The sequence below is a fragment of the Nonomuraea sp. NPDC003707 genome, from assembly GCF_053587055.1.
The window spans coordinates 1-53,799 of the sequence record NZ_JBSFNK010000056.1 but is presented as its reverse complement, the minus strand read 5'-3'; the positions used below and the strand labels follow the sequence as shown (position 1 = coordinate 53,799).

48 protein-coding genes and 2 riboswitches are annotated in these 53,799 nt (G+C 73.0%); of the genes, 22 read left to right on the top strand and 26 right to left on the bottom strand.

All coding sequences use genetic code 11. From position 1 onward, the window contains the following. The first annotated feature begins 271 nt into the window (after nucleotides 1–271). From ACWDRB_RS61795 to ACWDRB_RS61785, 3 genes are all read left to right on the top strand, one after another. Nucleotides 272–2,989 (top strand): hypothetical protein, encoded by a 2,718-nt coding sequence (locus tag ACWDRB_RS61795; RefSeq protein ID WP_449911184.1) that lies wholly within the window; start codon nucleotides 272–274, stop codon nucleotides 2,987–2,989. 1 nt (nucleotide 2,990) lies between these two features. Further along, nucleotides 2,991–4,715 carry a hypothetical protein gene (locus tag ACWDRB_RS61790; RefSeq protein ID WP_449911182.1) on the top strand — a complete coding sequence of 575 codons (1,725 nt, stop codon included), beginning with the start codon at nucleotides 2,991–2,993 and terminating at the stop codon, nucleotides 4,713–4,715. 178 nt (nucleotides 4,716–4,893) lie between these two features. After that, nucleotides 4,894–5,253, top strand: coding sequence for a hypothetical protein (locus ACWDRB_RS61785; RefSeq protein WP_397374821.1), 360 nt, complete (start codon nucleotides 4,894–4,896; stop codon nucleotides 5,251–5,253). Nucleotides 5,254–5,368: 115 nt separating this feature from the next. Here ACWDRB_RS61785 and ACWDRB_RS61780 read toward each other — a convergent pair whose 3' ends face one another. After that, on the bottom strand, nucleotides 5,369–6,190 hold the full coding sequence (locus ACWDRB_RS61780) for an isocitrate lyase/PEP mutase family protein (protein WP_449911179.1): 822 nt from the start codon (nucleotides 6,188–6,190) through the stop codon (nucleotides 5,369–5,371). 78 nt (nucleotides 6,191–6,268) lie between these two features. Here ACWDRB_RS61780 and ACWDRB_RS61775 point away from each other — a divergent pair, with 78 nt between their 5' ends. Continuing rightward, nucleotides 6,269–7,183: a LysR family transcriptional regulator gene (locus ACWDRB_RS61775; RefSeq protein WP_449911177.1), complete on the top strand. Its 915-nt coding sequence runs from the start codon at nucleotides 6,269–6,271 to the stop codon at nucleotides 7,181–7,183. Nucleotides 7,184–7,379: 196 nt separating this feature from the next. On the opposite strand, the gene ACWDRB_RS61770 is transcribed toward ACWDRB_RS61775, so the two are convergent. Genes ACWDRB_RS61770 through ACWDRB_RS61760 form a run of 3 tightly spaced genes read right to left on the bottom strand, consistent with a single transcriptional unit; the run spans nucleotide 7,380 to nucleotide 9,391 of the window. After that, nucleotides 7,380–7,886, bottom strand: a complete 507-nt coding sequence (locus ACWDRB_RS61770) for an FBP domain-containing protein (protein ID WP_449911175.1) — start codon at nucleotides 7,884–7,886, stop codon at nucleotides 7,380–7,382. Beyond that, nucleotides 7,870–8,469 carry a TetR/AcrR family transcriptional regulator gene (locus ACWDRB_RS61765; RefSeq protein WP_449911173.1) on the bottom strand — a complete coding sequence of 200 codons (600 nt, stop codon included), beginning with the start codon at nucleotides 8,467–8,469 and terminating at the stop codon, nucleotides 7,870–7,872. Before ACWDRB_RS61765 ends, ACWDRB_RS61770 begins: the two co-directional genes overlap by 17 nt. 58 nt (nucleotides 8,470–8,527) lie before the next feature. Beyond that, entirely contained in the window at nucleotides 8,528–9,391 is an 864-nt protein-coding gene (locus ACWDRB_RS61760; RefSeq protein ID WP_449911172.1) for an SMP-30/gluconolactonase/LRE family protein, read from the bottom strand. 214 nt (nucleotides 9,392–9,605) lie between these two features. Here ACWDRB_RS61760 and ACWDRB_RS61755 point away from each other — a divergent pair, with 214 nt between their 5' ends. The 6 genes from ACWDRB_RS61755 to ACWDRB_RS61730 all read left to right on the top strand — a co-directional run bounded on the left by ACWDRB_RS61755 (nucleotide 9,606) and on the right by ACWDRB_RS61730 (nucleotide 14,949). Beyond that, entirely contained in the window at nucleotides 9,606–10,439 is an 834-nt protein-coding gene (locus ACWDRB_RS61755; RefSeq protein ID WP_449911170.1) for a putative protein N(5)-glutamine methyltransferase, read from the top strand. Nucleotides 10,440–10,459: 20 nt separating this feature from the next. Then, complete coding sequence (locus ACWDRB_RS61750) at nucleotides 10,460–11,080, top strand: TetR/AcrR family transcriptional regulator C-terminal domain-containing protein (RefSeq protein ID WP_449911168.1); 621 nt, start codon at nucleotides 10,460–10,462, stop codon at nucleotides 11,078–11,080. A 144-nt stretch (nucleotides 11,081–11,224) separates the two neighbouring features. Further along, a complete protein-coding gene (locus tag ACWDRB_RS61745; RefSeq protein ID WP_449911166.1) occupies nucleotides 11,225–12,346 on the top strand; it encodes an esterase-like activity of phytase family protein in 1,122 nt (373 codons plus the stop codon). A gap of 78 nt (nucleotides 12,347–12,424) precedes the next feature. After that, the gene (locus ACWDRB_RS61740; RefSeq protein WP_449911164.1) at nucleotides 12,425–13,213 is read left to right on the top strand and encodes an HAD family hydrolase; all 789 of its coding nucleotides are present in this window, start codon (nucleotides 12,425–12,427) and stop codon (nucleotides 13,211–13,213) included. 134 nt (nucleotides 13,214–13,347) lie between these two features. After that, nucleotides 13,348–14,004 (top strand): helix-turn-helix domain-containing protein, encoded by a 657-nt coding sequence (locus tag ACWDRB_RS61735; protein ID WP_355212112.1) that lies wholly within the window; start codon nucleotides 13,348–13,350, stop codon nucleotides 14,002–14,004. A gap of 138 nt (nucleotides 14,005–14,142) precedes the next feature. Then, nucleotides 14,143–14,949 (top strand): hypothetical protein, encoded by an 807-nt coding sequence (locus ACWDRB_RS61730; RefSeq protein WP_449911162.1) that lies wholly within the window; start codon nucleotides 14,143–14,145, stop codon nucleotides 14,947–14,949. 31 nt (nucleotides 14,950–14,980) lie between these two features. Here the strand turns inward: ACWDRB_RS61730 and ACWDRB_RS61725 are convergent, their stop codons facing one another. Beyond that, on the bottom strand, nucleotides 14,981–15,688 hold the full coding sequence (locus ACWDRB_RS61725; RefSeq protein ID WP_449911160.1) for a helix-turn-helix transcriptional regulator: 708 nt from the start codon (nucleotides 15,686–15,688) through the stop codon (nucleotides 14,981–14,983). A gap of 115 nt (nucleotides 15,689–15,803) precedes the next feature. Between ACWDRB_RS61725 and folE the strand changes: the two genes are divergently transcribed. Both folE and ACWDRB_RS61715 read left to right on the top strand, forming a co-directional pair. Beyond that, a complete protein-coding gene (gene folE / locus ACWDRB_RS61720) occupies nucleotides 15,804–16,442 on the top strand; it encodes a GTP cyclohydrolase I FolE (protein WP_449911158.1) in 639 nt (212 codons plus the stop codon). A 30-nt stretch (nucleotides 16,443–16,472) separates the two neighbouring features. Continuing rightward, the gene (locus ACWDRB_RS61715) at nucleotides 16,473–17,690 is read left to right on the top strand and encodes an NAD(P)/FAD-dependent oxidoreductase (RefSeq protein ID WP_449911156.1); all 1,218 of its coding nucleotides are present in this window, start codon (nucleotides 16,473–16,475) and stop codon (nucleotides 17,688–17,690) included. 206 nt (nucleotides 17,691–17,896) lie between these two features. On the opposite strand, the gene ACWDRB_RS61710 is transcribed toward ACWDRB_RS61715, so the two are convergent. Further along, nucleotides 17,897–18,994, bottom strand: a complete 1,098-nt coding sequence (locus ACWDRB_RS61710; protein ID WP_449911154.1) for an aminotransferase class V-fold PLP-dependent enzyme — start codon at nucleotides 18,992–18,994, stop codon at nucleotides 17,897–17,899. After that, nucleotides 18,991–19,401 carry a RidA family protein gene (locus ACWDRB_RS61705; RefSeq protein WP_449911152.1) on the bottom strand — a complete coding sequence of 137 codons (411 nt, stop codon included), beginning with the start codon at nucleotides 19,399–19,401 and terminating at the stop codon, nucleotides 18,991–18,993. Before ACWDRB_RS61705 ends, ACWDRB_RS61710 begins: the two co-directional genes overlap by 4 nt. Before the next feature lie 214 nt (nucleotides 19,402–19,615). Between ACWDRB_RS61705 and ACWDRB_RS61700 the strand changes: the two genes are divergently transcribed. Continuing rightward, nucleotides 19,616–20,443 carry an IclR family transcriptional regulator gene (locus ACWDRB_RS61700; protein WP_449911150.1) on the top strand — a complete coding sequence of 276 codons (828 nt, stop codon included), beginning with the start codon at nucleotides 19,616–19,618 and terminating at the stop codon, nucleotides 20,441–20,443. Between the two features lie 142 nt (nucleotides 20,444–20,585). Further along, complete coding sequence (locus ACWDRB_RS61695) at nucleotides 20,586–21,479, top strand: ABC transporter permease (RefSeq protein ID WP_350743055.1); 894 nt, start codon at nucleotides 20,586–20,588, stop codon at nucleotides 21,477–21,479. Nucleotides 21,480–21,494: 15 nt separating this feature from the next. On the opposite strand, the gene ACWDRB_RS61690 is transcribed toward ACWDRB_RS61695, so the two are convergent. After that, nucleotides 21,495–22,502 carry a TIGR04222 domain-containing membrane protein gene (locus tag ACWDRB_RS61690; protein WP_449911148.1) on the bottom strand — a complete coding sequence of 336 codons (1,008 nt, stop codon included), beginning with the start codon at nucleotides 22,500–22,502 and terminating at the stop codon, nucleotides 21,495–21,497. 164 nt (nucleotides 22,503–22,666) lie between these two features. Here ACWDRB_RS61690 and ACWDRB_RS61685 point away from each other — a divergent pair, with 164 nt between their 5' ends. Further along, nucleotides 22,667–23,125, top strand: coding sequence for a VOC family protein (locus tag ACWDRB_RS61685; protein WP_449911146.1), 459 nt, complete (start codon nucleotides 22,667–22,669; stop codon nucleotides 23,123–23,125). Nucleotides 23,126–23,359: 234 nt separating this feature from the next. Here ACWDRB_RS61685 and ACWDRB_RS61680 read toward each other — a convergent pair whose 3' ends face one another. Together ACWDRB_RS61680 and ACWDRB_RS61675 are read right to left on the bottom strand one after the other, a co-directional pair. Next, on the bottom strand, nucleotides 23,360–23,944 hold the full coding sequence (locus tag ACWDRB_RS61680) for an Rv1733c family protein (protein WP_449911144.1): 585 nt from the start codon (nucleotides 23,942–23,944) through the stop codon (nucleotides 23,360–23,362). Nucleotides 23,945–23,975: 31 nt separating this feature from the next. Beyond that, nucleotides 23,976–24,566 carry a helix-turn-helix domain-containing protein gene (locus ACWDRB_RS61675; RefSeq protein ID WP_449911142.1) on the bottom strand — a complete coding sequence of 197 codons (591 nt, stop codon included), beginning with the start codon at nucleotides 24,564–24,566 and terminating at the stop codon, nucleotides 23,976–23,978. 95 nt (nucleotides 24,567–24,661) lie between these two features. Between ACWDRB_RS61675 and ACWDRB_RS61670 the strand changes: the two genes are divergently transcribed. Continuing rightward, the gene (locus ACWDRB_RS61670) at nucleotides 24,662–26,227 is read left to right on the top strand and encodes an FAD-dependent oxidoreductase (protein WP_449911140.1); all 1,566 of its coding nucleotides are present in this window, start codon (nucleotides 24,662–24,664) and stop codon (nucleotides 26,225–26,227) included. Here ACWDRB_RS61670 and ACWDRB_RS61665 read toward each other — a convergent pair. Continuing rightward, nucleotides 26,224–26,826: a flavin reductase family protein gene (locus ACWDRB_RS61665; protein ID WP_449911138.1), complete on the bottom strand. Its 603-nt coding sequence runs from the start codon at nucleotides 26,824–26,826 to the stop codon at nucleotides 26,224–26,226. The genes ACWDRB_RS61670 and ACWDRB_RS61665 overlap by 4 nt on opposite strands. 55 nt (nucleotides 26,827–26,881) lie before the next feature. After that, the gene (gene manA / locus ACWDRB_RS61660) at nucleotides 26,882–28,039 is read right to left on the bottom strand and encodes a mannose-6-phosphate isomerase, class I (protein WP_449911136.1); all 1,158 of its coding nucleotides are present in this window, start codon (nucleotides 28,037–28,039) and stop codon (nucleotides 26,882–26,884) included. 138 nt (nucleotides 28,040–28,177) lie between these two features. Here manA and ACWDRB_RS61655 point away from each other — a divergent pair, with 138 nt between their 5' ends. Both ACWDRB_RS61655 and ACWDRB_RS61650 read left to right on the top strand, forming a co-directional pair. Next, complete coding sequence (locus ACWDRB_RS61655; protein ID WP_449911134.1) at nucleotides 28,178–28,801, top strand: TetR/AcrR family transcriptional regulator; 624 nt, start codon at nucleotides 28,178–28,180, stop codon at nucleotides 28,799–28,801. Between the two features lie 18 nt (nucleotides 28,802–28,819). Beyond that, nucleotides 28,820–29,716, top strand: coding sequence for an ABC transporter ATP-binding protein (locus ACWDRB_RS61650; protein ID WP_449911132.1), 897 nt, complete (start codon nucleotides 28,820–28,822; stop codon nucleotides 29,714–29,716). Nucleotides 29,717–29,750: 34 nt separating this feature from the next. Here the strand turns inward: ACWDRB_RS61650 and ACWDRB_RS61645 are convergent, their stop codons facing one another. The 13 genes from ACWDRB_RS61645 to ACWDRB_RS61585 all read right to left on the bottom strand — a co-directional run bounded on the left by ACWDRB_RS61645 (nucleotide 29,751) and on the right by ACWDRB_RS61585 (nucleotide 45,819). Further along, a complete protein-coding gene (locus ACWDRB_RS61645) occupies nucleotides 29,751–31,058 on the bottom strand; it encodes a cytochrome P450 family protein (protein WP_449911130.1) in 1,308 nt (435 codons plus the stop codon). Between the two features lie 27 nt (nucleotides 31,059–31,085). Next, on the bottom strand, nucleotides 31,086–32,174 hold the full coding sequence (locus ACWDRB_RS61640; protein ID WP_449911129.1) for an NAD(P)/FAD-dependent oxidoreductase: 1,089 nt from the start codon (nucleotides 32,172–32,174) through the stop codon (nucleotides 31,086–31,088). Continuing rightward, nucleotides 32,171–33,115, bottom strand: a complete 945-nt coding sequence (locus ACWDRB_RS61635) for a cucumopine synthase-related protein (RefSeq protein WP_350742956.1) — start codon at nucleotides 33,113–33,115, stop codon at nucleotides 32,171–32,173. Before ACWDRB_RS61635 ends, ACWDRB_RS61640 begins: the two co-directional genes overlap by 4 nt. Before the next feature lie 109 nt (nucleotides 33,116–33,224). Then, complete coding sequence (locus tag ACWDRB_RS61630) at nucleotides 33,225–34,646, bottom strand: RICIN domain-containing protein (protein WP_449911127.1); 1,422 nt, start codon at nucleotides 34,644–34,646, stop codon at nucleotides 33,225–33,227. A 4-nt stretch (nucleotides 34,647–34,650) separates the two neighbouring features. Further along, nucleotides 34,651–35,169 (bottom strand): hypothetical protein, encoded by a 519-nt coding sequence (locus tag ACWDRB_RS61625; protein WP_449911125.1) that lies wholly within the window; start codon nucleotides 35,167–35,169, stop codon nucleotides 34,651–34,653. Between the two features lie 207 nt (nucleotides 35,170–35,376). Next, nucleotides 35,377–36,633 (bottom strand): amidohydrolase, encoded by a 1,257-nt coding sequence (locus ACWDRB_RS61620; RefSeq protein WP_350742953.1) that lies wholly within the window; start codon nucleotides 36,631–36,633, stop codon nucleotides 35,377–35,379. Then, entirely contained in the window at nucleotides 36,630–38,633 is a 2,004-nt protein-coding gene (locus ACWDRB_RS61615; protein ID WP_449911123.1) for a hydantoinase B/oxoprolinase family protein, read from the bottom strand. The genes ACWDRB_RS61620 and ACWDRB_RS61615 overlap by 4 nt, the downstream gene beginning before the upstream one ends. A gap of 2 nt (nucleotides 38,634–38,635) precedes the next feature. Next, complete coding sequence (locus ACWDRB_RS61610) at nucleotides 38,636–40,741, bottom strand: hydantoinase/oxoprolinase family protein (RefSeq protein ID WP_449911121.1); 2,106 nt, start codon at nucleotides 40,739–40,741, stop codon at nucleotides 38,636–38,638. Then, nucleotides 40,738–41,538, bottom strand: coding sequence for an ABC transporter permease (locus tag ACWDRB_RS61605; protein WP_449911119.1), 801 nt, complete (start codon nucleotides 41,536–41,538; stop codon nucleotides 40,738–40,740). The genes ACWDRB_RS61610 and ACWDRB_RS61605 overlap by 4 nt, the downstream gene beginning before the upstream one ends. Next, nucleotides 41,531–42,388 (bottom strand): ABC transporter permease, encoded by an 858-nt coding sequence (locus ACWDRB_RS61600; RefSeq protein ID WP_449911117.1) that lies wholly within the window; start codon nucleotides 42,386–42,388, stop codon nucleotides 41,531–41,533. The genes ACWDRB_RS61605 and ACWDRB_RS61600 overlap by 8 nt, the downstream gene beginning before the upstream one ends. Beyond that, nucleotides 42,385–43,488 (bottom strand): ABC transporter ATP-binding protein, encoded by a 1,104-nt coding sequence (locus tag ACWDRB_RS61595; RefSeq protein ID WP_449911115.1) that lies wholly within the window; start codon nucleotides 43,486–43,488, stop codon nucleotides 42,385–42,387. The genes ACWDRB_RS61600 and ACWDRB_RS61595 overlap by 4 nt, the downstream gene beginning before the upstream one ends. After that, nucleotides 43,467–44,585, bottom strand: a complete 1,119-nt coding sequence (locus ACWDRB_RS61590; protein ID WP_449911113.1) for an ABC transporter substrate-binding protein — start codon at nucleotides 44,583–44,585, stop codon at nucleotides 43,467–43,469. The genes ACWDRB_RS61595 and ACWDRB_RS61590 overlap by 22 nt, the downstream gene beginning before the upstream one ends. Before the next feature lie 54 nt (nucleotides 44,586–44,639). Further along, nucleotides 44,640–44,760, bottom strand: a riboswitch (SAM riboswitch). A gap of 84 nt (nucleotides 44,761–44,844) precedes the next feature. Then, nucleotides 44,845–45,819 carry a helix-turn-helix domain-containing protein gene (locus ACWDRB_RS61585; RefSeq protein ID WP_449911111.1) on the bottom strand — a complete coding sequence of 325 codons (975 nt, stop codon included), beginning with the start codon at nucleotides 45,817–45,819 and terminating at the stop codon, nucleotides 44,845–44,847. A 59-nt stretch (nucleotides 45,820–45,878) separates the two neighbouring features. Here ACWDRB_RS61585 and ACWDRB_RS61580 point away from each other — a divergent pair, with 59 nt between their 5' ends. The 3 genes from ACWDRB_RS61580 to tenA all read left to right on the top strand — a co-directional run bounded on the left by ACWDRB_RS61580 (nucleotide 45,879) and on the right by tenA (nucleotide 50,146). Continuing rightward, entirely contained in the window at nucleotides 45,879–47,078 is a 1,200-nt protein-coding gene (locus tag ACWDRB_RS61580) for an MFS transporter (protein WP_449911109.1), read from the top strand. A 129-nt stretch (nucleotides 47,079–47,207) separates the two neighbouring features. Continuing rightward, nucleotides 47,208–49,319 (top strand): hypothetical protein, encoded by a 2,112-nt coding sequence (locus tag ACWDRB_RS61575; protein WP_449911108.1) that lies wholly within the window; start codon nucleotides 47,208–47,210, stop codon nucleotides 49,317–49,319. 32 nt (nucleotides 49,320–49,351) lie between these two features. After that, a riboswitch (TPP riboswitch) is annotated at nucleotides 49,352–49,447 on the top strand. Beyond that, entirely contained in the window at nucleotides 49,439–50,146 is a 708-nt protein-coding gene (gene tenA / locus ACWDRB_RS61570; RefSeq protein ID WP_350742943.1) for a thiaminase II, read from the top strand. (Overlaps the previous riboswitch by 9 nt.) Here the strand turns inward: tenA and ACWDRB_RS61565 are convergent. Then, complete coding sequence (locus ACWDRB_RS61565) at nucleotides 50,127–52,955, bottom strand: BTAD domain-containing putative transcriptional regulator (protein WP_449911106.1); 2,829 nt, start codon at nucleotides 52,953–52,955, stop codon at nucleotides 50,127–50,129. The two genes, tenA and ACWDRB_RS61565, sit on opposite strands and share 20 nt — an antisense overlap. A 209-nt stretch (nucleotides 52,956–53,164) precedes the next feature. Between ACWDRB_RS61565 and ACWDRB_RS61560 the strand changes: the two genes are divergently transcribed. Continuing rightward, nucleotides 53,165–53,799, top strand: a 635-nt coding sequence (locus ACWDRB_RS61560; protein WP_449911104.1) for a M23 family metallopeptidase, incomplete at its 3' end; no start/stop codon positions are given.

Below are 53,799 nucleotides of genomic sequence, written 5' to 3'. Positions count from 1 at the left end.
CGGCCAAGGTGACGCGCTCGGCGCTGCAGAACGCCGCTTCCATCGCGGCGCTCTTCCTCACCACCGAGGCCGTCATCGCCGAGAAGCCCGAGAAGCACGCCGCCGCTCCGGCCATGCCGGGCGGCGACATGGACTTCTAGCCCGAGCCCTCCCTCCGGAGGTGACATTCCGCTTCTGCGGGCGCACGTTGAGTAGGCCATACTCATGCGCCGCGCCCGGCCCGCCCTGACCCTGGTCAGCGAGGGGTCTTCGTACGAGGGAGTGGTGTTCAGTGCTGATAGTCACCTTCGCCGGCCGGGCCGCGATCCCCGGGCCCACCGCCGGCATCGGATACAGCATCTGGTCCTACCGGGTGGACACGAACAACCCGGGGCCGGGCGGGCAGGGGGATCTCACGCCGGGCCAGCGCATCGCCATCGGCCTGCCGCGCCGGGCGGACGTGCGCGGCCCCGAGCAATATCCGGGCGTGCCGCAGCTCGAAGGCACCTTCGTGCTGCGGGACGCCACCTCCAGCCGCGTGTACGCGGGCCGGCAGATCACCTCGCCGGGGCCCCAGACGATCTCGTTCGTCGCGCCGTCGGCCGAGTCCTCGTACGAGGTGCTCATGGCCAAGGCGCCGCTGGGGCAGTCGCTCGCCGCGGTGCCCTTCCTGGCCGGGGCGGGCACCACGGCGCAGCCCCTGCAGGTCATGACCGCGCCCATGGTCGGCGCGCCGGTGTTCAACGGGCGACCGCCCGACGACTTCACCGGCACCCTGCCGTACGCCAGCGAGCTGTTCGGCGTCTACCAGCCGCTGGCCGGATGGTTCGGCCAGAACGGATCCCTGCGGGCCGTCCGGGCGCTCGCCGACGAGCGGCTGGCCCGCCTCGGCGGCGGCGCGTTCGCCGGGCAGGCCGCCCGCGCGCTGGACGACGAAAGGCTGGCGGCGCTAGCCGAGCGCTTCGACGCGCTCGCGCAGGGTGTGCTGTCGCCGGTCGGGCTGGTCAACCTGTTCAGGGAGTACTTCTTCGAGTTCGACACCTTCCTGGGCGGCCCCGTCGGCCACCTGTGGATCAGCCCCGGCGGCATGGTCGAGGTGGTCGAGAGCAGCACCCGGCGCACGCTGGTCGAGCGGACCGCCGAGCAGGCGGAGGAGACCTCGCGCAAGGTCGAGGAGAGCCTGACCGACCAGGACGACCTCGCCGACGCCGTCAAGGAGGACAACGCCAACGACACCAACCTCGGCGTGACCGCCAGCGGCGGCGTCGACGCCGGCGTCTACCACGCCGACGCCAGCGCCAGCTTCTCGATGCAGACCACCGTCAAGCGCTCGTCGGAGCAGACGCACAAGCACACCCGCACGCAGAGCTCCAAGACCACCAGCGAGATCAAGCGGAACTTCAAGACGACGTTCAAGACGGTCACCGAGACCACCGACACCTCCAACCGCCGCTACGTCGTCCAGAACACCACGAACGAGCTGGTCAACTACGAGCTGCGGCGCAAGATGCGCAAGATCGGCGTCCAGGTGCAGCACATCGGGGCGCGGCTGAGCTGGCAGGTCTACCTCGACGCGCCCGGCCGCTCGCTCGGCCTCGGCGAGCTGGTGCACGTCGTCACCGCCCCCGACCTGACCGCGGTCCCCAAGCCCGAGGTCAGGCCGTATCCGGCGGAGCAGCAGGTCACCTACCACCTGGCCGTGCCGTTCGTGCTCTACCAGGGCGCCGACGACGAGGCGGAGAACACCTACCAGACCTCCAACGAGAACATCAACCACGGCATCTTCCGCCCCGACGTGGGCACGAACGACATCATCGAGTTCCGCTTCGACTTCCCGCTGCCGCCCCCGCCGCCGGGGACCACGCTCAAGAAGATCGGCATGCTCGACTTCCACGGCGCGCAGGTCAGGTTCACCACCGACGCCGCCGACCTCGGCGTCAACCCCGACCCCGCGGCCAACGTGCTGAAGGTCCGGCTCACGTACGCCAACTTCGAGGGCCGCAAGTTCATGCCGTTCGACGCGATCATGGTCTACGAGCCGACGCCCGAGGCCAAGCACGCCGTGGACGTCGCCAACCAGGCAGCCCAGACCGCCTACGACCGCCGGGTGGCCGCGCTCCAGCACGAGGCGTACGGGCACGCCGTGCGCGACCGGCTGCGGCTGGTCAGCGGCATCCGCCCGCGGCCCTCGCAGGACCTGCGCGACGAGGAGCGCCAGACGGTCTACGCCCACCTGATCCGCCAGTTGCGGCTCTTCGACGACGACCACCTCGGCTCCGAGCTGATCCGGCAGATCTTCGACGTGGACGAGATGCTGTACTTCGTCGCCCCCGACTACTGGCGGCCCATCGACGTGCCCCCGCCGAGCCAGGGCAGCGTCGGCAAATATCCGGTCCCGCCGCTGCCCTGGGACATGGAGAATCCCGGCGTGCTCGGCGGGCAGACCGTGCTCACCTGGTACGCCCACACCGACGCGAGCAACGCCCTGGACGAGCAGCTGCACACCGTGCCGGAATGGCGGGTCAACTACCTGGTCACCGAGGAGACCCAGCCCGCCCCGCTGGGCAGCTCGCTCGGCTGGCTGATCCAGGAGGACGGCGACGAGCGGCGCAACGAGTTCCTCAACGCGGCCTGGGCCAAGGCGGTCCTGCCGGTGCGGCCGGGGCACGAGGTGGAGGCGCTCAGATGGCTGGCCCAGGCGCACGTCGAGGGCGAGGCAGGGCTCGGGCTGCCGTACCCGGTGCAGCCGGGTGACCCGCCCGCCTACCAGAACAAGACGGTGGGCCAGGTCCTCGAACTCCTCGCGGCCGAGCTCCAGGCGGCCAACACCGACATCACCAGGACGCTGGCCACCGAGGAGGTCTTCGAGACCGGGTTCGACCCGCTGGAGGGCGGGTTCCGGCCGGCGGCGCCGTACGAGGTGTTCGACCAGTGGGTGGAGGTCCTGCCGACCGACCAGGTGGTGGCGGTGGAGGTCCGGTACGACCCCAAGACCGGGCAGCAGCTCTGACATGGCCTTCACGACGACCGTCAGGTGGCGGCGGCCCGGCGAGGCCGCCCACCCCCTGCTGCGCGGCGCGGTGCGGGTGGAGCTGCAGGCGCTCGACGCCGCCGAGCTGGCGCGCTGGGCCGATCCGTCGGCCGGTCACCCGTGCCCGCCGGCGGGGGCGCCGGGGGAGGTGTCGGCCGCCTTCACCGTCCCCGACACGGCGGCGGGGCTGCGGCTGACCTTCTCCGTGCGGCTGCGGGCCGGCGGCCAGGACGAGGAGGCGCTGTCCGTGGTCCAGCGGCTGACCGTGGCCAGGCCGGGGGTGCTCGTGCCGGACGCCTACCGGATTGACCGCTTCGCCGTGCAGCTCAGGCGGCGCGGCGGAGGCGGCGAAGTGCTGCAGGAGGTGCCGAGCACGCGGCCGAGCGGCATGGTGCGCTCCTTCTTCGGCCGCCATCCGCTGCTGCGCATGGCGGCCAAGGACACCCCCGAGATCGACACCGAGTTCCTGGACGCCACCAACCTGTGGTGGGCCCTGCACTTCCGGGTGTGCCGGAACAACCACGAGGAGGGCTTCAACCCCTGGTACCTGGAGCCGACCTGCAACGACCGGCCCGAGCGGCTGCGGGTGCTGCTCAACACCCGCGCCACGCCCATGCTGTGGTTCGCGAGCCTGCCGCCCGTACGCGAGCTGCCCGGGGAGACCTCGGTCGGCGGTTACCTGTTCCTGCGGCCCATCGGGAGCGCCTACGCCTACCCCGCCACCTGGCCGGACGTGCTCACCGCCCCTGCCCACGCCACCACCGGCCTGCGCAACCTCTGCCGCTACCTGCTCCAGGGCCACACCAGGACCGGCAAGGCCAAGATCACCGGGCTGCCCGACTGGCACCAGCTCATCGACCACAGCCCCGACGCCGACCACCCCCTCAACGCCTACTCGTTCCTGCCGTGCGGCATGGACTACGCCCTGGACAGGACCGCGCCCAAGCTCGTGTTCGAGACCCGCTCCCTGCGGGTGCTGCTGCTGCCGGTGCCGGAGAAGAACAGCCCCGGCTCCTGCTACGGCGGCAACGTCGGGCCGGGCAACACCGCACGCCTGTCGGCCGCGATCCGGCTGCTGTGGACCAGGGGCGGGTTCGGCGGGCCCGGCCAGCAGCTGCTGGAGGCGGGCGAGATCGCCCCGCCGCAGCCGCCCCAGCCCGGCGCGGCCGCGTCCGCCACGGGGACGCTGCGGGTGGCCCAGGACACGTGGGTCGGCGCGTACAGCAGCGGGGGCCACGCGCTGTGGGAGCTGCTGAACGACCCCGGCAACCGCGCCGGTGTGGCCCGGGCGCTGGTCTTCGACACCGTACGCTTCGACGACCGCGGCCAGGCCCGCCTCCTGGACACCGCCAAGGCCCGCGCCGCGGCGCGCCGCCCGGGGCTGCAGGCACGCATCGTGTGGAGCCCGTACGCGATGGGCCACCCGCCGCCGGCCGAATTCCTCGCGGCCGTGCGCGGGCAGGGCGGCCAGGCCGTCGTCTGGCCCAAGGCCGGTTCCGCCTACTTCGCCGCCCCGCCGAACCCGGCCAACCCCTGGGCCGAGTACGTCTTCGCCGACGCCAAGCCCTGGACGGCCGCCAAGTTCCCGGCCGGGCAGCTGAGCGGCTGGTGGCACCAGTTCGTGGTCTTCGCGGGCGAGGAGATCCACGGCGATCCCCGGGACCCCGGCTCGATCAGCTTCATGGAGGCCACGATGGCCCCCTGATCGGAGGCCGGCATCCGAGTGGAGGATGAGATGGCGGGCCTTCATCCGGTTCTGGGCGGCCAGGCGGCGGAACGCGGCCACGAGCACGTCCCCGAGGCCGAAGACCGGGTGGAGACCGGCCGCGCGCACGTCGGAGGCCGCCGCGGATCACGCGGGGCGCACCCGGTAGATTGCGCGCATGCCCTCCACCCCGCGCCCGGACGACCGCGTCGCCTCCGCGTTCCGGTTCGCCACCGAGCTGATCGCCTGGGTCGCGACCCCGTGGGCCCTCGCCCCGTACTCCGTGCCGCTGGCCGTGCTGTCGGTCGTCGTGCTGATCGGCCTGCCCACGCTGTTCTCGACGCCGGGTGACAAACGGAACGTGATCATCGCGGTGCCGGGGCCGGTGACGATCGCGCTGGTCCTGCTGCAGCTCGTGGCCGCGGTGGCAGCGGCGTGGATCGCCTGGCCCGTCGTCGTGGCCGTGGCGGTGTCGGTGCTGGCCGTGGTCACCGCGGTGCTGGAGCTGCCACGCTGGCGGTGGCTGCTCTCCCGGTGAGCCCGCGCATCGGTGACCTGTTCGGGCGACGGTTCTCGGGAAGCTCGGGCGGCGGCGGTCTATTCGGGCGGCGGTGCTCGGGGAGCTCGGGTGACGGCGCTCGGGTCGCGGCGATCTACTCGGGCGGCGGGGCGAATGCCTCGTGGAGCTCGGAGATCGAGGCCATCTCGGTGACGAACCCGAACCGGCCCGCCCGCATCTGCCGGGCTCCGTCCAGGAATGACCGCAGGGCGAGCCGGGAGAGCGCGCCTCCGATGCTCACCCGGCGCACGCCGATCTCGGCGAGCTGCTCCAGCGTGATCGAGGGGTCGGCGAAGCCCATCACGACGTTGACCGGCCTGCCGACGGAGGAGACGACCGCGCGCATCTGGTCGAGCGTGCGCAGACCCGGCGCGTACAGGACGTCGGCGCCCGCCGCCTCGAACGCCTGCAACCGCCTGATCGTGTCGTCCAGGTCGGCGACGCCGTACAGGAGGTTCTCGGCCCTGGCGGTCAGGACGAGCGGGACGGGCAGGCCGCGGGTGACCTCGACGGCCGCGTGGATCCGCTCGACGGCGAGCCCGAAGTCGTAGATCGGCGTCCGGGGGTCGCCCGTCGCGTCCTCGATGGACGCTCCGACGGCGCCGTACGCGCAGGCGTCCTCGATCATCCTGGCCGCCTCGGCGGGCTCGTCGGCGAAGCCGTTCTCGAGGTCGGCGTTCACGGGCAGGGGCGTCGCCTCGCTGATGAGGCGGCAGTTGTCGAGGACGTCCTGCCGGCTCGCCCGGGTGCGGCCGAGCATGTTGGCCACGCCGAGGCTCGTGGTGGCGATCGCCTCGAAGCCGAGGCCGGCCAGCAGCCGCGCCGTTCCGGCGTCCCACGGGTTGGGCAGCAGGAAGGGCTCCGGCCGCTCGTGGAGAGCCCGGAACCGGGTGGCCCTGGTCACCTGATCGGTCATGAGCCCACTGTCGTCGCCGCCCTTGCGATCCGTCAAATGCATAGATCTGACATTTGACATCAGGAATACTGATGGGTCGTGACAGTGGAGGAGCTTGAGGCGTTCGTGTGCATCGCCCAGTCAGGCGGATTCACGGAGGCGTCCAGGAGGCTCGACCGGTCCCAGCCCGCGATCAGCCGCCGGATCAGGGAGCTGGAGCGCTCGCTGGGCGCGGCGCTGTTCGAGCGGGCCGGTCGCCGGGTGGTGCTCACCGAGGCGGGACGGGCGCTGCTGCCGTACGCCGAGGCGGCCCTCGCCGCGATGCGCGACGGCGAGCGGGCCGTACGGGACCTGTCGCGGGAGCCCGCCGAGGCGCAGGCCCTCAGCCTGGCCATCGTCGGCACCCTGGCCGACTCGCACATCGTCCGGGCGCTGCGCGCCTTCGAGGCGGAGTTCCCCGACGCCTCGGTCGAGCTGCGCACCGCGACCAGCCGCGAGGTGAGCGCGCTCGTACGCGGCGGCGAGGCGTCCCTGGGCCTTCGCTACTTCTCCGACGCCGACCCCAAGCTGGAGTCGATCCCGCTGGGCGTGGAGAAGCTCCTGGTCGTGGTGCCCGCCTCGCACCCGGTCACCGCCCGCCGCCTGCCCGACCTGCGGGAGTTCCGGGGGGAACGGTGGCTCGGCTTCCCGCCCGAGCGGGGCCAGTCCGACTCCTTCGGCCACCTTCTCGAACGACTCCTGCTCGCGTCCGGGCTGGCCGACCCCGCGATCACCAGAATCGACAGCCTCACCGCGCAGCGCAGGCTGGTCGAGGCCGGGCTGGGCGTCGCGCTCATGCCCACCGGCAGCGTCCGCGAGGAGCTGCGCATCGGCAGCCTGCGGGCGATCGAGGTGGAGAGCATGGACGCGGGCCTGCCCGTGGTCGCCGTACGGAGGAGGCGCGGCCACCGGAGCCGGCTGGCGGCCGCCTTCCTGGACACGCTCAAGGATCACACGCCTGAGCTGCTGGGTTGACGCGGATGCGGGTCCGCCGGCGTTTCGATGGAACCGCCGGGCGGGCAAACGCTGTCCAAGCCATGGGCGACGCCCGCACCGGCGCCTCACAGAGCGCCGGGACGGCGCCGCGGACGGCCCTTCCCGTCCACGGACGCGCGCTGGGCGTCGCCCCCGCCAAGCCGCGTCACCTCAGACCGCCGTCACAAAGCCCACGTCACTTCAGGTTGCCGTCGAGCACCCGCTCGAGGAACCCGTCCAGGTTGGCGGCGGCACGCACGATCCGCTCCGCCACGGTGAGCGACTCGAACCGGGTGCCCAGCTCCGTCCGCTTCTTGTCGCGGACGTAGAGGGAGCAGGCCAGGTCCGCGCACATGTAGGCGCCGACCGTGTTGCCCTGGCGGCCCGCCGCCCCGGTCCTGGGGGCGGTGAACAGCGCCACCCCGGTGCCCGAGTGCGGCGTCACGCAGACCGAGCACAGCGTGGACTTCGTGAAGCTCCTGCGTACCTCCTGCGCCAGGCGCAGCGCCACACCGACCGCCCGGCCGTCGCGCTCGGCCACCAGGTACGCCCGCTCGGGCGCCCCCGGGTCACGCCAGCCCAGGAAGTCGAGGTCGGTCCAGGGGGACTCGGACAGGTCGCGCGGGAGGCCGAGCCGGCGGGTCTCGCCCTTGGAGCAGTTGACGAAGGACGCGCGGATGTCGTTCTCAGTGAGGGGATTCATGATCGTTTCCTTGGGGGTTGCTCGGCCAGTGCCTCAGCGCGACGTCGAGCACGTCGAGGATCTTCGTCCAGGTGTCCTGGAGGTCGCGCGGGTGGTTGAACCCGGCGCTCGCCTCCAGGCTGAAGAACCCCTGGTACGTGCTGCGCAGCAGGCGGATGGCGTCGGTCAGGTCCGGCTCCGGCAGCCCGTACGCGCTCAGGTGCGCGTACGTGATGGACATGATCCGCAGATGCCCCGCGGACTCGGCCACCACGGCCGCGTCCAGGGGCATCTGGGTGGCCTGGTAACGGCCGGGACGGGTCCGCGCGAACTCGCGCCACGCACCGGCGAACCCGGCCAGCGACTCCTTGCCCGCCCGCCCCGCCGTCGCGTCGGCGAGCCGGTCGGCCAGGTCGCGGGCGGCCAGGATCGCCACCCGGACCCGCAGGTCCTTGAGGTTCTTGACGTGCGAGTACAGGCTCGCGTCCGCCACCCCGAACCGGCGTGCCAGCGCGGACACGGTGATGTTGTCGAACCCGACCTCGTCGGCCAGCTCCGCGGCCGCCTCGGTCACCCGGTCCGCCGTCAGCCCGGCACGGGCCATGGCCACCTCCTGAACCTAAGCCGTCTAGTTATCTTCCTAGATGGCTTAGGTTAGCACCTCACAGGGTAGTGAGGAGGACCGGCCGTCCCTGGACGCCGGGGTCGGCGGCGAAGACGGCGCCCGCGTCCGGCTGCTCGGCCCGGTCCACGCCGAGCGCGGAGGTGGTGATGAACAGCCGGTCGAGGCCCTCGCCGCCGAACGTCACCGCCGTGACCCTCCGTACCGGCAGGCTGACGACGGCGTCGAGCCGGCCGCTCGCGTCGTAGCGGCGCACGGCCGCGCCCTCCCACAGCGCCACCCAGACCCCGCCCTCGGCGTCGACGGTCAGCCCGTCGGGAGCCCCTTGCTCCGGGTCGATGACCGCGAACGGGCGGCGCCCGCTCAGCCCGCTCTCCGGGTCGTAGTCGAGCACGTCCACCCGGCCGGTCGTGGTGTCGGCGTAGTAGGCCAGGGAGCCGTCCGGGCTGAAGTCGAACCCGTTCGAGATCGTCACCTCCGGCAGCACCACCCGCAGGTCGCCGCCGGGCCCGGCCACGTAGAACGACCCGCCCCCCGAGGTCTCGTCGTAGGCCATGCTGCCGATGTAGAAGCGGCCGTCGGGGTCGCAGCCGCCGTCGTTCATGCGGACCCCGGGGTCGCTCCACGCCTCGCCCAGGGAGCGCAGCGGGGCGTCCAGATCGTCGCCGTCGGCCAGCAGCAGCTCGCGCTCGCCCGCGACCACGTAGCCGCCCGACGTGCGCGGCCGCAGCGCGGCGGCCACCTTGCCCACGTGGCGGCGGCGCACCCCGCCCTGCGGGTCGAGCGCCAGCACGTCGCCGGCCAGCATGTCCACCCACCGCAGCCCGCCCCACCGGCTCGACCACACGGGCCCCTCGCCGTGCTCGGCCACGGGGTCGGTCACGGTGTACGCGGCGATGCTCATGACGCTCTCCCAGGAGGTCGCGGGGTTCGTGATCCAGACCCTATCGGGAGCCGGAGATCCCGCCTCGGGCGCCGCGAGAAAGCTCTGGTACGCTCACGGCCAGATCGTCCCTAGGAGGTGAGACCCATCAACGCTGTTGCAGGCCGGGTGCTCCCTCCCCATGATCAGGATTAGGTGACCACGGGAGCGCCCATCGGCATCCCGAAAGGCTCTCATGTCGGTTTTTTCGTCATCTGTCCCTTCAGCCGTCCCCACCCCCGCCGTCGTCGCCAGGCTGCGCGCCGCCGGCTGCGTGTTCGCCGAGGACGAGGCCGAGCTGCTCGTCTCCACCGCCCGCACCCCCGCGGAGCTCGCCATGATGGTGGAGCGCCGCGTCGCCGGCGAACCCCTCCAGCACGTCCTCGGCTGGGCGGAGTTCTGCGGCCTGCGGATGGCCGTGGAGCCGGGGGTGTTCGTGCCCAGGCCGCGCACCGAGTTCCTCATCGGCCAGGCCGTCGCGCTGGCCCGCCGCGTCGCGGGTCCGCCGGTCCTCCTCGACCTGTGCTGCGGCAGCGGCGCGGCGGGGGCGGCGCTGGCCGCGGGGCTGGGGGAGGCCGAGCTGCACGCCGCCGACCTCGACCCCGCCGCCGTGCGGTGCGCCCGCCGCAACCTCGCCGCCGTGCCCCTCCTGTCGGGCGGCGCGCTCGCGGGCCAGGTCTACCAGGGCGACCTGTACGAGCCCTTGCCCGCCTCGCTGCTGGGCCGGGTGGACATCCTGATCGCGAGCCCCCCGTACGTGCCCTCGTCCTCCATCGATCTGCTGCCCCCCGAGGCCCGGCTGCACGAGCCGCTCGTGGCCCTCGACGGCGGCGGCGACGGGCTCGACGTCGTGCGGCGGGTGATCGCGGGCGCGCCGCGCTGGCTCGCGCCCGGCGGCCACCTCCTGGTCGAGACCAGCGAGCGGCAGGCCGCCGCCACCGCCGAGGCCGTCGCCCGGGCGGGACTGGCCGCCCGGGTGGCGAGCTCGCACGAACTGGACGCCACCGCAGTGATCGGGACGCGCCCTTAGCGATGTTAAGGTGTCCCGCGATGGTACAGAAGGGACTGGCGCGGGACACGGTCGTGCGCGCCGCGCTGGAACTGCTCGACGAGGTGGGCCTGGACGGGCTGTCGGTACGCCGCCTCGCCGCCCGCCTCGGCGTGCAGAACCCGGCCCTCTACTGGCACTTCCGCAACAAGCAGGAACTGCTGGACGAGATGGCGCGCGAGCTGCTCGCCCCCGAGATGGGCGGCCCCGGCGAGGGCGAGACCTGGCGGGAGTGGCTGACCCGGCGCGCCCACCGCTACCGGCGCACGCTGCTGAGCCACCGTGACGGGGCGCGGCTGGTCACCGGGAGCGACCCGGGCGCGAGCGTGGCGCGGGGGTTCGAGGAGGAGCTGAAGACCCTGGTCGGGCTGGGGTTCACGCCCGGCCAGGGCCTGCACGCCATCGGGTCCGTCAGCCACTACACCCTCGGCTTCGTGCTCAACGAGCAGGCCCAGCGCGAACGCCGGGAGCGGGGCCAGGCCCGGGACCTGGACGCGTACGCCGACTACCCCCTCACGGTCGCGGGCGTGCGCGAGGGTGGGGCCCCCACGAGCGAGGAGGCGTTCGCGCACGGGCTGCGGCTCCTCCTCGACGGCGTGGCCGTCTCTTTGCGGGACGCCTGAACGGCTTTCTTGAAGTGATTTGCCCCTTTTGATGGGCGGCGTGCTGTTATTTGTCCGTGGACTTCGCCTCTGATCCGCGCTTTCATTTTCTCCGTCGGTTCGGCATCGAATTACGGGGGTCAGATGGCTCGTTCGCGGCGAATCATGCAAATCGCCGTCGCTTTCACGGTGGTGGCGAGCGCCGCCCCTCCGGCGTCGGCGGCGCAGCGGGATCCCGTGCGGATCACGCGCTTCCTCGGGGAGCAGCGGCTGGCGCACCTGCTGAAGTTCGAGGACACCACGGTGGGCGGGCTGTCGGGGATCGACCGCGATCCCGGCACCGGCACCTGGTACTTCGTCTCCGACGACCGCCGGCGCTACAACCCCGCCCGCTTCTACACCGGGCAACTGGACTTCGACCGGGACACGGGGGAGTTCGTCGGCGTGCGGCTGACCGGGGTCAGGACGCTGACCAGGGCCGACGGCACGCCGTACGCGGCGTACGGCCGGCCGGGCTCGGCCGACCCCGAGTCGATCAGGTACGACCGGTGGAGCGGGCGGCTGATATGGGGAGACGAAGGGGACCGGCCGGACAGCGCCAATCAGGCCATTCCGATTTCCGCCGCCGCGGTGCACACGACCGACCTTCAAGGGCGTAATGCCGGCGAATTGCGGGTGCCGCCGAATTTGCGGCTGACGGACACCGAAAGAGGGCCCAGGCGTAATTTCGGCTTCGAAGGGGTGGCGGTCACGGAAAGCGGCATCACCGCCGTCACCGAGGGCCCGCGTCACGAGGACGGGCCCGTTCCCTCGGTGGCGCGTGGCGCGCCCGCGCGCCTGACCGTGTGGAACCGCATGGGCATCGCGCGCGCCCAGTACGCCTACCCGCTGGACCCCCTGCCCACCGCGCCGATCCCGCCCGACGGGGACGCCGACAGCGGAGTGTCGGAGATCCTGGCCATCGACGATGACCGCTATCTCGCGCTGGAACGGTCCTGGATCCAGGGCGTCAACTACCGGGTCAAGCTCTACGAGATCGACCTGCGCGGCGCCACGAACGTGCTGACCAGGGACGACCTTGCGCAGGGCAGACCATATCGGCCGGTGACCAAGCGGCTGGTCTACGACCTCGGCTCCTTCCGGCCCCCGGTCCAGAACCTCGAGAGCCTGGCCTGGGGGCCGCGCCTGGCCGACGGGTCGTGCACGCTGGTGATCGGCTCGGACGACAACTTCGACCAGGGCGAGACGACCCAGGTCCTCGCCTTCGCCGCCACGGGGTGCCCGTGAGGACGCCGGCCCGGAGGGCCTGTCGTGCCTGGTCAGGCGGCACGGCTGGGCGCCGCGAGCGTGGGTAGCGTGCTGGATATGGCCACCTTCGACCTGACCACGCTCCGGGCGGTCGTCTTCGACACCGACGGGGTGGTCACCGACACGGCGCGGGTGCACGCCGCCGCGTGGAAGCACGTGTTCGACGCGTTCCTGCGGGGCCGCTCCGCGCCGTTCGACGTGCGCGCCGACTACCTGGCCTTCGTGGACGGGCGGCCCCGGCTGGACGGGGTGCGCACGTTCCTGGCCTCGCGCGGCATCTCGATCCCCGAGGGCGGCCCGCAGGACGAGCCGGGGGCGGAGACCGTACACGGGCTGGGGCTGGCCAAGGACGCGCTGTTCGTGGAGGCGATCGCGCACCACGGCGTGGCCGCCTTCCCCTCCACCGTCGCATTGCTGCACGAGCTGCGCCAGCGCGGCTGCCGCACCGGCGTCGTCTCGGCCAGCAGGCACTGCCGGGCGGTGGTGTCGTCGGCGGGCCTGCTGCACCTGTTCGACGTGGTGGTCGGCGGGGAGGACGCCGCCGAGCTGGGGCTGCCCGGCAAGCCGGATCCCGCGCTGTTCCTGGAGGCCGCGCGCCGCCTGGAGCTGCCTCCCGGGGTGGTGGCGATCGTGGAGGACGCGCTGCCGGGCGTCGAGGCCGCGCGGAAGGGCGGGTTCGGCCTGGTCGTCGGGGTGGACAGGAGCGGGTCCGGGGTGCCGGGGGACGGGCCGCGGGCCGCCGCGGGGACCGGTGCCCGGGCGATGCTGGCCGCCGGGGCGGACGTCGTGGTCGCCGATCTGGCCGACACGGACGTCTCCGGCCGCGTGCCGGTGGGACGGCCATGAACGGCGCGCTCGGGCCCGTGCGCCGCGCGCCGCCGTTCCGCTACCGCGGAGGCCGGCTCTTCGTCGACGCCGACCACCACGAGGCACGCGTGAACGGCACCGCGCGCCGTAGCCACACGCGAGGAGAAACGATCATGACTGGCACCGGAGATCTCGGACGCCGCCTCATCCACTGCCGCGAACGCCTCGGCCTGACCCGTGAGCAGGTCGCCGAGCGTGCGGCCATGTCGGCGGGCTACCTGAGATACCTGGAGGAAAATCCCGATATGCCGGACACCGGGGCCCTCTACCGCCTGGCGGACGCGCTGCAGACCACGGTGCACGAGCTGCTGGGCGGCGGCCTGGACCGCCCGCCCGGGCACGGCCCCGCCATGGCCAACCCGACGATGGAGGTGCTGGACCCGGAGGAGTGCCTGCGGCTGATCTCGCCGGGCGGGATCGGGCGGGTGGCGTTCAGCGGCTCGCGCGGGCCCACCGTGTTGCCTGTCAACTACAAGCTGCACCACGGCGTGATCGTCTTCCGCACCGCGTCCGGCGGCCCGATGGACCAGGATCTGCGTTCGGGGCTGGAAGGGGTGGACATCAAGATCGCGTTCGAGGTCGACAAGATCGACGAGGCCAACCGCGAAGGGTGGAGCGTCCTGGTGCAGGGGCCCGCCCACCACGTGACGGCGGACGAGATGGAGGAGGTGGCCGACTCGGGCGTCACGCCCTGGGCGGGCGGCGAACGCCGCCTCTACATCCGCATCGTCCCCCACCAGATCGCGGGCCGGCGCATCCACGGCATGTAGTGGCCCCGGCGTTTCGTCGCAGATCAGAGGCGGTGGGCTGGGATACTGGCGCCCGTCGTTTCGCTGCTGATCAGAGGCCGTCGGCTGGGATACTTCGGTAGCCGGCCGGGCATGATCGCCACTGTCAGGAGGTGCCGCATGAAACGCTTCACCGGGCCAGCCCTACAGGTGCTCATCGTGCTCGCGGTGGCGACCGCCGGCTGCGGGGCCGTGGGCGACCCGCGGGGCTCGGTCCCCGGGACGGCCTCACCCGAGGAGACCACCCCGCCGGGCAGTCCTACGACCACGCCTCCCGGCACCGGGACGCCGGCCCCTCGCGAGGGCCTGGTCGCCGGCCGGTACCAGCCGCTGTGGCCGTTCTCCACTCCCGGCGAGGCGATGGCGTGGCGGGAGGCGTACCGCAGGGACGGCCGCGAGGCGTGGCACCTCGACGCCCGCCGCACCGCGCTCGCCTTCACCCGCGACTTCCTCCGCTTCACCGAGATCGACCGGGTCGCCAAGTCCGTCCGGCAGGGCGACCACGCGCGGGTGCACGTCGCCTACCAGGCCGAGGAGGGCCCGCGACCGCTGGTGGCGGCCGTCGTGCACCTGGTCAAGTTCGGCTCGGGCGAGGACGCGCCGTGGGAGGTGGTGGGCACGGACGACACCTCGCTCTCGCTCACCAGACCCCGCTACGGCGCCACCGTGCGGTCCCCGCTGACCGTGGGCGGCCGGATCACGGGCGTGGACGAGAGCGTCAAGGTCCAGGTCCGCCGGCCCGGCTCGGCCACCCCGATGGGGGAGTCGTGCTGCGTGGGCGCCGGCGGGACCGGCTCGCCGTGGTCGGCCCGGGTCTCCTTCAAGGCGCCCCCGGGGCGGACGCTGACCGTCGTGGCATCCACCGGCGGCCACGTGGCGACCGTCGAACGCTTCGCGGTGACGGGCGTGAACGTCGCCCCCTCCTGAACCCCTGCCCGGCGCGCCGCGAGATCCGGTCTCAGGCGGTCTGGCCGGTCGGGTGGAGGCGGACGCAGCAGTGTTCGGGGGCGGGTTCCAGGCGGGCGGTGACGCCTGTCGCGGCGAGGCCTTCGAGGAGTCCGGTGAGGAGGCACAGGTTCATGCCGCAGACCAGTTCGGTGTGCTGCCGGGCCAGGCTGTGGAAGGGGCAGTTGGCGAGGGTGATGGCGTCGCCCTCGGTGCGGGGCTCGAATCCGAGGGCTTCCAGGGCCGGCACGACCGCGGCGCGGGGGTCGGGTGCGGGGTCGGCGGGGCGAGCCTCGCGGCCGAGCTCTCTGCCCAGTTCGCGGGCGCGCCGGTCGAGCACGTCGCCTGGTGGCTCTCCTGAGGTCTGCGCTTCCTGGAGAGCGTCGGCGAGCAGGTGGGCGGCGGTTTCGTAGCGCCGGTCCGGTAGGGAGATCGTGATCTGCCCGCGCGCGCGCCGGTAGAGCTTGGCCGGGCGGCCGGCGCCGGGGCCGGTGCGGCCGGTGCGGCGTTCGTAGACGGCTTCGAGCAGCCCTTCGGCCACCAGTTTGTCCAGGTGGAACGAGACCGTGTTGCGCGGCGCCTGCACGGCGTCGGCGGCCTGGTCGCGGCTCACCGGCGCGGGCTGTCGCACCACGAACTCATACAAGCGGCGCCGCGTCGGCTCGTCCAGCGCCGCGACGGCGGAGACGCGTGCCGGCCATGCCTCGTCGACCTCGCTCATTCTAAAAACCATTCTTGTTGACTAAATCACTGGGCACCTTCTAATGTTAGCGAAACTTGTCAATAGAAGGAGGGTTCATGATGCGCTGCGCATCCGAGGATCGTGGGCGGGTGGCATGAGCGACTCCGTGGCGCAGCCGGTCGGTGGTTCGTCGCCGGACCACCAGCAGCGACGCCTGCGGGTGGTCCGGGGACGCGGCGATGTGGATCTTGAGGCCGCGCAACGGGCGGTGACCGACCTGCTGATCGCGCTGGGCCGGGACCCGGAGTCCGAGCATCTGGCCGACACCCCGAAGCGGGTCGCGCACGCCTATGCCGAGTTGCTGGCGCCGCGCGAGTTCAACCTGACGACCTTCCCCAACGAGGAGGGGTACGACGAGCTCGTCCTGGCCCGCGACATCCCGGTGCAGTCGCTGTGCGAGCACCACCTGCTGCCGTTCCAGGGCGTGGCGCACGTGGGCTACCTGCCCGGCGACCGCATCCTGGGGTTGTCGAAGCTCGCCCGCGTCGTCGAACTGTTCGCCCGCGATCTGCAGGTGCAGGAACGGCTGACCAAGCAGGTGGCCGACTGGTTGCAGCAGCACCTGGCCCCCAAGGGCGTCGGCGTGGTGATCGAGGCCGAGCACCTGTGCATGTCGATGCGCGGCGTGCAGGTCCGCGGGTCCCGCACGGTGACGTCGGCCCTGCAGGGGCTGCTCCGCGAGGATCCGCGCTCCCGGCAGGAGTTCTTCGCGCTGGCCGGAGCTCACGGCTGACCCCCCGTACAAGCAGACAGGAGATTGACGATGCCGGCACCAGCCACGTTCGTGATCGCCGGAGGCGGCCTGGCCGCGGCCAAGGCCGCCGAGGCCCTGCGCGAGGAAGGGTTCGACGGCGCGATCGTCGTGGTCGGCCGGGAACCGCACCTGCCCTACGAGCGGCCCCCGCTGTCGAAGACCTGTCTGCAGGACGGCGGCGAACGACAGAAGATCTTCGTGCACGACGCGGCCTGGTACCGCGACCACGCCGTCGACCTGCGCACCGGCGTCACGGTCACCGAGATCGACCGGGCCGCTCATCAGGTGACCCTGTCCGACGGCGAGCGGCTCCGGTACGACAAGCTGCTACTGGCCACCGGGGCGCGCCCGCGCCGCCTGACCGTCCCCGGCCACGATCGCGACAACGTGCTTTACCTGCGTACCGTCGACGACTCCGACCGCCTGCGTGCCACGCTGTCCGCCGCCACCAGGATCGCCGTCGTCGGCGCCGGCTGGATCGGCCTGGAGACCGCCGCCGCGGCCCGCGCAGCCGGCGTCGAGGTCACCGTGGTGGAGCAGGAGCGGCAGCCGCTGCTCGGCGTCCTCGGCCCCGAGATCGGCGCCGTCTTCGCCGGCCTGCACCGTGACCACGGCGTCGACCTGCGGCTCGGCGCCCGCCTCGCCGCGGTCACCGAGGCCGGCGTACGGCTGGCCGACGGCACCCACATCGACGCGGACGCCGTGGTGGCCGGCATCGGCGCCGTCCCGGAGACCGATCTGGCCGCCGCCGCGGGGCTGCCGGTCGGCAACGGCGTCATCACCACAGCCGACCTGCGCACCGGCGATCCCGACATCTTCGCCGCCGGCGACGTCGCCAACGCCTACCACCCCCTCCTGGGCGGGCACATCCGCGTCGAGCACTGGGCCAACGCGCTCAACCAGCCCGCCGTGGCCGCCCGCGCCATGCTCGGCCGGCAGGCCGCCTACGACGAGCTGCCCTACTTCTACACCGACCAGTACGACCTGGGCATGGAGTACGTCGGCCACGTCCCGCCCGGCCTCGCCCACGACGTCGTGATCCGCGGGGACCTGGCCGAGCGGGAGTTCCTCGCCTTCTGGCTCCGGAACGACACGGTGATCGCGGCCATGAACGTCAACATCTGGGACCAATCCGACGAGCTCAAGGCACTCGTCCGAGCCGCCTCCCCGCTCGACCGCGCCGCACTCGCCGACTCCGCGACCCCGCTGCGCCGGCTCATCAGTTGACCACGGCGTTCAAGCGCCCGCGGACTCACACGGTCAGCAGGACGTTGATGACCACGGCGACAGCCAGGATCAGCAGGATCCACTTCCACTTGCTCTTGACGACCTCCCCTCGGCGTTCATGACGATGCGTGCGGGCCCGCGCGAACGCGAGGTGCCGGGGCTCATGGCTGAGGGGCGTTCCAGGGTGCCGGCCGTGCTCGCCTACCTCAAGGCGTGATCCTCCCGTCCGTGAGGACGCTCAACGTCGTCCGTACGTCGTCCTCGTCGTTGAAGTAGTGGAAACCGAAACGCACGCGGTCGCCGAGCGCGGTCGCCCGCACACCCCGTTCGCGCAACCTCGCGGAGAGGCGGTCGGCATGATCGGTGTGCAGCACGACGATCTGGGAGAGCGGGCCGTTCACCACCCGCCGGAACCCGGCCCCTCGCGCCTCCTCGGTGAGCTGCCGGGCGAGATCGAGGCAGTGCCGCTCGACGCGGCCGGCGTCCAGCGAGCGGAACAGGCGAAGAGCCGCGCAGGCGCCGATCCACGAGAACCAGGCGGGGGAGGTGTCGCACCGGCCGGCATCGTCCGCCAACCCCATGGGGCCGCCGAAGTAGCCGTGCGGGGGACTGGTGGACTTCCAGCTCGGCGCGAGCGGCGTCAGGCCGCCGAGCCGGTCCGGCCTGGTGACGAGCCAGGCCGCGCCACGCGGGCACAACAACCACTTGTAGCCGTGTACGGCGAGGTAATCGGGGCGCACGGCCGCCGGGTCGTAGCGCAGCGCGCCCAGCGACTGCGTGAGGTTGACGAACAGCCGCGCGCCCACGCGGTCGGTCGCCTCCCGCAGGGCGGGCAGGTCGAGCCGCTGTCCCTCCCTGCTGGTCACCTCGCTGACGGCGAGCAGGACGGTGTCGTCGTCCAGCGCGGCGATCAGATCCTCCACCCGGGTCTCCCCGTCGCGCGCCGGGACCGCGACCACGTCGTGCCGGGCCAGCCACGGGAACAGGTTGCTGCGGAACTCCTCGGCCGCCACCACGATCCGGCCGGGCGGCAGGGACGCGGCGATCGTGGCGGCGGCCTCGGAGAGCGAGCCGAGGGCCGACACCGTGGCGGGTTCGACCCCGATCAGCCGGGCGAACAGGGCGCGGGCCCGGGCCGCCGCCGCGTCCCAGGCGGGCCAGTCGAGCTCGCCGGTGGACCAGTCGGACACGGCCTGGTGCATGGCCTCGGTCACCGGGTCCGCACCGGGAGGAACGCCCGGCGTGTCCAGCCATACCGTTGAGCGCAGCGCGGGGAAGAGCCCTCGGAAGTCCTCCGGGCTCATCGGCGGGGCAGGGCGGCCACGCCCTCGATCTCGACGGTCAGCGCCGGATCGGCCAGGGCCGTGACCACCGCGAGCGAATGGGCGGGCCAGTCGCCGTCCGGGTACCACTTCGCGAACGTCTCCGCCCGCGCCGCGCGGCAGCCCGCGACATGTTCGACGCCCGCGACCAGGGTGAACAGCTTCACCAGGTGCTGCGGCCCCGCGCCGAGCGAGTCGAGCAGCAGCTCGATGTTGGCGAAGATCTGCCGCGTCTGGGTCTCCGCGTCCGGGCCCGCGAGGGTGCCGTCCGGCAGCGCGCCGACCTGGCCGGAGATCATCACCAGCTCATGGCCTGCCGGCACCGAGGCGAGGTGACTGTACTGGCCGATCGGCGGGGCCAGCGTGGCGGGATTCCAGCGGCGGATCATCGGGTCTCTCCTCGGAGGGCCGGTTTCTGGGGCGTCACAACGCTAGGCGGGGGAGACCGGCCGGATCACGCGGCCACCTGCGGAATTTCAGATAGTCGAAAATCGGGCCGCCCCCTTCGGCGCGACCGCGCCCCGCTGACGTGGCCGGGGCCCGGCGCACCATGATGGAGACCGCGGGCGTACTCGCCCGGCGGGACCTGACGGGGAGGCGGACATGAGCGAGCCGGAGGCCGGCGGGAAGACCGTGCTGCTCACGCTGGAACGCGGCCTGCACGTGCTGGAGGCCGTGGCCGCCGCGGACGGCACCGCCACCGCGAAGGTGCTCAGCCGTCAGCTCGGCATCAAGCTCGGCACCTGCTACCACCTCCTGCGCACGCTGCTGGCCGGCGGCTACGTGGTGCGCCTTTCCGGCGGCCGGTACGACGTCGGCCACCGGGCGGCGTCGCTGAACCGGCACCTCCAGCGCCGGGCGGGACCGGCGCCCGAGCTGGCGGTGATCCTGGCCCGGCTGCACGACAGGACGCATGAGACGTCCTACATCTCCGGCTGGCAGCACGGAACGCTGACGTTGCAGCACTACATCTCCGGGCCGCACGCGATGAGCGTCGGCGAGCTCGACGTCGGCTACACCGGGCACATGCACGCGCGCGCCTCCTGCAAGGCGGTGCTCGCCTTCCTGCCGGAGGATCAGGTGGCGGCGATGTTCAAGGGAGTGGAGCTCAAGGCGGTCACCCCGCGCACGATCGTCGACCACGACCACCTCACCGTCGAGCTGGCCCGGGTGCGCAGGCAGGGCTACGCGGTGGACCATGAGGAGTTCAGCGAGGGCGTGTGCTGCGTGTCGGCGCCCTTCTTCGACGAGACGGGTTCGCCGACGGGCGCGTTCACGGTGTCCGTCCCGACGATCCGGTTCCAGGAGAGGCAGGCCACGATGACCCTGGGGGTCCGGGAGGCGGCCGCGATGGCGACCGGCCTCCTGCGCGGGCGGGCCGTGGCCCACGCGGTGCCGGATAGGAGGGTGTGTCCCTGCATCGCCCGATAAGGACACCGCCCCGGACGCGCCGCACGGAAACGGCTACCGCCCGCTAGCTGCGATGACGCCGGTTGATCGGTTAGCCTCGGCATCGGGAACGGGCGCGCGCCGCCACGACCGGGGCCGGGGACCGCAACGCAGTGAGGTGCTCATGAGCCAACTGGACAACGCCCCGCCGGAGAGCGGGTCACTGGCCGAACTCGCCAGGCGACACGGGCTGCGCCCCGCCATCGCGCGCCCGAGACTGCCCGTCTACACGCGCCAGCTGTGGGAGCGGCGGCACTTCATCCTGACGTACGCGACCTCGCGCAACGTCTCCAAATACTCGGGATCCGCGCTGGGTCAGCTCTGGCAGATCCTCACCCCGCTGCTGAACGCGGCCATCTACTACGTGATGTTCGGCCTCATCCTCGGCGGCAGCAAGAACATCGACAACTACCCGGCGTTCCTGCTGACCGGGATGTTCGTGTTCACGTACACGCAGCGGACCGTCACCGCGGGCGCCAAGTCGATCTCCGGCAACCTGTCGCTGATCCGCGCCCTGCACTTCCCCCGGGCGTCGCTGCCGCTGGCGTACACGATCCAGGAGCTGCAGCAGCTCACCATCTCCATGGGGGTGCTGCTGCTGATCGTGACGGTGACGGGGGAGTTCCCCACGTGGTTCTGGCTGATGGTGCCGATCGTGCTGGCGCTGCAGACGTCGTTCAACATCGGGGCGGGGCTGGTGCTGGCCAGGCTGGGGTCCACGGTGCGGGACCTCAGCCAGTTGCTGCCGTTCATCATGCGGACGTGGCTGTACGCGTCCGGGGTGTTCTTCGCCATCCATGACAAGGTCGTCAACAGCGCCCGCCTGCCGGAGTGGGTGGCGACGGTGATGTACCTGAACCCGGCGGCCTCCTACATCGAGTGGATGCGCGACATCCTGATCGGGAGCCACGTCCCGCCGCGGACGGTGTGGCTGTCGTGCGTGTTCTGGGCGGTGTTCTCGCTGATCTTCGGGTTCTGGTACTTCTGGCGGGCCGAGGACCGCTACGGGCGGGGCTGACCGGGAACGGCGGTGTCACTGGCTTCCTCCACCGCCGCACCCACCGCCACCGCCCCCGCCGTCGGACCCACCGCCTCCACCGTCGGAGCCGCCCCAGCCTCCGCCGCCGTCATGGCCGTGGGACCCGCCGCCGCCGTCGAACAGGCCGCCGAAGTCGAAGAACCTGCCCTCGTACGAGGGGTCGCCGTAGGAGTAGGCGGGGCTGCCGTACGACCCGCAATGGCCGGGCGCGCAGCACGCCGCCCGCGCCCCGCGGTGGCTCCTGGCCCGCGTGTCGCGGGCCAGCGAGCCGGCCAGCCGCCGGTCCGGCAGCTCGGTGAGGCCCCGCAGCGCCACCACCCCGGCGTCGTCCGAGACCTTCCAGGACCCGTCCGCCAGGTCGTCGACCTCGGCCTGCCGCAGAGCGGCCCGCCCGGCTCTGGTCACCGGGTTCGCCATGGAGCGCCGCAGCAGGAAGAAGCAGAGCACGCCGACGACGGCGGCCGCCCCGGCGATCACCATCGTGGCCGGCGGGGCGCGCAGGAGCAGGCTCACCACGGCCACGACCGCCGCCAGCCCGGCGAAGACGGCCAGCCAGCTCGTACGCCGCCGCGACCGCGTCCGGACGGCTGGCGACATCAGGAATCCCTGCCGCCACAACGGCGTCGCCAGCCGCCGCATCGCGTGATCGCGGACCGTCTGGTGCCTCAGCTCGGCCGTCGTGTGCGGTCCCCCGCCCGAACGCACGTGCCGGTAGAGCGCCCGCTCGACCGGCACCGACTTGGTCACGCGGAACCCCTTCACCGGCGTGACCAGCCCCTCGCTCGACACCCGCACCCCGCCCTGCGAGACCAGCGACACCAGCGCCGCGTTGATGACCCGCCGCGGCCCGCCCGCGAGGAACGCCGCCTCGTAGACGCTCAGCCGGTGGCTCCCGCGCGCCGCGACGGAACGGGCACGGAACAACGCGAATTGCGTCCGGATCGCGGTGAGGACGACCAGCGCGAGCAGCACGATGGCAGCCGTGTGTAAGACCCCGTCCATACAGCCTCCCCAGAGGCGGCCCCTTTGCATGAAGGACTCTTCCGGAGGCGCGAGGGTTCCCGGAAAAACTTACAGGTTTCTCGAACCATGCGAGCGGGATGAACGGACGGGGCAGGTGGGTTGCACGAGGCAAGGAACGCCCGCATTCCCGCTGAGGAGATCGCATGAGCGCACCCACCGACGACCGCCCCGTACGGCAGCTCCGGCTGGTGGTGGAGGCCGAGGACTACGAGGCCGCGCTGGCCTTCTACCGTGATGTGCTGGGCCTTCCCGAGCAGGCCGCGTTCTCCGGCGGGGACGGCGCGCGGGTGGCGATCCTGGACGCCGGGCGGGCCACGCTGGAGATCGCGAACCCGGCGCAGAAGAAGATGATCGACGAGGTCGAGGTGGGACGGCAGGTGGCGCCGAAGCTCCGGGTGGCGTTCGAGGTGGACGACGCGCGGGGCACCACCGGGCGGCTGGTGGCGGCGGGTGCGACGGAGGTGGCGCCGCCCACGGTCACGCCCTGGGAGTCGCTGAACGCCCGGCTGGACGCGCCCGCGGGCCTGCACATCACGGTCTTCGAGGAGCTGCGCGACCTGGAGGAGCGCCACACGCTCGACGGCTTCGGCACCGACGCCTGAGTGCGTCAGCGGGGCGCCCGCACCGGTCGCGGCGGCTCCAGCTCCGCCTGGCCGGGCAGGACGCCCCGCGCCCGCACCCCGTTCATCCGGGTGACGCTTCCCATCCCCTACACCTTAGACGCCCGGAGATCACCGCGATTCGGGTGAATACCGCCCTTGACCTGGGCAGGCCCTTGACTCGGGCCCTGACCGGGCATGCGATTTCGGTATAGGACGGAATCGACGGCCCGGCGGCTACGACGAACGCCGGCGCCGCCACCGCGCGTCGGCCAGCGACCAGGCGGCCTCCCACTCGCGGTAACGTCCCCGGTCGAGCAGCAGCCGGAAGCCCGCGAACCCCAGCCCCGCGACCACCGCCGCCACCAGCACCAGCAGCAGCGTCGTCGCCACGGCCGTGACCCGGAGGTCGCCGGGGCTCGGCGGCGAGCTGACCCGCCGGCCGCCGGGATCGACCCAGATCCGCACCTCCGTGCCCGCCTTGGCCAGGGGCGGCGCCATCACCCGGCCGGTACGCGCCAGCCCGGCCGGCGTCGTCCAGTGCGCCGGGGCCGGCTCGCTCCGGGGCGCCTCCCCGAACGACAGGCGCGTCACCGGCGCGTCGGCCAGCAACGTCGCCACCACCTCCCGGCGCCCGTCGCCGAGCGCCGGCAGCGCGTGCTCGTACGACTGCCGCCCCGCCGCCGCCGCGGGCCACACGCTGAGCAGGACGAGGACCACCGTCACGAGCAGCACGGCGCTCTCCAGGCGGTCGGAGCGCCGCCGCAGCGGGTTGCCGTCCGGCCGGTGCCGCCGCACCCACCGCATCACCGACTCGGTCACGTGCATCATCATGCACCAGAGCACCGGGTGCTCACCGGGCGGTCGGGCGGGCGCGGACGTGCATGCGCTCCCCCTGAGGGCCGAACAGGGCGAGGATCTCGGTCGGCTCCGGGCCGGGGTTGGCGGACGCGTGCGGCGTCCGCGTGTCGAACTCCGCCGCCTCCCCCTCCGTCAGGATCACGTCGTGCTCCCCGAGGAGCAGCCGCAGCCGCCCCGACAGCACGTACATCCACTCGTAGCCTTCGTGGACCTTCTGGTCCGACGGCCCCGGCTCGTAGCCCGGCCAGTGCGGCGGGAAGATCTGCTTGTACGCCTGCACCCCGCCGGGCCGGCGGCTCAGCGGGATGAACGTCGTGCCGTGCCGTTTGAAGGGGCGCAGATGCACGCGCGGGTCACCGGTCACCGGCGCGTCGATCAGCTCGTCGAGCTGCACCTGGTACGCCCGGGCCAGCAGCAGGAGCAGCTCCAGGGTCGGTTTGCGCTGACCCGACTCCAGGCGGGACAGGGTGCTGACGGAGATGCCGGTGCTCGCGGACAGCTGCGCCAGCGTCTCGCCACGCTCCTGGCGCACCGACCGCAGCCGCGGCCCCACGGACTGGAGTACGTCGTCGAGGTCGTCCATGCGACCCACTTTGCCATTTCGGCAATGGAATTTGTCAAATCGGCCGCCGGGCGCGGACAGTGTCGGACATCGGAATCACCGTGAGGAGAGGCGAGATGGACGCGAAGTACGACGTCGTGGTGGTCGGGGGCGGGGCCGCGGGACTGAGCGGGGCGCTCACGCTGGGCCGGGCGCGGCGCAGGGTGCTGGTGGTCGACGCCGGCCGGCCGCGCAACGCGCCCGCCGAGGGCGTGCACACGTACCTGGGGCGCGAGGGACTCTCGCCGCTCGAACTGCTGGCCGCGGGCCGGGAGGAGGTGATCGGGTACGGCGGGGAGATCGTGACCGGCACCGTCACCACCGCCGAGCGACTCGACGACGGGGGCTTCCGCGTCGCGCTGGCGGACGGCGCCACGGTCGAGGCGGACCGGCTGCTGGTCACCACCGGCCTGACCGACGAGCTGCCGGACGTGCCGGGCCTGGCCGAGCGGTGGGGCAAGGACGTGCTGCACTGCCCGTACTGCCACGGCTGGGAGGTGCGCGACCAGGCGATCGCGATCCTGGGCACGGGGCCGCTCTCCGTTCACCAGGCGCTGCTGTGGCGGCAGTGGAGCGCCGACGTGACCTTCTTCCCGCACACCGCGCCCGAGCTCGGCCACGACCAGCGGCGTCAGCTCGCCGCCAGGGGCGTCACCGTGGTCGAGGGCAAGGTGGCGGGCCTGGAGGTGACGGACGGGAGGCTGTCCGGGGTGCGGCTCGCCGACGGGCGCGTGGTGGCCTGCCAGGCTCTGGCGACCGCCGGCCTTCTCACCGCCCAGGCGGGGCTGCTCGCGGCGCTGGGGCTGGAGACGGAGGAGATGGAGATGTCCGGGCACGTGATCGGCACCCGCGTGCCCGCCGACCCGATGGGCGCCACCAGCGTGCCCGGGGTGTGGGTGGCGGGGAACGTGACCACCCTGAACGAGCAGGTCATCGGCGCCGCGGCGGCGGGCGTGCGGGCGGCGGCGGCGATCAACGCCGACCTGGTCGCCGAGGAGACCCGCCGCGCCGTCGCCGCCATGGATGTCGCCCCGGAGGAGTACTGGGACTCCCGTTACTCCGAGAAGACCCGGATCTGGAGCGGGAACCCCAATGTGACGCTCGTCCGCGAGGTGTCGGACCTCGAGCCCGGCACGGCGCTGGACCTGGGCTCCGGCGAGGGAGGCGACGCGATCTGGCTCGCGGGCAGGGGGTGGCGGGTCACCGCGGCCGACGTCTCCGGCGTGGCCCTCGAACGCGCCGCCGCACACGCCAAGGAGGCAGGGGTCGCCGATCGCATCGACTGGCAGTGGCACGACCTGGGCGTGTCCTTCCCCGAAGGCGTCTTCGACCTCGTCTCCGCCTGTTTCCTGCACTCGTTCGTGAACCTGCCGCGCGAGGAGATCCTGCGGGCCGCCGCGTCGGTGGTCGCCCCCGGCGGCGTGCTGCTGGTCGTCGGGCACGCGGCATGGCCGTCCTGGGCGCAGAACGCGCACCCCGAGGTGCACTTCCCCACGCCGCAGGAGGTCCTGGACGCGCTCCGGCTGCCGGAGGGGGAGTGGGAGGTGCAGGTCAGCGAGGAGTACGAGCGCGCCCAGGACGACCCGGACGGCCGGCCCGGCACCCACACGGACAACGTGCTCAAGGTCCGCCGACTGCCCTAGCGGGGCGTCTGGCTGCGGTAGGAGTGGCCGAGCTCGGGGCCGAGGCCGAAGTAGTGGCGGAAGCTGTAGATGAGCGGGCTCCACGTGCCCGGGTCCACGTGCTGGGTGCCGGGCACCACGATGCGCGGGTCCGCGTGCACCCTGCTCACGACGGCCTCCGCGATCACGAACGACCCCGAGACGTCGTGGCCCACCCGCTCCGCCCGTGCCTCGAACTGGAGGGGGCACCGGGCCACGCGCGGCGGCCGCACGGTCTCGGAGGGCTCGGGCCGCAGCCCGGCCGCGGCGAACTTGCCGGGCTCGTACCGGCAGCCCGCATGCTTGGTCGCCGGCACCGGGTGCCGCCCGGTGAGGGGCGCCAGCCGTTCGACCGCCTCCCACTGGTGAGGAGCGGGCAGGTTGACGACCACCTCCGGGCGGCTCATGAGGTTGCGGGCGGTCTGCCCCTCGGCGCCCAGCCCCAGCACGATCACCTGGCCCAGCGCCCAGGCCGAGGACATCGGGGCGAGGTTGAACGTCCCGTCCGGGTTCTCGGTGGAGAGCAGGACGACCGGGGTCCCGAAGTACAGGATGCTCGGCTCGATGGTCACAGTGTTCATGCGGGCGAGCCTAGGAACGGGACGTTCAACGCCGGACCGAAACGTTGTAGCGAATCTACAATGTAAAGGCGCCCGGCTCGGCGCGGTACGCCGTCCCCTTCCCGGCAAGCAGCACCGATGCGGCAGCCGCGGGGATGAACGCCGACTCGCCCGGCCGCAGCGTCAGGCCGGCCAGGCGGGCCTCCCCGTCGATGCAGACGACGATCTGGGGCGCGCCTCCGGGCAGCGTGTGGGGGCTGTCGAGGTCGTAGCGCGTGAGGGCGAACTCGGGGACCGGCGGCCGGTAGTGGTGCTCGCCGGGCGTGTCCTGCTCCGGCCGGACCAGGTGGGGGGCGGAAGGGGTGAAGTCGACGACGCGCATGAGCTCGGGCACGTCGATGTGCTTGGTGGTGAGCCCGCAGCGCAGCACGTTGTCGGAGTTGGCCATGATCTCGACGCCGATGCCGCCGAGGTAGGCGTGGGGGACCCCGGCGCCGAGGTAGAGGGCCTGGCCGGGGGCCAGGTTGACGTGGTGGAGCAGGAGCGCGGCGGTGACGCCCGGGTCGCCGGGGCAGGCGCGGGCGAGGTCGCCGTAGACGGCCAGGCCGGGGTCGTCGGACTCGCGCAGGGCGTGCTCGACCTGGGCGCGCAGCGGCTCGTGGGCGTCGTCGAGCATCTGGGCGAACACGGTGCGCAGGTCGCCCGCTCTGAGCAGGTCGCTCCAGGGGGCCAGGTCCGGCACGGAGAGACGGTCGAGGAGGGCGGCGGTGGCGGCGGGGTCGCGGAAGCCGCACAGGCCGTGGAAGGGGGTGATCGCGCAGACCATCTCGGGTTTGTGCGAGGTGTCCTTGTACGTGCGGGCGGGGTCGTCGATGGGGACGCCGCGGGCGTCCTCGTCGGCGAACCCGGCCTGGGCCTGCTCGGTGGTGGGGTGGACCTGGAGGGAGAGCGGCCGTTCGATGGCCAGGACCTTGAGCAGGTAGGGGAGGGCGGGGCCGAAGCGGGCGGCGGTGGCCTCGCCGAGGGTGCCGGCGGGGTCGTCGGCGATGAGCTCGTTGAGCGGGGTGCCGCCGACGGTGGAGGGGTCGCCGGGGTGGGCGCCCATCCAGAGCTCGGCCTGGGGCCGGCCGGTGGGCTCGGTGCCGAAGAGCTGCGGCAGGGCCGTCACCGAGCCCCAGTCGTAGGGGCGGATGGCGGTGGCCAGGCGCATGGGCGCCGGGTCGGGCTGTGGCACGGCGTTGTCTCCGATCGTCGTGCTTGGAGCGTAGAACGAGACGGCCGGATGTGCGTAGCCGGGGGCCGCGTTGCAGGGCTGCTATACACGGGTATAGTCTGCTTTTCAGATGAACAGCGAGCTATACAGGGGAACGGGATGACGACCGTACCGGATCCAGAGGATCTCACGGCGCGTGCGCGGATCAGGGACGCGGCGATGCGGCACATCGGCGAGCACGGGTTCGAGCGGGCGACGATCCGCGACATCGCGGAGAGCGCCGGCGTGTCCCTGGGCCTGGTGCGCCATCATTTCGGCTCGAAGCAGGCGCTGCGCGAGGCGTGCGACGAGCAGCTGATGAAGACGATCCGCAGGCTGAGCGAGCAGGCCGCGAGCGACCCTTACGGCGCCGGGCTCAACCCGGCCGCCGTCATGGGCCCGTACCAGCCCTATCTGGCGCGGGCGCTGACGGAGGGGTGGGCGGCGCCGCTGTTCGACGAGATGGTGGACCTCGGCGAGGGGTGGATCGCGGAGGCCGACAGGAGTCGTGCCGATCCTCCCGACGTGGACGCCCGGTCCCGTTCGACGATGATCGCGGCGATGGCGTTGTCGGCCACGGTGCTGCGCCGGCATGTCGAGCGTGGCATGGGTGTGGATCTGACCAGCCCGGAGGGGCAGGTCAAGCTGATGCGGGTGATCGTGGACCTCTACTCTCACCCGCTGCTCAGCCTGGAGGAGGCCGCTGAGGCCAGGAAGGCCCTCGATCGGGGCGCGACCACGTGAATCTGGAGGAGCACCACCATGAGTGACGCCATCGTGGTGAAGGGGCTGGTGAAGTCGTTCGGGACGGCCAGGGCGCTGGACGGGCTCGATCTCGGTGTGCGGGCCGGTGAGGTGCACGGCTTCCTGGGGCCGAACGGCGCGGGGAAGAGCACGACGATCCGGATCCTGCTGGGCATGGTGCGGGCCGACTCGGGCACCGCCCGGCTGCTGGGCGGCGACCCGTGGTCGGAGGCGGGCGAGCTGCACCGCCGCCTGGCGTACGTGCCGGGCGACGTGACGCTGTGGCCGTACCTGTCGGGCGGCGAGGTGATCGACCTGCTGGGCCGGTTGCGCGGCGGGCTGAACGCGCGGCGCAAGGCGGATCTGCTGGAGCGGTTCGACCTGGATCCGCGCAAGAAGGCGCGGACGTACTCGAAGGGCAACCGGCAGAAGGTGGCCCTGGTCGCCGCGCTGGCCTCCGAGGGGGAGCTGCTGATCCTGGACGAGCCCACGTCCGGCCTGGACCCGCTGATGGAGGAGGTGTTCCGGGAGTGCGTCAGGGAGGAGCGGGCGCGGCGTACGGTGCTGCTGTCGAGCCACGTCCTGTCCGAGGTCGAGGCGTTGTGCGAGCGGGTGACGATCATCCGGGACGGCCGCACGGTCGAGACGGGCACGCTGGCGGAGCTGCGGCACCTGACCCGCACGTCGATCGAGGCCGAGCTGGCGGGCCCGCCAGACGGGCTGGCCGAGCTGCCCGGGGTGCACGACCTGCGGGCCGGTGACGGGCGGGTGCGGTTCAGCGTGGACGGCGTGGCGCTGGACCCGGCGCTGCGCCGGCTCGCGGAGGCGGGCGTGCGCAGCCTGGTGAGCCGGCCGCCGACGCTGGAGGAGCTGTTCCTGCGCCACTACGAGCGGCACGCGGAGAGCGTGCGCTGACCCCGGACGGGCAGGCCCGCCCGTCCGGGGCGCTTCAGCGGGCGCGCGGGCCGAGCAGGACGGGCATGCTGCGGGTGCTGTTGCCCAGCAGCGTGTCCAGCGGGGCCAGGTCCTCGGGCCGCGCGGCGGGCGCGATCTCCGGGAACGCCTCGAACAGCGCCTTCAGCGCGATCTCCGCCTCGATCCTGGCCAGCGGCGCGCCGAGGCAGAAGTGCGGCCCGTGCCCGAAGGCCAGGTGGGCGCTCGGCGGGTTGGTGATGTCGAAGCGGTCGGCGTTCTCGCCGAACTGGCCGGGGTCGCGCCCCGTGGCGGCGAAGCAGGCCAGCACGGGCTCGCCGGTCCGCAGGTGCACGCCGTCGATCTCGATGTCCTGTATGGCGTACCGCATCGGGAAGTAGGCGATCGGCGAGTCCCAGCGCAGCGTCTCCTCGACCGCCGCGCCGTAGTCGCACTGGCCGGTGCGCAGCAGTTCGAGCTGGTCAGGCCGGTTGAGCAGGGCGCCGATGGCGTTGGTGATGAGGTTGACGGTGGTCACGTGCCCGGCGATGAACAGCAGCTCGATGGTGGCGAACAGCTCGTCGGAGGACAGCCGGTCGCCGTCCTTCTCGCGCAGCCTGAACAGGTCGGTGATGAGGTCCTCGCCGGGCGTGTCCCGGCGCTCCTCGATGATCTGGTCGAGCAGTTCGTGCAGGGCCCGGCGTACGTCGGGCGAGTCGTCGAGCGTGTCGGACACCTGGGCCACGGCGTCGGAGAGCTCGTGCAGCGCGTCCTGGTGCTCGGCCGGGATGCCGATCAGCTCGGAGATGACCTCGCGCGGCAGCGGGTAGGCGAACTCCTTGCGCAGGTCCACCGGCTCGTCCGGCGGCAGCTCGGCGAGGGCGTCGACGAGCCTTTCGGTGAGCGCCTCGATCTTGGGGCGCAGCTGCCGGAGCCGGCGCGCGGTGAACGCGCCGGCCACGGGGGTGCGCAGGCGGCGGTGGTCGTCGCCTTCGGCGTTGAGCATCGAGGTGTCGGTGACGATGCGGTCGATGGCGGTGCCGGCCGGGCAGGTGTCGCGGGTGGCCCAGTGGCGGATGTCCCTGGACAGGCTCGGATGGGTCAGGACCGTCAGCAGCGTGGCGTAATGGGTGGCGGCCCAGGCCGGTACGCCCTCGGCCGTCACGGGCACGAGCGGGCCGGCCGCACGCAGCCGGTCGTTGTCGGCGTGCAGGCTCGGGGTGGCCGGGTCGAGGACGAACCGGGCATGTGGGCACCCTGGGACGGCGTCCGGGTCGTATCCGTCTGCGGCTTCTTGTTCCCGAGCGTCGAGAGTGTCCTGATCGAGGCGGCTTTCTTGGCTCATGGGTCTTCCCGTCCGTCTGTCGTTGGGTCATCCCGCGCGGCGCGGGCTCAAGGCCAGCGCGGTCACGTCGAAGCCGGGGTCCTGGTCGAGATACAGGTCGCGGACCAGCTCCCCGGCGGCGGGCGCATTGCACAGGCCGTGCCCGGAGAAGCCGGTCGCGTACAGGAAGGCCGGCGGTCCGGGGTGGTGGCCGATGAAGGCGGTCTTGTCGGGGCTGGCGTCGCGCAGGCCGGTGACGGCGGTGTGCAGCGCGAGCCCGGCCAGGCTCGGGTACGTGGCCGCGAGGCGTTCGGCGACCTGCCGCCGCCACGCCTCCCGGTCGGGCCCCGGGTAGCCCATGCCGATGAGCAGCCGGTCGCCGCGCAGCCGTACCAGCAGGCCGGTGGCGGCGTGCAGGGTGACCGGGATGTCCGGCGTGTCCGGCGGCAGCGGGTCGGTGGTGAGCAGCTCCTGCTCGATGGGCTCGGTGAGCGGCAGGTCCACGCCGGCGTCGCGGACGAGCGAGGCCGACCAGGCGCCGGCGGCGCAGATGATGGCGTCGGCGCCGACCTCGCCGGCGGCGGTCCGCACGAGCCCGGCCCGCGTGTCGATGGCGGTGACCGGGCAGCCGGTACGCAGCGTCGCGCCCGCCTGCTCGGCCGCCCGCGCGTAGGCGGTGACGATGGCCGTGGTGTCGGAGATGTAGGCCTGCGGCGAGTACGCGGCGGCCACCAGCGGGAAGTCCCCGATGAGCGGGTTGCGCTCCCTGGCCTCCTGCGCGCCGATCAGGTTCACGTCGACGCCGGCGGCGTGCTGGGCGGGCAGGTCGGCCTCGAACGCGGTCACCTGGTCGGCCTCGGTGAACAACACCAGGTAACCGACCTGCCGCAGCGGCAGGTCGATCCCCGGCCTGGTCGGGAAGGCATGGTAGGCCGCGAGGCTGCGCACGGCCAGCGCCGAGCTGACCGGGTTGCCGGCGAAGTAGGAGCGGACCACGTCGGCGGTGGCGCGCGAGGCGCCGGAGCCGAGCGTGTCCCGCTCCAGCAGCGTGGTGTCGACGCCGGCCTCGGCCAGGTGGAACGCGATCGACAGGCCGATCACGCCGCCGCCGACGACCACTACCCGCGGACCGCTCATGCGGGCGTCTCCTCGCGGCGCAGGTGCTCGCCCGCCTCCCATGGGAACAGGTGCAGGTTCCAGCCGCCGAGGCAGTTGCAGTAGAGGGCCATGTGGGCCATGACGGAGACGAAGTCCTCGTGGTCGTCGAGCCGGTCGAGCCCGTCCAGCAGACGCTGGGTGAAGCCCCACAGGGTGTCGAGGCCGCAGTAGCCGAGGAACTCGGCGGGCGTGTGCGCGAGCTGGCGGGTCATCTGGCGCAGCCACGGCATCGGCATGCCGTCGAGGGCGGCGCGGACGAGGCCGCCGTAGCAGCTGTAGCCGAGCGGCCGGGTCTCGCCGTTGACGAACAGCAGCGTGGTCAGGACCGTCTCGTAGCTGCCGGCGCCGGACGGGATGCGGCCCGCGTGCAGGTCGAGCAGTTCGCGGGGCGGGTCCAGCCAGATGCGCTCGGTCTCGGCGTGCACGTCCTTGACCAGCTCGTTGAGCTGCGGGTCGCCGATTGGCAGGCGCGGGAGCTGGTGTCCGCTGGGCTCGCCCTCGCGGCGCACTTCGGCGATGACGGGCCTCTTGGTGGTGTAGACGGAGTGCCAGACGTCGCGGCCGGCCTGGACCAGGGCGTCGAGGTCCTCCGGGACGACCTGGCCGATCGGGGTGGCGGTCATGGGCTCGGTGAGCTCGCCGTACTTGATGCCGAGATGCTGCAGCCGCGAGCAGAACAGGGTGCCGTCGGGCACGGTGCGCCGGTCAACCTTGTATTCCGCTGGTGTGTGCAGCAGCGAATGGACCGGTGCGACGTGGTAGAGGTGATATCCGGCGACCAGGGCGTGCCCCTGCAGGCTGCGGTAGGGCAGGGCGTCCCACAGGCACTGGGCCAGGGCGCGGTTGCGCTGGTCGAGTTCGGCGGCCACGGTGATGCCGAGGCTGGGCCAGGTGATTTCCACACGCTTCGATTCGTTCACAATACGTCACTCTAACGTCACGAATTGTGCTGAAAGAGGCGGGGTCGTGCTATTGACCGGTGCTTGACGTGCTCTTCTGTGGCTTGGTGCTTTCGTGCGCCGGCGCTGCTCACAGGGAGGTGCGGGTGAACTGCTGGTTCTGGCCGCCGTTGCAGGGATACTGCTTGAACTGCACGTCGTCGGCCTGCGAGGAGCTGGGCAGGTCGGCGCACTTGCCCGAGTGCCTGGCCACCAGGCGCAGGAAGCCGCCGCCCGCGTCCTGCAGCGTCCACTGCTGGTTGGCGCCGGTGCCGCACGTGTACTGCTGGAGCGCCGCCCCGTCGGCGGTGGAGGCGCCGTTGACGTCCAGGCACTTGCCGGAGTTGCGGGCCACGACCTGCACGTAGCCGCCGCTGATCGACTGGATGCGCCACTGCTGGTTCGTGCCGCCGCCGCAGGCGTACTGGATGACCGCGGCCGCGTTGGCGGTGGAGCCGCCGCGCACGTCGGCGCACTTGCCGGAGTGGCGCACCGCCAGCCGGTCGTAGCCGGTGCCCGTCGTGGCGATCGTGCCGGCGGCCGTGTCGACGGTGAGCTGGCGCGCGTAGGTCAGGCTCATGGACGTGCTGCTCGGGAACTGCACCGGCAGCCACACGTACCGGGAGTCGTTGACGGGCCCGCCCCACGCGCCGGCCCACCGGTCGCCCAGGTACAGGTACGACGTGCCGGACGTGCCCTGCACCGGCAGCACGTAGGCCGGCTGGGAGCCGAACGTGAGCGAGTCGCCGGTGTTCTGCCACGAGCTCCACGTGCCGGTGATGCTGGTGGCGGTGGCGTACTGGGCCTGGTTGGGCTGCCAGCCGGTCGCGGCCGAGGTCAGCATGAAGTACACGCCGTCGCGCTTGAACATCGCCGGCGCCTCCCGGTGGTCGCCGGCCCACATGCGCGCCAGCACGGCCACGTCGGTGTAGTCGGCGCTGAGCCGGTAGACGTGCAGGTCGTAGTTCTCGTTGGCGGCCGAGATCATGTACCCGGTGCCGTCGGTGTCGACGAACGTGGTGATGTCGCGCGACATGTGGCCGAGCGGCCGGAAGCTGCGCAGGTAGGTGTAGGCGCCGTCCACCGTGTTCGAGACGGCCACGGCGGCCCGCGCCTCGCCGTAGTCGCGGCCGTTCTCCTTGTGCATCCACATGACGAACCGGCCGGTGGCGGCGTTGTAGACGACCTTGGGCCGCTCGATGTTGGCGACCTGCAGCTCGGCGGAGCTGGACTGGGTGAGCACGTGGTTGCGGAACTCCCAGGTGCGCAGGTCGGCCGAGCGGTAGGCCGAGACGTAGCGGAAGGTGCCGTCGGCGTTGCGGTTCTCCCCGAACCAGTAGTAGTACGAGCCGACCTTGATCACTCCGCCGCCGTGGGCGTGCAGCAGGTTGCCCGAGGTGTCGGAGAACTGCGCGCCGACCGGCACGGTCACGGGCGCGGCCGTCGCCGGGGCGACGGGTGTCAGCGTGAGCGCCAGGCAGAGCCCGGCCAGCAGGGTCAGGAGACGGGACATGGCGTCAGTCGGTGCAGTTCGCGGAGACGGTGACGTCGTAGATGTACCAGACGCTGCCGGGTGCGGCCCACACGAGCGCCGACGTGGTCGTCCAGTTCACGCAGTTGACGCCGGCCGCGAGCACCGCCGCCCGGGCGGCCTGGGCGCCGTTCTGGACGGCGGCGCCGGAGGTGGCGCCGCTGCCCTGGCGGGTCTCCGAGCGCGCCACCGGGTACGACGGTCCGGGAGGCTGCGGGACGCAGGTGCCCGACGCGGTCGCGTTGAAGACGTAGGCCGAGCCGTCGGGCGCGGTGTAGACGTGGGTGGAGGCGACCGACACGCTCGGGCAGACCTCGCCCGCCTGGGCGGCCTGCCGGTTCAGCTCCGCGCGGGCGTTGGCCTCGGCGTTCGCCTGACCGGCCGACCAGCTGGGTCCCCAGCCGGACGAGCTCGCGGTGCGGAACGTGTCCGCGTGCGCCGGAGAGGAGGCCAGGGTGACCGCGGCGGCGAGCGCCAGCGCCGGGAGGAGGTGCCGAGGTGCCATCGGGGGTCCCTTTCGCGTGGGGGTCGCGCCAGGAGCGCCACTCCGGCACCCGTCGGACGGCCGGCGCCGGATAGGCACCGCCACCGTAGATCGGGCCGGACGCGGGCACCAGCCAGGCGCTCGCCCGGCGGCGTCCGCCCAGCTCAGCACGTGAAACTTTCAGCGCGTGAGAAGCCCCGGCACGGCGGCGTGCCGGGGCTCGGTCCGTTACGCCGGGAGCCAGGCCAGGGCGGCGGTGACCAGGGCCTCGACACCCGTGGGCAGCGTGGGGAGGATCTGGGGCGCGAAGAAGGGCGAGTGGTTGCTCGGAACGTCCTCGCGCAGCCGGCCCTCCCGCTCGGCGCGGGCGTACAGGCCGGGGTCGGCGCCGCCGAGGCCCCAGAAGACCGACGGCGCGCCCGCCTCGGCGCCGAACAGGCCGAAGTCCTCGCTGCCCATCAGCGGCGCCATGGCCGGCACCCGCTCGGAGCCGAACCGGCCGGCGAACGCCTCGCGCACCCGGGCCGTGGCGTCGCCGTCGTTGACGGTCAGCGGGAAGGCGTTGAGCGTGCGGATCTCCGGCGGGCGGGGCGCGCCGGAGGCGGCCGCCTCGGCGTTGACCACGCGCTCCACGGCCGCCAGCAAGGTGCGGCGCACCTCGGGGGAGAACGAGCGCAGGTTGATCGTGATGGACGCCTCGTCGGGGATGATGTTCTCCTTGTGGCCCGCGTGGATCTGGGCCACCGTCAGCACCGCCCGCTCGAACGGGGAGACCTCGCGCGAGACGACCGTCTGCAGGCGCATGACGGTCGAGGCGGCCAGGACGACCGGGTCGACGGTCCGCTCCGGCTGCGAGCCGTGCCCGCCCCGGCCGTACAGCCGGATCTCCATGCTGTCGGCGGCGGCCAGGATCTCGCCGGGGCTGATGAGCAGCGTCCCGGCCGGGTTGGGGAAGACGTGCTGGCCGAGCACGACGTCGGGCGTGCCGATCCGGTCGAACAGCCCGTCGTCCAGCATGGCCCGCGCTCCGGCCGCGATCTCCTCCGCCGGCTGGAACAGCGCCACGAGCGTGCCCCGCCACCGGTCCCGGCCGGCCGCCAGCAGCTGCGCCGCGCCGCTCAGGCACGTCACGTGCATGTCGTGGCCGCAGGCGTGCATGAGCGGCACCCCGTCGGGCGTGGTGGCGGTGCTCGCGTACGGCAGGCCCGTGGCCTCCAGCACCGGCAGCGCGTCCATGTCGGCCCGTAATGCCACCGTGGGGCCCTCGCCGTTGCGCAGCACGCCCGCCACGCCCGTGCCGCCGAGGCCCGTGACGACCTCGAACCCGGCCGCCCGCAGCCGCCCGGCGGCGATGCCCGCCGTGCGCTCCTCCTCGAACGCGGGCTCGGGGTGCCGGTGCAGGTCCTGATACAGCTCGGCGAGCTCGCCGAGCGCCGGGCCCGCGAGCCCGGCCATGATCGCGTCGATGGCGTCCTGATCGCTCATGCCGACATCCGTTCCAGTTCGGTGATCTCTTGGACGAGGGTACGGCGGGCCGCGTCGCGCTGCTCGGGGGTGGGGGCTGTCCTGGGGAAGCCGGCCGGCAGCCCGGCCAGGACCGCGGTGTAGAGGGCCGTCCTGCGCGGGGTGCGGGCCGGGCGGGGGAGCCGGAACAGGGCGGCCACCAGGCGGTCGACGGCGGCGGTGTCGAACACCGACTCCCACGCCCGCCGCTCCGCCCCGCCGTCGTGGGCGTCCCGGTCCGGGTGGTGCTCGTGGCGGGCGTCCGCCGTGGCGGGGCCGTCCACGGCCAGGCCGCCGTCCGCCTCCGCCAGCAGCACGCCGTACGCGCGCGCCGCCGCCTCCTGGGAGACCACGCCCCGCTCCACGTCCCGCAGCACCGCCTCCGGATCCCTGGTGTACGGGTCGCCGTAGCCGCCCGCGCCCGAGGTCAGCAGCGTGACGACGTCACCGGGCTCCAGCGGCAGCACGTCGATCTTGAAGTGCCTGCGCTCCCGGGCCGTGCCGGGATTGACGATCAGCTCGGTGGCCGCGCCCGGGCCGCCGCCGCGCACGCCCCACGGGCGGAAGCACATCCGCTCCAGTCCCCGGGCCAGCAGCTTCGAGCCCTCCCCGCGCACCCGGAACGTCAGCTCCAGCCCGCACCCGCCGCGCCAGCGCCCGGCGCCTCCCGAGTCGGTCCGCAGCCCGTACCTGAGGATCTCGACCCCGATCTCCGTCTCGACGGTCTCGACCGGGTTGTTGGACAGGTTGGAGATGCCGCTGTCGCGGCCGTCCACTCCGTCGGCGCCGTCGCGGGCCCCCGTACCGCCCACCATCGGCTCCAGGACCTGCACGTTCTGGCCGGCGGCGCGCTGCTCGGCGACGACCACCGGCACCACCAGCCCGCTGGAGGCGGCCGGCAGCACGTGCGGGGCCGCCAGCCCGAGCGCGCCGCCGACGGCGTCGTTGACGCGGTTGGCCGAGGCGTGCCGCACGCCCACGGCGGCCGGGTGCACGGGGTTGACCAGCGAGCCCTCGGGCGTGGTGACGGTGATCGGCGCGATGAGCCCAGCGTTGAGTGCGATGCCGGGGTCGAGGGTGCAGATGAGCGCGAGCACCCTGGTGGTGATCCAGGCGTGCGGCCGGCCCAGGGTCGCGATGTTGAACGCCGCGGCGACCTGCGGATCCGTACCGGTGAAGTCGAGGTGCAGGTCGCCCGCGCGCAGCGTCGCGGCGACCGACAGGCGGACCGGCAGGCTGGAGACGGCGTCGTCGTCGAGGTAGTCCACGAAGCGGTGGGTGCCGTCGCCGAGCGCGGCCAGGGCGGCGCGTGCCTTGCCCGCGGTGTACTCGACCAGGTCGCGCTGCGCGTCGAGCACGGTGGCCGGGCCGTGCTGGGCGACGACGCCGGCCAGCCGCTCCCGGCCGGTGCGCAGCGCCGCGCGCATGGCCCTGATGTCGCCCAGGTTCGCCTCGGGGGTGCGGCTGTTGGCCGAGATCAGCGCCTCCACGTCGCGGCTCGGCTCCCCGGCGCGCACCAGCTTGACCGGCGGGATCTGCAGGCCCTCCTGGAAGATCTCGTCGTTGACCGGCGACAGGCTGCTCGGCACCCGGCCGCCGATGTCGGAGCAGTGGATGAACGCCCAGCCGTAGCCGACCAGCTCGCCCTCGTGGAAATACGGCTCGATGAGCTGGATGTCCGTCAGGTGGGTGGCCAGGCCGCCGGAGCGGTACGGGTCGTTGGTGATGATCACATCGCCGGGCTGCAGCGGGCCGGCGGCCTCGACGGCGGTCAGCACGTTCAGGCCGACGAAGCCGGAGACGCCGATGCCGCGCGGGTAGGCGACGAAGCCGCCGTCCAGGCCCGCGAAGGCGCAGCAGAAGTCGGCGGTCTCCTTGACGTACAGGGAGCGGCTGGTGCGCTGCAGGGTGAGGCACATCTCCTCGGTCATGGCGCTGAGCCGGTTGCCGACGATCTCCATGGTGACGGGGTCGAGCCGCACGTTCAGGCCTTCCGACGGGGGTTGTGGGCGCCGTCCGTCCGGCGCAGGTGCAGGTTGCCGGCCTCGTCCACGTCCGCCGACCAGCCGGGCGGCACGACGACGGTGGTGTCGTCCTGCTCGACGATCGCCGGGCCGTCGAACGCGTCCCCCACGCCGAGGGAGTCGCGCAGGTGGACGCGGGCGTCGTGCCAGGCGCCGGCCAGCAGGACCCGCCTGCTGGCCGTGGGGCGGGGCGCGCCCGTGCCCGGGGGGACGGCGGCGGGCGGCAGCTCGGCCGCCGGACCGACCACGCCGAGCCTGGCGGTGCCGAGCTCGATGGTCGCGCTCTGGTCGCGGAAGCCGTACAGGCGCTCGTGCTCGGCGTGGAACGCCTCGGAGACCGCCTCGGCGTCCAGGCGGTCCGGGTCGAGGGCGACGCGGAGCTCGTACGCCTGGCCGGAGTAGCGCAGGTCGGCCGCGAACGACAGCCGCCCCCGCAGCCGGGCCTCGCCGTTCTGCTCGGCCAGCCACTCCCGGGCCTGGGCGGACAGCTCGGTGAGCACTTCCGCCAGGCGGATGGCGCTCGCGGCGTCCAGGGGGCGGCGCAGGCTGCGGGCGAAGTCGCGGCGCAGGTCGGCGCCCGCCGCGCCCAGCGCGCAGAACGTGGCGGCGGTCGGCGGGACCACGATGTGCGCGATCCCGACCTCCTCGGCGAGCATGGCGGCGTGCGTCGGGCCCGCGCCGCCGAACGGCACGAGCGCGAACCGCCGCGGGTCGAGCCCGCGCTGCGCCATGATCTTCTGCAGCTCGGTCGCCATCCCCGCCGTCGCCACCCGCAACGCCGACGCCGCCACCCGGTACGCGGCCAGGTCGTCAACGACGCGCTCGCCTCCGGAGGCGAGGTGGGCGGCGATGCCCGACAGGGCCTTGAGCGAGGCGCCGGCGTCGAGGGGCATCCGGCCGCCGAGGAATGTGCGCGGGTCGATCAGCCCGGTCGCCAGGTAGCAGTCCGTCACCGTCGGCCGGTCGCCGCCCCGGCCGTACGCCGCCGGTCCGGGGTCGGCGCCCGCGCTGCCCGGCCCGACCTTGAGCACGCCCGGCCCGTCCACCCAGATGACCGACCCGCCCCCGGCCCCGATCGCGTGCACGGCCACGACCGGCACGATCAGGGGCAGCCCGCCCACCGTGGTGTGGGTGGCCAGCTCGGGCGACCCGTCCACGGACACGGCGATGTCGCTGCTGGTCCCGCCCATGTCGAACGTGACGATGGCCCCCGCCCCCAGCCGGGCGGCCGCCGCCACCCCGGCGGCCGGGCCCGACAGCACGGTCTCGACGGGCCGCTCGGCGGCCGAGCGCAGGCTCATCGAGCCGCCGTTGGACGCGCTGATGAAGATCGGCGCCGACACCCCGAGCCCGCGCACCCGGCTCTCCAGGCGGGCGAAGTAGTCGCGCATGAGCGGCTGGATGTAGGCGTTCATGCAGGCCACCAGGGCACGCTCGTACTCGCGTACCTCGGGCCACACGGTCGCCGAGGCCGTCACCGGCAACGCGGGCAGCCGCTCGCGCAGGCCCGCCGCGACGCCCTCCTCGAAGTCCGGGTCGGTGTAACCGTGCAGGATCACGACCGCCGCCGCGTCGGCCCCGGTGGCCCGCAGCCGCGCGGCGACGCGGTCCAGCTCGGCGGCGTCCGGCTCGGCCACGGGTTCGCCACGCGGGCCCAGCCGGGCGGAGACCTCGACGATGAGGTTGCGGGGGACGAGGGGCTCCTCCTTGCCCGCGTACAGGTCGAAGGAGGACGGCATGCGGCTGCGGCCGATCTCCAGGATGTCGCGGTAGCCCTCGGTCACGACCAGGGCGATGCGCGCGCCGCGCCGCTGGATGACGGCGTTCAGGCCGATCGTGGTGCCGTGGACGAGGCCCGTGACCTCGTCCGGCCGCAGGTCCGCGCGGGCGAGGAGGGCCGCCAGCCCGTCCGCGACCGCCAGGGACGGGTCGGCGGGCGTGCTCGGCTCCTTGTGGTGCACCACGAGGCCGCGGTCCGGCACGGAGGCCACGAGGTCGGTGAACGTCCCCCCGACGTCGATGCCGATCCGCGCGCCGGTCGCGGTCGCCGTATCCGTGCTTGTCATAGGGCCTCCGAAATGCGAGCGAATCGGTCCGCGACCACCATCACCACCACGCTCGCCGCCATGAGCAGCGTGGACACCGCGGCCATCGACGGGTCGAGCTGGTACTGCACGGCGGAGAAGATGCGCAGCGGCACCGTCGTGGTGTTCGCGCCCGCCACCAGGGCCGTGACGGCGACCTCGCCGAGCGAGGTGACCGCGGCGAGGATCGCGCCCGCGAGGATGCCGGGCCGCAGCAGCGGCAGCGTCACGGTCAGGAACACCCGGACCCGCCCGGCGCCCAGGCTCAGGGCGGCCCGCTCCAGCGCCGGGTCGAGCTGCGCGGCGCTCACCATGACCGCCCGCACCACGAACGGCAGCGCCACCAGCGAGTGCGCCAGCCACAGCCCGGTCACCGAGTTGACGAGGCCGACGCCGTGGAAGTAGTAGAGCAGGCCGAGCGCGACGATGATCTCCGGGACCATCAGCGGCGACAGCGCGAACCCCTGCAGCAGTCTCCGGCCGGGGAACGACCCCTGCGTCAGCCCGTACGCCGCCAGCGTCCCGATGACCACGGTCGTCGGCACCACCAGGAGCACCAGCAGGCCGCTCAGGCGGAACGAGACCTGCCAGTCGGGCGAGCCGAGCACCTCGGCGTACCAGCGCAGCGACAGCCCCGACGGCGGGAACGCCATCGAGCCCGCCCGGTTGAACGAGCTCGTCACCAGCACGACCAGCGGCGCGATCAGGAACAGGAACACCAGCGCCGACAGGGCCGCGGCCACCAGCCGCACGATCCTGTCGTAGCCCCGCTCACCCATGAAGGCGCCTCTCCCAGATCCGGAACACGCCCGCCAGCAGCCCCGTGGACACGACGGTCAGCGCGAGCAGCGCGAAGCTCAGCGCCGCCGCCACCGGGTAGTCGAACACCGTCGTCACCTGGTCGTAGACCCGGATGCCGGTCAGCGGCTGGGTCACCCCGCCGACCAGCAGCGGCGTGATGTAGATGCCCATGGCCAGCGCGAAGACGATGAGGGCGCCGGTGACCGCGCCGGGCAGGCTGAGCGGGACCGTGACCCGCAGGAACGTCCTGACCGGCCCGGCTCCGAGCGTCTGCGAGGCCCGGTGCAGGTTGCGGTCCAGCCCGCCGAGCGCCGTCGTGAGCGGGATGATCGCGAACGGCAGCAGCACGTGCGTCACCGCGACCACGACGGCCGGGTAGCTGGTGAGCAGCTGGGCGGGCTGGTCACGCAGCCCGGAGGCGACGAGCGTCCGGTTGACGAGCCCGTTGCCGGACAGCAGCACGACCCATCCGTAGGTGCGTACGACCACGCTGGTCAGCAGCGGCGAGATCACGATGACGAACAGCAGGGTCCGCACGACGCCGGGCCGCCGGCGGGCCAGGAAGTACGCGGCCGGGTACGCCAGCGCCACGCACAGCACCGCCACCAGGAGCGCGGTGGCCAGGGTCCGGAGCAGGGATCCGTAGAAGTACGGCTCGGTGAACACCCGGGCGTACTGCCCGAAGGTGAATCCGGGCAGCGCCGCGTTGAAGGCGCCGACAGGGCTGAAGCTGAGCCGCAGCAGCCCCACGAGGGGGACCAGGAACAGGGCGGCCAGGAACGCCACGAGCGGCAGAACGTACGGCAGGCCCGCCCAGCGGCGTGTCATGGCGCCTCCGTTTCCAGGAGGATGACGTCGGCCGGATCCCAGTGCGCGAGCACGGACGTGCCCGCGCCGGGCGGGTCCTCGGCGCCCGCGCCGGTGTCGGCGACCTGCACGCTCAGGGTGCGCCCGTCGGCCAGCCGCACCTCCACGTGCCAGGCGTCCCCGGCGAAGGCCCGATACCCCACCGTCCCGGGCACCCCGCTGGCCCCCGGGCCCGGTGTGGCCAGGCGGATGCGTTCGGGGCGGACGGCGACGACGGCGCGCCCGCCCGGCCGCAGCGACAGGAGGCCGCACTCGACGACGATCCCGCCGGAGTCGAGCGCGCCCGAGCCGGTCACCGTGCCCTCCAGGACGTTGGCCGCGCCGATGAACTGCGCGACGAACCGGGTCGCCGGCCGCCGGTAGACCTCGTCGGGGGTGCCGAGCTGCTCGACCCGGCCGCCGTTCATGACGGCCACCCGGTCGGACAGCGCGAGCGCCTCCTCCTGGTCGTGCGTGACGAAGACCATGGTGGTGCCGATGCGCCGCTGGATGGCGCGCAGCTCCACCCGCATCTCCCTGCGCAGCTTGGCGTCCAGGTTGGACAGCGGCTCGTCCAGCAGCAGCACGGCGGGCCGGATGGCCAGGGCGCGGGCGAGGGCGACCCGCTGCTGCTGCCCGCCGGACAACTGGCGGGGCCGCCGCCCGGCGTACCCCTCCAGGCCGACCAGGCTCAGCGCCTCCCGCACCCGCTCGTCCCGCTCCCGCCGGTCGAGCCGGCGCACGCGCAGCCCGTACGCCACGTTGGCGGCCACGGTCAGGTGCGGGAAGAGCGCGTAGTTCTGGAACACCATGCCCAGACCCCGCCGGTACGGGGGCCGCCGGGTCACGTCGGAGCCGTCGATCACGATCCGCCCGGCCGTGGGCTGGACGAACCCGGCGACGCAGTTGAGCAGCGTCGTCTTGCCGCAGCCGCTGGGCCCGAGGATCGACAGGAACTCGCCCTTGCGGATCGACAGCCGGTCCAGGTCGAGCACGCGCGCGCCGTCGTACCCGGCGGCGAGCCCCTCGATCTCGACGTGCCCGCCGCCTTCTTCCGGGGTCAGCCGAAGATCTGGTTCCACCGCTGCTGCCATTCGTTCAGCTTCGGGGTGGCGACCGCGTAGTCCACCCAGATGAACTTCTTGAAGACGTCGGGACCGTGCTTCACCTTCTGCTCGAACGGCTCGCTGTAGGAGATCGAGTCGTTGCCCGCGGCGTACCAGGTGCCCTCGGCGAACGGCTTCTGGTTCTGCGCGGCCGTCAGGTGGTCGAGGAACTTGTTCGCCAGGTCGCTCTTCTGCGTCCCCGCGGCGATGAAGTACGAGGTCAGCGCGCCGACAGGGCCGGACTTGGGGTAGGTGAAGCCGATCGGGGAGCCGGCCTGGGCCATGGCGAAGGCGCGGCCGTCCCAGAAGGGCATGATCCAGGCGTCGCCGTTCTCGATGACGGTGGCGGCGTTGCCCGCGTTGGCGGGGAAGGAGGACACGCAGCCCTTCAGCGTCGCGAGCTTGTCGAACGCCTTGTCCACGGCGGCCGGGTCGGACAGCGTGCCGCCCTGGGAGGTGACCAGGGCGGAGAAGAACTCCAGGCCGGGGTTGTAGGTGAGCGGCGGGAGGGCGATGTGGCCGCAGTACTGCTTGTCGAAGATGCCCGCCCAGTCCGCGGGCGGCGTCTTGATCTTGTCGGTGCGGTAGAGGAGGCCGGTGGAGCCGGTGGTCAGCGGCACGCCGTACTGCTTGCCGTCGTACGCGGACTTGCCGGCGAGCACCGGGTCCAGCTCCTTGAAGTGCGCCAGCCCGTCGGTGGCCAGCGGCTGGAGCAGCCCGGCGGAGGCCGCGGGCAGCGACGCGTCCGGGGTGAACGCGATGACGTCGAACGGCGGGTTCTTGCCGCCGGCCGCGCGCAGCTTGGTGAGCCATTCGGCGTTCGCGCCGTAGACGAGGTTCACCTTGGCGCCGGTGTCGCGTTCGAACGGCTCCACGAACGACTTCTTGAACAGCTCTCCCCACGCGCCCGCGAACGCGGTCACCGTGAGCTCCTGCTTCGCCGCGCCGCCGGTGCCCGTGGAGCCGCCAGTGGAGCCACCCGTAGAGCCGCCCGTGTCGACGCCGCCGCAGGCCGTGACCGCCAGCGCGACCACCATGCCCAGTCCCGCGAGGCGAGTGAATCCGCCCTTCATCTTTCCCTTTCCTTTTCGAGCAGCCGGCCAAGGGCGCAGGGCAGCACGACTCGACATCCGCGCTTGCCGCCAGGAGCACCATTCGGCTCGACGACCGTGTCATCACCCGGGGCACCCCGCCGCGGTGGGAGGGTTGCCGTCCAGCAAGCCGGGGCTTCGCACTGGACTCGTGACATAAGCGACTATATCAGTAGGATTTACCTGGATATGGCACGAGGTGATGCTTAGTGGCTTTTGTCTCTTTTGTGCGAGGGTGTGCTCAGCCGTTGACCAGGGCGTCGCCGAGGGGCGTGCGCGCGTACAGGACGCCGCGGCCGACGCGGGTGCCCGCGATCAGGCCCGTCCTGCGCAGCGCCGCCAGATGGCCGCCGGTGGTGCCCAGGCTCTGCCCGAGCAGGGCCGCGAGCTGGGTGGTGGTGGCGGGCTCGGCCAGCTCGGCGAGGATGCGGGCGCGACTGCGGCCGATCAGGGCCGACAGGTCGGCGTCGGCCGCGGCGGGCACGGCCGCGGCGCCCCTCGCGGGATAGATCATCGCGTACGGCCAGGCGTCCTCCAGATAGGCGCCGACGGCGGTCGTGAACGCCGACGGCAGGAAGAGCAGCCCCTTGCCGCCGAGCCTGCGCAGCCCGTGGAGGCTGGTCAGCTCGACCTCGATCTGCCCCCGGGGCCGCCAGTGGACCTGCGGGCTGAGGTCCTCCAGCGCCGCCGCCCAGCCGTAGGCCGCCAGCCGTCCCGCCCGATGGGCGACGTCGCGCTGCAGGATCGCGCGGAAGCGCGGCCAGTCGTGGGAGACGATCTCCGTCCAGAGCGCCTCGTACGCGTCGGCGAACCGCTCCACCACCCGCGGTCCCGCCAGCAGCTCCCTGACCCCGCCCGCCGCCGGCCGCCCGGCGAGCGCCCGGGCGATCTCCGCGTGCGCCTGCTCCAGCGGCGTCCTGCGCATGGCGGCCAGCTCAGCCTCGAACGGCACGTCCACGGCCGTCGGCGGCGGGGCGATGAAGGCGACGTTCGTGCCGCGCCGGTTGCCGCTGATCGCGTCCGCGGCCCGCAGCACGGGGTGGGCACGTTCGAGCTCCCGGTACGTGCCCCGCCACCGAGCGGCCCACCGGCCGTGCACGCCCGCCTCCAGCCGGCCCGCCAGCACCCACTGCGCGTGCATGGTCTCGATCAGCGGGGAGATCGCGAACCTGGTGGCCACCAGGTCCTGCGGGGTGACCTCGATTCTTACGGGCACCTTTCGGTTATATCCGAAAGAGTCGCCAGCTCGCCGGTCCGGTCCGCACCATCGTGGACGTGAATGGGGCGACGTTCGGCGACGTGTTCGCCGTCAAGGAGTTCCGGGTCCTGTTCGGCAGCTTCGCGCTGCTGGTCGGCGGGGACTCGATCAAGATGCTGGCTTTGTCCGTGCTGGTCTATGAGCGGACCGGCTCGGCCGGCCTGTCGGCCGCCGCGTACATGGCCGGCTGGCTGCCGTTCATCGTGGGCGGGCTGTTGCTGCTCTCGCTGGCCGACCGGTTGCCGCCGCGGGCGCTGATGGTGACCGGCGAGGTGGTCAGGGCGGTGACGTGCCTGCTGCTGGCCTTCGCGGGGCTGCCGGTCTGGGCGATGCTGGCGCTGGTGCTGGTCACTGGGCTGTTCACGCCGGTCTTCTTCGCCGCGCGGGCGGCGATGCTGCCCGACGTGCTGCCCGGCGACGCGTTCGTGCTCGGGCGGTCGGTCCTGAACGTGGCCTCCGCGAGCGCGCAGATCGCGGGGCTGGCGGCCGGGGGCGCGTTCCTGGCCGTCGCCGGGCCCTCGGGGGCGCTGGCCACGACCGCGGGCCTGGCCGCGGTGGCCGCCGTGGTGCTGCGGGCCGGACTGCCGTACCGGCCCGCCCGGGGCACGGCGCGGGCGGGCGCGGTGCGCCAGACGCTGCGGGTCAACCGGCGGCTGCTGGCCGACGGGCGGGTGCGCGGGCTGCTGCTGGCGGGGTGGCTGCCGTGCGTGTTCCTGGCCGGGGCCGAGGCCATGGTCGTGCCCTATCTGGGCGGGCAGGGGCAGGCCGGGGTGGTGCTCGCGGCGGCGGCCGGCGGGATGGCGGTGGGGGAGTTCGCGGTGGGCAGGTTCGCCGCGCCGGGGCTGCGCGAGCGGCTGTCGTTTCCGCTGGCGGTGCTGCTCGGCGTGCCGTGGGTGGGGTTCGCGCTCGGGCCGGGGATGGCGTGGGCCGCCGTGCTGGCCGCGGTGGCGACCGCGGGGCTGTCGTACCAGCTGGGGTTGCAGCGGCGGTTCGTGGAGTCGGTGCCCGAGGAGGTGCGGGGGCAGGCGTTCGGGCTGCAGTCGTCCGGGCTGATGACGGGGCAGGCGGCCGGGGCGGCGCTGGTCGGGGCGCTCGGAGAGGTGATCGCCCCCGGGCCCGCGATCGCGGTGGCGGGCGGTGCCGGGGTCCTGGTCGCGCTGGCGCTGGCGGGCGTGCTGCGCCCGGGCGGTACGCGCGAAGCGGCCCCCCACCTCTGACCGGCCGTTGAGCGCGCGGCGGGCCTGGCTGCCGAGCTCGCGCAGCCCCGCCGCTGACCGGCCGCACCCTTGGCACGGGCGCGGAAAACCCCCCGCGATCGGGCGCGTCCCGGCTATATGGTGCCGTTCGTGGACACTCTGGAAAGCCTCGTCATTGCCCGGCGGCTGCGCGTGCCCATCGGCGCCGCGCCCGCCGGATCCGGGTCCGGCTGGGGGGAGACCGCGGCCCGCCAGCTCGACGCGGTGCTGCTCAGCGTCGGCTTCACGTGCTCGGCCGCGCTGCTCGAGCGGCTGTCCGGGCTGCGCGGCGAGACCGTGGTCGACCTCGGCGTCCGCATTCTGGCCGCCGTCCGCACGCTCGTGGGTGACCACGTCCGGCACAACGCGTACTTCCTCGACTTCCCCAGGAACGTGCCCGACACCCTGGAGTTCTGGGCCGGGCTGCTACGCGAGGCCCTGCTCGACCCGGTCGCCGCCGCCCGTGTCGAGACCTCGACCCTCAACCTGCTCTCCCTGCCCGGCTACGGCCGTTACCAGCACACCTACGCCGACCTGGCCGCGCACGCCGAGCTGATCCCGCTGGCCGGGGACCGGGTGACCGTGCTGGAGCTGGGCGGGAGCCTGGAGTCGGAGGCGCGGGAGCTCTACTTCTCGCTGGCGGGCTCCGAGGTGCCCCTGGCCGCCGAGGACCTGGCCGCGCTGCGCCTGCTGGCCGGGTTCTGCGCCGACGAGCCCGAGCGCATCCCCGTGCGTGAGAACCGCGCGATCGTCAACGAGGTCCGGCTGGCCGAGGGCCGGCCGCTGCTGGTCGACACCGTGACCGACGTGCTCCGGCTCGCCTGCGGCTGCTCCGGCGGCGATGTCACGCTGGCCGAGCCCACCAGGTTCCGCTCGTTCCGCCGGGCCGAGCGCCGCGCCCTGCTGGGAGCCCTGGACGCGGTCGCCTCCCCGGCCAGGCTCGGCGACGTGCCGCGCCACCGGGAGGAGTGGAAGCGGCTCGGCGAACGGCTGCACCCCCACGAGTACCCGCAGTTTCCGCGCGCCCGGGCCGTCTTCGAAACCGCCAGGGGCACGCGTCCGGCCCCGAGCCTGGACGGCCGGGTCGAGACCGCCCTGTCGGCGGGCCGCACCGCCGAGGCGGTGAAGCTGCTGGAGCAGGCCCCCGGCGTGCTGCTGCGCCGCCTCGACCACCTGCTGCGGACCGGCCTGTCCACGTCGGCCGTGCTGGACGCCGCGGAAGGGGCTGCCTCGGGCGCCTCCGGCCGCGTCCTGCTGTCGCTGCGGGAGCATCTGCAGAACCGGCTCGCCCCCGTCGCGGGCCGCGTCTTCGTCAACCGGCAGGGCAGGGCGTGGGCGGCCCCCGACTCCCGCTCGCCGCTGGAGGAGGAGGCCCTGGCGCGGGCGCTGGCCATCCTGGACGAGGAGATCGCCCGCCGCCTCCCCGACCCCGGCGAGCTGATCGTCGATCCCGACGTGCTCGACGTCGCCCTGCCGCTGTCCGGCAAGGCCGTCGTGCCCGGGCTCGGCATGCTGCCCCGGGGCTCGGTGTCGGCGGTGGACGGCGAACTGCTCAGGTTCTTCGTCCACTGGCGCGAGGCCCGGCAGCGCACCGACTACGACCTGTCCGCGCTCATGCTCGACGCCTCCTACGACGACCCGACGCACATTTCCTGGACGAACTACACCAACGACTTCGCCCGGTACTCCGGCGACCTCACCGAGGCGCCCGAAGGCGCGTCCGAGTTCATCGACATCCGGCTCGCCGCCGCGACCCAGCCGATCATCATCCCGCAGGTGAACATCTACGACGGGGAAGCGTTCGACGAGGCCGCCGAGGCGTTCTTCGGCTACATGACCAGGGACGCCGCGCAGGAAGGCAGGCCGTTCGAGCCGCGTACCGTGCGCATGAAGTCGGACCTGCGCGGCTCCGGCCGGATCGCCCTGCCGCTCGTGTTCCTGCGCGGCGCCGACGGCGGCTGGCTGGTGAAGTGGCTGCACCTCTACCTGAAGGGCCACCCCGGCTTCAACCAGGTGGAGGGCAACCGCGTCAGCGCCTCCCTGCTGGTGCGCTCCATCGTCGAACGCGACTTCCTGCGCGTCCGCTACCTGGCCGACCTGCTGCGCGCGAAGAGCACGCCGGCCGGGCCCACCACCTACATCGGGCTGGAGGCGCCGGCCGGCTTCCCGGAGGGTGCGCGGGTCTACACCCCGGGCACGCTGCACGAGCTGATCCCCGCCTGACACGACCGGGCCGGAGCTTCTCTGCTAGCGTTGGCCGTGACGCGGGGTGCCCGGGCTGCCGGGCTGAGATCACACCCGTCGAACCTGATCTAGTTCGCACTAGCGAAGGGACGTCATCGGTGACCTTCTGTGAGAAGATCTGGGCGCGCACGGCCACGCTGCTCGAGGCGATCCACGACCACCCGTTCAACGCCGCGCTCGGCGACGGCACCCTCGACCGGGAGCGATTCGCGTTCTACCTGGTCCAGGACGGGCGCTATCTGGTGGCCTACGCCAAGGTCCTCGCGACCGCCTCGGCCCGCGCCGGCTCCCCGGCCGACGCCGCGTTCTTCGCGCAGAGCGCGCACACGGCGCTGGTCGTCGAGCGGGCCCTGCACACCGGCTACCTGGAGGAGTTCGGGCTGACGGCCGGTGAGACGGCGGCCGTCGCCACCTCGCCGACCTGCCTGGCCTACTCCTCCTACCTCCAGGCCACGGCCCTGGCCGCCCCGTTGCCCGTGCTCGCCGCCGCCGTGCTGCCGTGCTTCTGGGTCTACCAGGACGTCGGCGCGGCACTGCTCGAACGTACGGCGGGCGCGGCCGACCACCCGTACCGGACCTGGATCGGCACCTACTCCGACCCCGCCTTCGCCGCCTCGGTGGAGCAGGCCAAGGCCATCACCGACCGGCTGGCCGAGAGCGCCGACCCCGAGACGCGCCGGGCGATGGACGAGGCGTTCTGCCGGGCCACCGAGTACGAGTGGATGTTCTGGGACAGCGCCTGGCGCCTGGAGACCTGGCCCACGGGACAATGGCTCCGGCCGCAGCTCACGCGAACGACTCGCTGAGCTCCCTGCGCAGCTCACGGGCCTGATGGAGGTAATGGGTGGCCAGCGCGGTGCGGCCGGACGAACGGTACAGCTCGCCGAGCGTCTGGTACGTGTCCGCCTCCCCGCTGCGATCCCCCAGTTGCTGGAAGATCACCAGGGAGCGCTCCAACTGGTCGGAGCCGTCCGAACGGTCGCCCCTGGCCACCTGGAGCCCACCCAGGTTCCGCATCGCGTACGCGCCGCAGTGGCGGTCGCCGAGCGCCTCGAAGATGCCCAGCGCGTGCCCCTGGTAGCGCATGGCCCGGTCCGACTGGGCGAACAGGTCGTACATGCGGCCGAGCTGCATCGACACGCAGCCCTCGCGGTGGGCGTCGCCGAGCTCCTCGGCCAGCCGCAGCGCGTCCCCCAGCCACCGGGACGCCTGCTGCAGGTCCCGCAGCGACAGGTAGACGCGCCCGATCGCCTGCCGCGCGTACGCCTCGCCGCTGCGGTCGCCGATGGCCAGGAACATGGCCAGCGCCTGCCGAAAGGACGCGAGCGCCTTGAGATGCCGGTTGGAGAACTGGCTGACCGCCGCCAGCCCGCAGATCGAGATGGCCTCGCTCCGCGTGTCGCCCAGCTCGTGGAAGATGGCGCGGGCCCGCTTGAACATGTCCTCGGCCTCGGCGTACCGGTCCTGGTAGAGGCAGACCTGGGCCAGGCCGCGCAGCATCGCGGCCTCCCCGAGGCGGTCGCCGGCCGCGCGGGCGCTGTCGAGGGCGAGGCGGTGCGTCAGCTGCCACTCGTCCAGGAGGCAGTGCAGGTCGAAGTACGGGACCAGGGTGGCGGCCAGTCCCCACGCGGACTGGGCCAGGCCCGCGCCGGCGGCCAGCTGTACGGCCTCGACCAGGGACTCCCGCTCGGCGTCGAACCACGACAGCGGCTGGGCGGTCAGGCGGCCGAGGGTCTCCCGCTCCAGGCTCCAGCGGGGCGCGAGGTCGGACGTCAGCCCGAAGAGAGTGGTGGGCAGCCGCAGGGAGGCGTGCTCGGCGGCGGTCAGCCAGCCGCCGAGCACCCGGGCCAGCGCGTGCCGCTCGGTGTCGCCGCCCGCCTTCTCCTTGGCGGCGCAGCGGATCAGGTCGTGGAGCCGGTAGCGGGGCTGGCCGACGTGGTCGGTGCCGGCCAGCCGCAGGAGGTTCGCGTCCACCAGGGTGTCCACGACGGCGTCGGCCCGGGGCCGGTCGAGCACGGCGTCGGCCACCCAGCCGGGTACGGACTGCTCGCCGAGCAGGCCGATCGCGCGGAAGGCCAGGGCGGCGTCGTCGGACAGCCGCCGGTAGCTGAGCTCGAACGAGCCGCGTACCTCCAGGTCGCCGGCGCGTAACTCGTCGAGGCGGCCGGCCTCGTCCTCCAGCCGCTGCCGCAGCACGCCCAGCGACCAGCCGGGCCGTCCGGACAGCCGGGCCCCGGCCACGCGGACGGCCAGCGGTAAGTGGCCGCAGGAGCGCACGATCGCCCGGGCGGCCTCGCGCTCCTCGGCCACCCGTTCGGGGCCGACGATCCGGCCCAGGAGCTGCTCGGCCTCCGCGGGCGGCAGCACGTCGAGTTCGAGCTGGAGCGCGCCGGGCAGCTCGGCGATCCGCCGGCGGCTCGTGACGAGCACCGCGCTGCCGCTGCCGGGGAGCAGGGCGCGTACCTGGGCGGTGTCGGCGGCGTCGTCGAGGAGGACCAGCATCGGGCGCTCGGACAGCAGGGAGCGGTAGAGCGAGGCCCGCTCGCGCACGGTCGGCGGCAGGGCCGGCTCCGCGACGCCCAGCGCGCGCAGCGCCTCGGCCAGGAGGGCGAGCGGGTCGGCGGGTTCGGCGTCGGTGCCGCCCAGGCACAGGTAGAGCTGGCCGGCGGGGTAGCCCGCCCGTAACGCGTGGGCGCAGTGCACGGCCAGCGCGGACTTGCCCACCCCCGGCGGTCCGGTCACCACGGCGATCGCGGGCGGTCCGTCCGGCCGGTGGGCCTCGGGGGACAGGGCACGCGTCACGGCCGCGACGTCCTGCGCCCTGCCGGTGAAGTCCGGCACGTCCGCGGGGAGCTGGTGGGGCGCCGCCGCGACGGGCGCGGGCGGGGTGTCGCCCGCCAGCACGGACGCGTGCACGTCGCGTAATTCCTGCCCCGGCTCGATGCCCAGCTCGTCCACGAGCTGCCGCCTGATCGTGGCGTAGGCGTTCAGGGCCTCGGCCCGCCGGCCGCTGTGGTGCAGGGCGAGGATCAGCTGCTGCCACAGGTCCTCGCGGTAGGGGTGCTCGCCGATCAGGTCGCGCAGGTCGTCGATCGCGGCGGCGTGCTCGCCGCGGGCCAGCTTCAGCGCCACCAGCTCCTCGACCGCGGCCAGCCGGGCCTGGGTGAGCGCGCGCAGCCGCCCGTCCCACAGCGCGCTGGCGGGCAGGTCGCCGAGCGGGGTGCCGCGCCACAACGCCAGCGCCCGGCGTAAGTGCTCCGCCGCCTCCTCGGTACGCCCCGCCGCCCGCGCTCTGGCCACCAGGTCCTCGAACTCCAGGGCGTCCAGCCGCCCCGTGTCGAGCTGCATCACGTAACCGGAGGGCCGGGCCTCGATCTGGACGCCGGCCGAGCGCAGCGTGCTCACGTACGTGCGCAGGTTGGCCACGGCCGACGACGGCTGCGTCCGGGGCCACAGCACCTCGACGAGCGCCTCCGAGCTGACCACCTCGTTGGCCTCCAGCAACAGCGAGGCGAGCAGGAGCCTGGGCTTCCTGCCCGCGATGCGTAGGGGCCCTTCCGGGACCCGGGCCTGCAACGGCCCAAGAACACTGAATACGGGCTGTTCAACCACCATGACCGCGCGTTCTCCTGAGCTGGGCGCCGTGCGAGGGCGTCCGTTGGTGAAGCGTTCAAGCTGGAAGGGCCTTTATACCGATTTTGGATGTTCTTTGTATGCCGGACTCGCAATCTTGATCCCCAGCAAGAGCGCTTCGGAAGATCTAACGGACAAGATTCGCGGCTCCGGCGGGCATCGCCCCTCGCTGCGCGCAGAAAGGTATCCGCATGAGAACCAGAGGGGTGCTTACGGCCGGGCTCGCCCTGCTCTTCAGCCTCACGACGGGCCCGATCGCGACGGCCTGGGCCGCTCCGACGCCGACCCCGACGCCGACGTCCTCGTCGAAGGAGGACGAGGGGGAGATGGGCAACCCGGACAACCAGGTGGACGTCCCGCCGGTGTCCACGCTGGCGGCGCCGGCCATGCAGCTGCCGTTCCCCTGTGGTCAGACGTGGACGGGTAACTCCAGCGGGAGCAGTGCGCACAAGTCGTACGAGATCGACTTCAACCGGGGCAGCACCGCCGACGCCGACCGTGGTGACACGGTGGTCGCCGCCGCGGCCGGCACCGTGGTCATCTCGGCTCACCAGGGTTCCACCAACGGTTACGGCAACCTGGTCAAGATCGACCACGGTGGCGGCTGGACGACGTACTACGCGCACCTGACCGTGCGTTCGGTCTCCGCCGGCGCCCAGGTCACCCAGGGCCAGAAGATCGGCACGGTCGGCAACACCAGCAAGCCCGGCAACAACATCAGCCCGCACCTGCACTTCGAGGTCCGCCAGGGCACCAGCTACCCGAGCAACATCCGCAAGGCCGTCTTCAACGGCGCCACCTTCGGCTACCCGAACGCCAGCGTGAC

Bases quoted from the DNA above. Each gene is read 5' to 3' on its own strand.
- ACWDRB_RS61790 (WP_449911182.1), top strand. From the start codon at position 2,991: ATGGCCTTCACGACGACCGTCAGGTGGCGGCGGCCCGGCGAGGCCGCC.
- ACWDRB_RS61785 (WP_397374821.1), top strand. From the start codon at position 4,894: ATGCCCTCCACCCCGCGCCCGGACGACCGCGTCGCCTCCGCGTTCCGG.
- ACWDRB_RS61780 (WP_449911179.1), bottom strand. From the start codon at position 6,190: ATGACCGATCAGGTGACCAGGGCCACCCGGTTCCGGGCTCTCCACGAG.
- ACWDRB_RS61770 (WP_449911175.1), bottom strand. From the start codon at position 7,886: ATGAATCCCCTCACTGAGAACGACATCCGCGCGTCCTTCGTCAACTGC.
- ACWDRB_RS61765 (WP_449911173.1), bottom strand. From the start codon at position 8,469: ATGGCCCGTGCCGGGCTGACGGCGGACCGGGTGACCGAGGCGGCCGCG.
- ACWDRB_RS61760 (WP_449911172.1), bottom strand. From the start codon at position 9,391: ATGAGCATCGCCGCGTACACCGTGACCGACCCCGTGGCCGAGCACGGC.
- ACWDRB_RS61755 (WP_449911170.1), top strand. From the start codon at position 9,606: ATGTCGGTTTTTTCGTCATCTGTCCCTTCAGCCGTCCCCACCCCCGCC.
- ACWDRB_RS61750 (WP_449911168.1), top strand. From the start codon at position 10,460: ATGGTACAGAAGGGACTGGCGCGGGACACGGTCGTGCGCGCCGCGCTG.
- ACWDRB_RS61745 (WP_449911166.1), top strand. From the start codon at position 11,225: ATGCAAATCGCCGTCGCTTTCACGGTGGTGGCGAGCGCCGCCCCTCCG.
- ACWDRB_RS61740 (WP_449911164.1), top strand. From the start codon at position 12,425: ATGGCCACCTTCGACCTGACCACGCTCCGGGCGGTCGTCTTCGACACC.
- ACWDRB_RS61735 (WP_355212112.1), top strand. From the start codon at position 13,348: ATGACTGGCACCGGAGATCTCGGACGCCGCCTCATCCACTGCCGCGAA.
- ACWDRB_RS61730 (WP_449911162.1), top strand. From the start codon at position 14,143: ATGAAACGCTTCACCGGGCCAGCCCTACAGGTGCTCATCGTGCTCGCG.
- ACWDRB_RS61725 (WP_449911160.1), bottom strand. From the start codon at position 15,688: ATGAGCGAGGTCGACGAGGCATGGCCGGCACGCGTCTCCGCCGTCGCG.
- folE (WP_449911158.1), top strand. From the start codon at position 15,804: ATGAGCGACTCCGTGGCGCAGCCGGTCGGTGGTTCGTCGCCGGACCAC.
- ACWDRB_RS61715 (WP_449911156.1), top strand. From the start codon at position 16,473: ATGCCGGCACCAGCCACGTTCGTGATCGCCGGAGGCGGCCTGGCCGCG.
- ACWDRB_RS61710 (WP_449911154.1), bottom strand. From the start codon at position 18,994: ATGAGCCCGGAGGACTTCCGAGGGCTCTTCCCCGCGCTGCGCTCAACG.
- ACWDRB_RS61705 (WP_449911152.1), bottom strand. From the start codon at position 19,401: ATGATCCGCCGCTGGAATCCCGCCACGCTGGCCCCGCCGATCGGCCAG.
- ACWDRB_RS61700 (WP_449911150.1), top strand. From the start codon at position 19,616: ATGAGCGAGCCGGAGGCCGGCGGGAAGACCGTGCTGCTCACGCTGGAA.
- ACWDRB_RS61695 (WP_350743055.1), top strand. From the start codon at position 20,586: ATGAGCCAACTGGACAACGCCCCGCCGGAGAGCGGGTCACTGGCCGAA.
- ACWDRB_RS61690 (WP_449911148.1), bottom strand. From the start codon at position 22,502: ATGGACGGGGTCTTACACACGGCTGCCATCGTGCTGCTCGCGCTGGTC.
- ACWDRB_RS61685 (WP_449911146.1), top strand. From the start codon at position 22,667: ATGAGCGCACCCACCGACGACCGCCCCGTACGGCAGCTCCGGCTGGTG.
- ACWDRB_RS61675 (WP_449911142.1), bottom strand. From the start codon at position 24,566: ATGGACGACCTCGACGACGTACTCCAGTCCGTGGGGCCGCGGCTGCGG.
- ACWDRB_RS61670 (WP_449911140.1), top strand. From the start codon at position 24,662: ATGGACGCGAAGTACGACGTCGTGGTGGTCGGGGGCGGGGCCGCGGGA.
- ACWDRB_RS61665 (WP_449911138.1), bottom strand. From the start codon at position 26,826: ATGAACACTGTGACCATCGAGCCGAGCATCCTGTACTTCGGGACCCCG.
- ACWDRB_RS61655 (WP_449911134.1), top strand. From the start codon at position 28,178: ATGACGACCGTACCGGATCCAGAGGATCTCACGGCGCGTGCGCGGATC.
- ACWDRB_RS61650 (WP_449911132.1), top strand. From the start codon at position 28,820: ATGAGTGACGCCATCGTGGTGAAGGGGCTGGTGAAGTCGTTCGGGACG.
- ACWDRB_RS61645 (WP_449911130.1), bottom strand. From the start codon at position 31,058: ATGAGCCAAGAAAGCCGCCTCGATCAGGACACTCTCGACGCTCGGGAA.
- ACWDRB_RS61640 (WP_449911129.1), bottom strand. From the start codon at position 32,174: ATGAGCGGTCCGCGGGTAGTGGTCGTCGGCGGCGGCGTGATCGGCCTG.
- ACWDRB_RS61630 (WP_449911127.1), bottom strand. From the start codon at position 34,646: ATGTCCCGTCTCCTGACCCTGCTGGCCGGGCTCTGCCTGGCGCTCACG.
- ACWDRB_RS61625 (WP_449911125.1), bottom strand. From the start codon at position 35,169: ATGGCACCTCGGCACCTCCTCCCGGCGCTGGCGCTCGCCGCCGCGGTC.
- ACWDRB_RS61620 (WP_350742953.1), bottom strand. From the start codon at position 36,633: ATGAGCGATCAGGACGCCATCGACGCGATCATGGCCGGGCTCGCGGGC.
- ACWDRB_RS61610 (WP_449911121.1), bottom strand. From the start codon at position 40,741: ATGACAAGCACGGATACGGCGACCGCGACCGGCGCGCGGATCGGCATC.
- ACWDRB_RS61605 (WP_449911119.1), bottom strand. From the start codon at position 41,538: ATGGGTGAGCGGGGCTACGACAGGATCGTGCGGCTGGTGGCCGCGGCC.
- ACWDRB_RS61600 (WP_449911117.1), bottom strand. From the start codon at position 42,388: ATGACACGCCGCTGGGCGGGCCTGCCGTACGTTCTGCCGCTCGTGGCG.
- ACWDRB_RS61590 (WP_449911113.1), bottom strand. From the start codon at position 44,585: ATGAAGGGCGGATTCACTCGCCTCGCGGGACTGGGCATGGTGGTCGCG.
- ACWDRB_RS61565 (WP_449911106.1), bottom strand. From the start codon at position 52,955: ATGGTGGTTGAACAGCCCGTATTCAGTGTTCTTGGGCCGTTGCAGGCC.